We start from the raw sequence: 57671 nt of genomic DNA, 5'->3' as shown, positions 1-57671 counted from the left end.
CCATTCGCTATGAGCACATTCGTTTGCGTGAAGGTCAATTGCCAGCGTCTGTTTTTCATGACCTCGATAAGTTCTTCACACAGCTTTCTCAGGAATTCGGCTTCAAAGGCTACCAGATGATTCAGCTTGATTACGAAATATTTCGTTTATGCCTGGCTCCCGGTTATGGAGAGTTGCCCCTATTCATGATTCAGGCGCGAGTATCCTCGTTCCTCAAGTATTACATTCATGAACAGGTAGTGGTGGAGGTGGAGTCTGTAAAAAGGATAGCGCCTCATCCGTATACAGGGAAAGTGCATACCTTTGTTACACAAATTCAGCCATAGTATGTGGGGCGCAGCATTTCAATCAACCATTGTCGTGATAAAGGGAGCTGGGTGGCACTGAACCGGCATCCATCCCTGATCATGAACTGGGAGAACGGTCATCCGGGCCGACTTGTCAAGAAGGGAGAACAAAACTCATGAACATATCATTATGTACCATATCCTTTCGCCATGAACTGGTTTCACTATCTGATCTGATTCAGTTTGCTGCCCGCAGGGGATTTCAGGGGATAGAACTGTGGGGAGTACATGCGCGCTCAATCTGTCATCGCTTTGATGACCAGGTGCACTTGCTGAAAGCGCAACTGGCACAGAACGGATTAAAGGTTTCCATGATTAGTGACTATGTGGATTTTTCCGCGCAGCGCACCCAGGAAGATCGATTGGCTCAGATGGATGAGCTCATTGCAATGGCAGAGGCCTTTCAATGTGCAAAAATCCGAATTTTTGCAGGAGATCGGGGCAGCTGTGGCATCACAGAGGAGCAATGGTATCAATATGTGGAAATCTTCAAGCAACTGTCAGCGTATACGCATGAGCATGACAAACTGTTGCTAATTGAAACCCATCCGGGTACGCTCGCGGACTGTTTGCCTAGTACGCTGCGTCTATTGCATGATGTGAAACATCCTGCCTTTCGGGTTAATCTCGATTTTCTGCATATGTGGGAATCGGGTATACACCCGATTGAAGCGATCCGAACCCTAAAGCCATGGGTGAGTCATGTGCATTTGAAAAATGTCAGAGACCGTCAGTCTTTATCGGTGTTTGAGCCACTGAATGTTTATGCGCCAAGCGGTTCACGAGAAGGAATCGTTCCGCTTGAGAGCGGAGCGGTGCAATATGAAGAAATTTTGGACTGGCTGCAGCGGGAGATGCCAGGGATGGATGGTTCCATTGAATGGTTCGGTCCCAAACCCTTCGAACAGATCACAAACGAGCTACAATGGATACAGGATCAGTTGCACATTCAGCGAAATCAGCCATTGAGTGGAGTCAATTCGTGAAGGAACTTTCTACTTTCTGAAAGATAGGCATGGAGGCTGTGCAAGCAGCAAAAGAGCGGTGAGGGATGATCCCCCACCGCTTTATTGTGTAGAGAAGGAAGAGGTGCGCAGTCGGCTCAGTTCTTGCTCCAGCTGCTCTGGATACAGGAACAAGGAGAGACGGTCCGTGTTCTGCTGAATCTGTTGCAGTGCCACCTGTATGTCAATTTGTCCAAATCCGAAATAGGCGTCATGCCCCTCTTTACCCAAATCGGTCGCAGACCGTCTCATCACCTCCATCACTTCATCTGCCCGCAATGAGGGATTAGCGGCACGAAGAATGGCCGCCAGGGCAGCCACATGAGGAGAGGCCATCGACGTGCCTGACAGCGCAGCGTATCTGCCCGCCATGTACGTACTGGCGATGTTTTCTCCTGGTGCGGCTACATCCAGATAGGAGCCATAGTTGGAGAAGATGGCTTTTTCATGTGCCTGATTCGTAGCGCCTACTGCAAATACTTCCGGATAGGCAGCGGGATAGCCTGGCTGTTCCGTATTGTCATTGCCCGTGGCAGCAATAAGCACCACATCATGATCATATGCATACCGCACAGCATCATGAAGAAATTGCGCCTCCGCATAATTGCCCAGGCTCAGATTGATGACATTGGCGCCGTGATCCACCGCCCAAATAATGCCTGCCGCAACATTGTAGGTATTGCCTGCGCCTGTTTCATCCAGCACTTTAATTGGCATAATGCGATTGTACCAGCTCAGACCGGCGATCCCTTCTACGTTGTTTACGCCTGCTGCAATGACTCCAGCAACATGAGTACCGTGCCCGACGTCATCCTCAGGGGGAAGCTGTTCATTTACGATATTGATGCCTTCTACCAGGCGTCCTTGCAGATCCGGATGATCCAGGTCTACACCGGTATCAATGACAGCGACAATGATTTCTTTTGCACCTTTGGCGATTTCCCATCCCTGAACCGTATGAATGGCTGGCAAATTCCACTGGTACGGCTCGTACAGCTCGTCGTTGGGATTATCCAGAAAATCGGGCGAGTTCTCGTTCGTCATGTACAAATAATGGGGCTCGGTGTAAGCCGCTCCTTTGTTTTGAAAATATTTCTTCAGTTCTTCCATGTTCATTGACTTGGATTCAAAGACATACGTATATCCCAATTTCTTGGCGGAAATGGCACCCGTCTCCTGTTTCATCTGCTCCAGCGCCTGAGGACTAGGCTCCTGTTTGAATCTGACCACCACTTGTGACACATAATAATGGCTTGTTCCTTCATTCTCCTCTGGATGATCCACGCGCCGCTTCTCCAGATCGTCACTGTCCGCGGCCTGAATCTTGAAGCGCTTGTCGCTCGGATAGGGCACGACTCGCAGATTCTTTCGCTGATGAATGGCAATATCCCCCTGGAGTTGTCGCTGAACAAGAGCGGTCACAAATTTCTTCCCGCCATCGAGGGGAAGTCCAATGGCATAATACGTTTCCTTCCCGGCTGTAAAGTTAGGAGACAGATAATGTTTCCCCTTCAAGGCCGAAGCAGTAGCCTGGCTGAGATGGGGCAGTGCCTTTTTTTTGGCCTCGGGCGGAATCTTGCCGCTAAAGCTGGTCTTGCCTTCCATATGCCAGGCCATATACCGCATATAGGGATGGGCTACCCGAAAATGATGGGCCGCCTGTTCCAATTCGGTATGCTTGCGGTTGGCGTTGTTGCTAAGGAACTGCCTCAAATCCCGCGAGCACTGCTTGCGGCACAATTCGTCTGTCAAACTGACATCCCTTTCAATGACCGCCTGCTTCATGTTCATTTCTTGCTGAACGGATAAGGGCTGGATCTGATTCGTTTGCTCTTCATCCGGTAAGTCAGAAGGGCGATCGTAGGATGGTGACAACACCAGAAAAGCCGTGACTCCGACCAGGCCCGCTGTGAGTATCCATTTTCTCATGGGTGTATGTTCCTTTCTGTCCTCGTTATTGTCAGTCAGGCTGTCTTCTTAGATTGAAAAAAGGAGCGCTTCTTTATGCAAGCGTCGAAACAGGGATGAATAAATGTTACGTTTATTCGCATTTTATGGTAGGATGGGGATAGGAATTGCTTGCTACATTGAAGGAGGTCTACACAATGCCGGTACAAAATGTGAAATCATTATGTGAAACCACGAAAGCCAGTCTCAAAAACGCCAATGAAAAAATGGAAAAGTTCTTAAATCATTACAATCTTTCTTCCTTCGAAATGGAAAACGATGAGATGGAAGAATTCTATAAAGGTTATTTGGCAGATTTAAGACATCTACTGGTTTTTTCAGAAGTGGAGTATGAAAAGCTCGGAATTGCACTGAGACGCCCGGTTTTCAATGAAAGCGTCTCGGAGAAAGTGCTGTATGAGGTGTATCATAATGTGGTCAACAGTTTCTTCTATCCGAAGCACGAATGCTATTCAGAAGATGGTCGATACGCTTACACCGGACAAGATGCCATACGTTTTCGTTCAAAGCCGCAACGAGAAGTGCGGGATGTGACGCTGGAGCTGTCGAAAATTTTTGAGGAATTGCGTGAGCTGCTTTCCTACTATGAGACCGATTATGTGAACCACAAACGCATGCAGGGAGAACGGGTGTAACCAGACCCTAGCCCTTTGTTCTAATCTAAACGAAATAAAAGCCACGTGCTGTATGAATGCAGCACGTGGCTTTTTGCGTTGTCCGGTACTCGTACCGCCCGATATGCCTCCCTTGCAGATGGATGTCAAATGGTGGGTACATAGCGTTTGTCGCTTCAGGGAACATTGTTAATGGAGGTGATGACAATGCCAGAAGGAGTCAAATGTTCAGTATCGAACTGTGCGTTCTGGGATACGGGAAATCAATGTGGTGCTCCCATGATCAACATTGATATTGATCAGCATGCAGGAGCGGATTATACCGCTGAATTCGCCCAGGAGCCTATCGCAGTGTCCCACAAGGACACGGCTTCCAAAAGTTCCAGCACGTGCTGCCACACCTTTAAGCCCAAGCAAAAACAAGCGTAAGGACAGGAGGGCTGTTCGTGAGAACAAAGGATGTAGGTAAAGAGGAAGAAAAAACACAGGAGCCGGGCATATCCAATGTGACCTTGCAGACCGGTCTCGGTGCTTCACTTGGTGCCGGATACAAGGATCAGACGGATGAAGAAGTACAGGAAGAGCTGGGTCTGATGGACCAGCAGGAGTTGAAGGAAGCGGAAGATGCGGATGCGCACGCATATGCAGGTTCAGATTCAGATTCAGATTCGGGAACGAAAGCAGAGGTGGCGTCCAAGGCTTCCCTGATGCCCAATGTCCTCCGTGAAGACGCCATGAAGGCTGATGAGGAAGAGTTTGCAGCAGAGGTGGCACCGTCTGCAGCGTCGTCTCATCTGCAGGAAGCCGAGCAGGAAGAGCGAAAATCTGCCCAGGATTCCACCATTGGACTGTTTGCCCTGGTGTTGGCGATCGCCTCGCTGTTTGTCATCCCGTCCATTTTAGGTCCGGTTGCCGCTATCTTAGGTTTTGTTGCTTACACGAGAGGAAGCAGAGGATTAGGTGTCTGGTCGATTGGTATCGGCATTCTCTCGTTTGTAGCTTATTTCGTGTTATTGCCGTTATATACGTGACGGGAGAAGGCACAGTGTGGATATGAGTCGGATTAAAATGAACAGAAAAAAGGTGCTGTCGGTGATTTCCGGCAGCACCTTTTTCTTCTACTCCTCCACGCTTCCACGCTTCAAGCCTTCATTTTGTTGCGGATGAAAGCCTGGATGATCCCGATCGTTAGGGTTTCCACAGACGCGGCCAATATTGAGGTTGCGAGCCACGTATCTGTGCCCAGCGAGATGTACAGCAGGAAATGAAAGGCCAGCAAAATCAGAAACAAATAAATCAGGTTGATGCCAAGCAGCATTTTCGTCATATCCGTTCCACGCTCCTTCCCGATTTGTTATCATCATAACCGGATGCACGACGCGTTATACCATAAAAGAGAACTGGCGTGTTGAAGAAAAAAGGTGTACAATCATTTGTTGGAATATGACGAAAGCAACAAAGGAGATATCCATGATATATTTGGATCATGCTGCAACAACGCCCCCTTATCCCGAGGTGGTTCAAGTGATGGGTGAGGTCATGCAGAAATATACAGGCAATCCATCGTCGCTCCACCATTTGGGCATGGAAGCAGAGAGGCTGCTACATAAATCCAGAGCGGTCATCGCGGGACTGCTGAAGGTGAAGGATGAACAGGTGATCTTTACCTCCAGTGGATCGGAGAGCAACAATCTCGCGATCAAGGGAGCGGCACTGCGATATCAGAACCGTGGCAAGCATCTGATTACCACCCAAATCGAGCATGCTTGTGTGTACGAGTCGTTTAGACAGCTGGAGCATTGGGGATTTGATGTCACCTACATCGCACCTGATGCCACAGGGCGTGTACAGGTGAAAGATGTGCTGGATGCGATCCGTGACGATACCATTCTGGTAAGCGTCATGCATGTCAATAATGAAACGGGACGGATTCAGCCTGTCTCGGAGATAGGCAGAAAGCTTCGGTCCTTCAAGAAGATCCTTTTTCATGTGGATGCCGTGCAGTCCATCGGCAAGTTTCCATTTTCCTTGTCCGATCTGCACGCTGATTTCATCAGTTTGTCTGCACACAAATTCGGAGGACCTCGCGGAGCAGGCATGCTGATCAAACCGGGCAATCTCGAACTGGTCCCCCTTATTCATGGCGGCGGGCAGGAATTCGGCTTGCGCTCGGGGACAGAGAATCTGCCGGCCATCGTCGGGATGGCAAAAGCGCTCCGCATGACGCTGGATCATCTCGATCAGAAGGAAGCCAGGGTCAGGCAGTTGCAGGCACAACTGGTGGAAGGCCTTGCCGGACAAGCGGGACTCGTGCTGAATGGGTCGTATGGTCAGCAGGAAGCTGCGCCTCATATCGTGAATTTTTCATTCCCAGGCATGAAATCAGAAGTGTTCCTGCACGCACTCGAACGTCATCATCTCTATATTTCTACCCGTTCTGCCTGCGCATCTGGTGAGAGCAAGCCCAGCCGGATTCTGGAATCGATGGGTGTAGGCAGGGCAAGGGCAACCAGCGGTCTGCGCATCAGTCTGGCTCCGACCCATACAGAAGCAGATATACAAACCCTGCTAGGCAGAATAAGCGACACTGTCCGCGAATTACAGGCACACATCAGTAAGTAAGGAGGAACCGACATTGATGCAACCGGATCATATTTTATTGCGACTTGGCGAGATTACACTGAAAGGACGAAACCGGACACGTTTCGAACAGCAGGTGATGACCCATATTCGCAGAACGCTCAAGCCCTATCCGAAGATTGAAGTCACCCGCACCTTCGGGCGGATCATTATTCGCTTGAACAATGAGCCTTATGAGGAAATCAGAGAAGCGCTGAAGAAAGTATTCGGATTATCCTCGTTCAGCCCCGTCGTGAAGTGCGCGGCAGCGCTTGAAGACATCCAGCAAACATCGTATGCGATTATGAAGAGCTTTGCTGAAGAGCCCGCAACCTTTAAGGTGAGAGTGAAACGGGCGGACAAGAAATTTCCTCATCGTACACAAGAACTGCTGCCACTGATCGGAGGCTATGTCTTGTCACGCATGCCCGAACTTAAAGTGGATGTCCATCAACCCCAAGTAGAGCTGACGGTGGAGATTCGGGAGGAAGGTGCATACCTCTTCTCCGAGATTGTACAGGCGGCCAAAGGCCTTCCGGTAGGAAGCAGTGGCACATGTATGCTGATGCTGTCCGGTGGTATTGACAGTCCGGTTGCGGGCTGGCTGGCTATGCGCAGAGGCATTCAGATTGAAGCCGTGCACTTTCACAGTTATCCGTATACCAGCGAGAAAGCGACGCAAAAGGTGATCGACCTTACCCGCATCCTGAGTGCGTATACGGATCAGATCAAGCTTCATCTTGTGCCGTTTACAGAAATTCAGACGGGACTCAAGCAAATGAAGAAAGACAATCTGCTGATTACACTTATGAGAAGAGCCATGTTTCGAATAACGGAAAAATTGGCTGAGCAGCAAAATGCCGCAGCCATTGTAACGGGGGAAAACCTGGGGCAGGTAGCCAGCCAGACGCTGTCGAGCTTGCAGGTCATCAGCAAGGTCAATACGCTGCCTGTACTTCGTCCGCTTGTAACCATGGAAAAGGATGAAATCATTCGACTGGCCGAGAAAATTGAGACGTATGAAACGTCTATTCTGCCTTATGAGGATTGTTGTACCATTTTTCTTCCGAAGTCACCGAGTACAAATCCCAATCTCCGGGTAGTAGAGAAGATGGAACAGGAGATGCACTGGCTGGAGGATGAAATCGAGAAAGCGGTCAGTCAAACGGAGATCATGGTAATCAAATCAGGAGAACATGCACCTGTTCAGACCAGTGTTCAGACCAGTGTTCAGACCAGTATTCAAACCAGGGATGAGGAAATGGATGCATTGTTTTAGGCCAAAAAAAAACGGGGGCTCTAGTGAGCCTCCGTTTTTCTTTGTCTTCTTTTGCGTTCCTTTACCATCTTGCCTCCGGCTAGTACGCCAACCACGACAATAATGACTAATAACCAGGTCAGATAGGAATTGTCCTCAAAGAAATGAACGAGCTTCTTGTCATGTGTAATCATTTTGGCTGCCGTATAGGCGAGAATACCAGAACCGATATAAATAATGAAAGGGTATTTGTCTGTGAGCGTGATGAAAAGGGTGCTGCCCCAGACGACGATTGGAATACTGATCAACAAGCCGAGAACGACGAGCACGATGCTGCCGTGAGCGGCACCTGCAACGGCGATGACATTGTCGACACCCATCGCGGCATCTGCAATGATAATGGTTCGGATTGCAGCGAACAAGCTACTGCCTGCTTGAATATCATGCTCTTCCTCTTGCACAAGCAGCTTGTAGGCGATCCAGATCAGCAAAAGGCCTCCAGCCAGTTGCAGGAACGGAATTTTGAGCAAGTAGACCACGAAGATGGTGGCGAGTGCCCGAATGAAGATTGCTCCGAATGTACCGTAGAACACGGCTTTTTTCTGCTGGTGTTTGGGTAAGTTTTTTGCGGCCAGGCCAATGACAATGGCGTTGTCACCCGCCAGAATCAAATCGATAAATACGATTGTCGCCAACGCCGTCCAAAACTCTACTGAAAACAGATCCATCATACCACTCCCTCAATATTATATATTTCCACTTTTCTTTGTCACCATCCATGCTGGTTGACACATCCATCGATAAAGTATGTAGGCTTTTTCTAAAAAAAGGCAATAGAAAAAGACCCCCACCTCAAATAAGAAGGCAAAGGTCTTGCTAACAACGCTAACGCGGGATGTTCCGTTTCGTTGCCAACAAAGCCGGGGCATGGACCCGTAATGACGACTTTGCTGTACAGCTACTCCCCTTTGAACTTTATATCGTCATTATATATAAATCGCGATGAAAACGTCAAGCGAACAAATTCCTGTTCATATCCAGGGCAGCTTGTTCATACATGTGTACAGGGGGTGTTCGGATGGAAGCACTGTGGATATTTGTAGAGATTATGCTGATCAATATCGTATTAAGTGGAGACAACGCGGTGGTCATTGCGATGGCCAGCCAGAACCTGCATCCCAAAGATCGAAAGAAAGCGGTTTGGTGGGGGGCACTGGGTGCTGTTGTGCTGCGGATTGCGCTAACGGCTGTGGCTGTGTTTATTCTCAAAATTCCATTCATTGAAGCGCTGGGGGCCCTGCTCCTGCTCTATATTGCGATCAAGCTGACCGGGGAGGGGGGAGAGGAGCGGGAACTGAAGGCCTCCCGACATTTGCTGTCAGCGGTATGGACGATTATCGTAGCTGATTTCATTATGAGTCTGGATAATGTGCTGGCCGTAGCCGCCATCGCCGATGGACATCTCGGCATCTTGATTGCAGGCATTGCGCTCAGTATACCGATGATTATATGGGGGAGCACGATGATGATGAGCTGGATGGACCGCTATCCGGTGCTCCACCTGGCAGGCGCTGCCATTCTCGCCTATACTGCGGGTGAGATGCTGGTGAGGGACGCAGCGGTTCAGCATTGGCTGAAGCATGTCCATACGTCGTATGAATGGGTCATTCCTGTGATGGCGATTCTGCTTGTCCTGCTTAGCAGTCGAACCGCAGCTTTTCGAAGGAATAAGGGGTAGGAAAAGCAAATGGAAGCGGGATGAATGAAGCGTGTGACCTTGCTTTTTTCATGGTTCAATCGTATAATGACAACGGAGGAAGCGTCGGCTCAAACCGGCGCTATTTTCATGTCAGCATAGCGCACAGCATGAACATGTGGGTAAATGCGACGTCTGCCACATGATAAAATAAATAGAAATCACGATTCGGAAAGGAATTTTTCAGAATGAATAAAAGAGAAGCCATTCGCAATATTGCCATTATTGCTCACGTTGACCATGGCAAAACCACGCTGGTGGACAAGTTGCTGCAGCAATCCGGTACATTCCGCGAAAACGAGGCGGTACAGGAAAGAGTCATGGACTCGAATGATCTGGAGCGCGAGCGTGGCATTACCATCCTGGCGAAAAACACCGCCATTGCCTACAAGGAAACCCTCATCAACATCGTGGATACCCCGGGCCATGCTGATTTTGGTGGAGAAGTAGAGCGAATTATGAAAATGGTGGATGGCGTTCTGTTGCTGGTCGATGCTTTCGAAGGCTGTATGCCGCAGACGAAATTCGTCCTGCGCAAAGCTTTGGAGCAAAACCTCACCCCTGTCGTTGTATTGAACAAGATTGATCGTCCAAACGCTCGTCCTGCTGAAGTAGTGGATGAGGTACTGGAGCTGTTTATGGAACTGGATGCCTCCGATGAGCAGCTGGATTTCCCGGTTGTATACGCTTCTGCCTTGCAAGGTACCGCCAGTCTGGATGCCGAGCAGCAGGAAGAAAGCATGGAGAGCCTGTTTGAAACGATCATCTCACATATCCCGTCTCCGATTGACAACAGTGAGGAGCCGTTGCAGTTCCAGGTGACGTTGCTGGATTACAACGATTATTTGGGCCGAATTGCGGTTGGAAGAGTCAATCGAGGAAAGGTCAAGCGCGGACAGACGATCGCACTGATGACGCGCAGTGGACAAACCCGTTCAGCGAGAATCGAGAAGCTGTTCGGATTCCAGGGTCTCAAACGGATTGAGATTGAAGAAGCAACCGCTGGGGATATCGTGGCTATCGCCGGTATTAGAGACATTAATATCGGGGAAACGATCGCCGATCCGGATCAGCCAGAGGCGTTGCCTTTGCTGAAAATAGATGAACCGACTTTGCAAATGACCTTTGTGGTCAACAATAGTCCGTTTGCAGGAAAAGAAGGAAAGTTTGTTACCTCACGCAAGCTTCAAGAGCGTCTGTTCAAGGAAACCGAGACAGATGTGAGCTTGAAGGTGACGGAGACCGACAGCCCGGATGCTTATCTCGTCGCAGGTCGTGGAGAGCTTCATCTTGGTATTCTGATTGAGAATATGCGCCGTGAAGGCTATGAGCTACAGGTATCCAAGCCGGAAGTCATCATTCGCGAGATCGATGGCAAGAAAATGGAGCCGATGGAGCGCCTGCTGATCGATGTGCCGGAAGAGAGCACCGGTTCCGTTATGGAAAGTCTCGGTCCGCGCAAGGCAGAGATGGTCAATATGACCAATAACGGGAATGGTCAGGTTCGACTGGAATTCCTTATTCCTGCACGCGGCTTGATCGGCTATCGGACTGAGTTTTTGACGCTCACCCGCGGCTACGGCATTATGAACCATGCATTTGAAAAATATGCCCCGTATATTGGCGCAGACGTAGGAGGCAGACATCAGGGTGTCCTGGTTTCGACTGAAACGGGTAAAGCAACCCTGTATGGCATCTTGTCTGTAGAAGATCGCGGCATCCTGTTCCTGGAGCCGGGTACAGAAGTTTACGAAGGAATGATTGTCGGGGAACACAACCGTGATAACGACATTGTCGTCAATATATGCAAGGAGAAACACCTGACGAATGTTCGCTCCGCCACCAAGGATGATACGGTCAAGATGAAGACCCCTCGTTCTCTTTCCCTGGAGCAGGCACTGGAATATCTGAATGATGACGAATATTGCGAGATTACGCCGGTATCCATCCGTCTGCGCAAGAAGCTTTTGAACAAGAGCGAGCGCGAAAGAGCGGAAAAACATCGTAAAATGGCATTGAAGTCGGAGTAGGCAGATAGAGATTATGCCAGCAGGGAGGGAAGAAGTTGAATCACCCAACATATATAACCTTTGCGGGAACCACAAACAATGAAGAAATCGAGATTCCGCCATTTGATTTTGGTGCCTTTATGACGGAGACCGATCCGCTCTTTGGCATCGCGATGCCGAACTGGATCACGTTTATTGTTATCTTTATCTGCATGACGTATATCTACAATAAAGTGTTCAGAGCACGGAAGCTTCCGCTCCTGAAGGATCTCGTCGTGTATGTGCTGCTGGCCATCGGTGCCTTTGTACTGCTCATATTCGAAGTGGATTCCTCTCTTCCGATTGTATATAGCCTGTCGATTGCCATTGCCCTGATGCTTACACTGCGAATTCGGTATTTTGTTATGGACTGGCAGAATCGGAAACAAAACAAGTAAAGGCTGCGAATGATATCTTAATCACCTGAGGGGGTGTGCAAATGCGTTTTCAGGATGCGTTGTTCAACTGGATGCAGATCCAATGTGTCGTGGAGGCCAGGCCAGACGATGAGGCTGCGCGCAAAACCGAGCAGTTTTTCATGGAAATCCTCACAGAAGATCACCAGTTGTCCCAGGTGGAAATCACGAATGTAGACGATACTTTTGTTCATGTCCAGTATGTTAAAGAAGGAAAGAGCAAGCTTCAGATGTTTGAGCGTGAAGCCGTATACCAGCTTCTCTCCGAAATCGAAGCCAATCCGAAATATGCACAATGACGAATCGTATCGGTTTGCAGTAAAAGAAGAAGGTGCATAAACCATGAATGATGGAAACACACCGCTTCCTTCGCGCAAAGAGGGAAGCAGCATTGCGAGAAAATCAAGAAAATCTGCCTGGATCAAGCGCAGTCTGATTGCGCTTGTCCTCGTACTGGTTCTTTCAGGTACGGCCTACGGGATTTATCTGTACCAGGTTGGAATGAAAAATATCGACAAAATGTCGATTGCCAACAACGGAATTGAAGTGCCTGAGGAAGAAAAGGCAGATGTCAAGCCTCTGACCATCCTGCTCCTGGGGCTGGATAGCCGGGAAAATCTTGGCTTGATGAATACCGATGTGATCATGATGCTGACCTTGAACCCGGAAAAGAAAACCGGAACGCTGGTTTCGCTTCCGAGGGACACGTACGTGCATCCCGCCGGTTATCGGGAGGCACGGAAAGCCAACCAGTTCTACTCCATTGCGAAAGTCAACGGCTATGGGGAAGGAGAATTCGGTGAAGTCAAGACGATATTTGGCGATTTCTTCGATATCAAACCGGATTATGCGGTCATGATCAATTTCAAAGCATTTGAGGACATGATTGACGCACTCGGTGGCGTAAATGTCTATGTCGATCAGGATATGAAATATGTTGACAACGCAGATGGCACCAACATCGACCTAAAGCAGGGTCAGCAGGAGCTCAACGGGAAAGAGGCATTGGACTTTGTTCGATACCGCAAGTCCAATCGCGGTACGGCACCATCCAGTGACTTCGAACGCAATCAGCGTCAGCAGCAGGTGTTGTCAGAGATGCTGAACGAAGCGAAGTCGTTCTCTACGACGCTGGTGGTCGACAAGCTGATGAATGCGGTCGGAGACAATGTCACAACAGATATGCCATCCGAGCAAATTAAAAGCTTTATCAAGACATACGTCGGATTGACCAGCAATAACATAGAGTATATACCGCTGGAAGGATCATGGCGCAGTCCGTTTATTTATTTGGATGAAGCCGATGTGGAACAGGCGAAAGCAAAACTGAAACAACAGTTGAATGGTGAGACCACTCCAACGCCAACCGAAACGTCGCCAGCCGAATAGACGGTCCTGCATGGTTCTGGAAACGATCTACACCCTATGGTATACTGAGTACGAATCATACCCAGCAATCATTGAGGAGGACTTGTTGTATGTCTGATCCAGCAACTGTGCTGCATGATGCGTTGCTTACTGAGCTACAGCGTGAGAAAGTGGTGCTGCTGCATACGATCGATGCAGAGAGTGGATTGCCAACAAGCAATGCCATTTCCTGGGCCCATGCCATGGATGCCCGCACGATTCGTTTTGCCCTTGACCAGCGTTCCCGTCTCGTCGGGAATTTACAGCAAAATGCGGTCGCCACGATGACAGGTTTTGCGGAAGGCTCTGTGCATATCATCAGCGGAAAAGTGAATCAGGTAGCCGAATCTCTGGAAGACGTACCGTTCAAGCTGGCCTGCTTTGATCTGTCAGTAGAGACGGTAAGAGACGGCATGTTTTACGGCGCTCGTATCAGCGCTGAGCCTGAATATGAAAAAACATATGATCAACGTGCGGCTGAAAAACTGGATCATCAGGTTTTCACCGCCATGAAAAAAGCCTAGTTGTGTTCAACTAGGCTTTTTACGTACCTGCATAGCTTGTCTGATCCTTTTCTCCAATCCCTTTACATGTGGGATTGATCCAGTTTCTGCTGGTCTTCCTTTCGCTGATCCTCCTGATGAGGTGTCACCCGTACATCTTTGGGTAGCTGCGGCATCATGCGTCCTACAATGTCTGCCATCTCTTCAGCGAACCCGGAGAAAGGTCGACCGTTTGCAATTTCCTGTCGTATTTCACGCAAGCGGGCGTTCAGGTCAATATCTGCGGTCACCATCGCATGGGCGCCATGAGGGTCCTTGCGCAGCGCTTCTGCAACCGAATACTTAATGGTTCCAATGCGCGAGCGGTCAAGGCTGCTGTCTACATCAATGCCGACAATCGCGGTGTTGCCCATCACGACGCAGCGTGCTCCTTCTACATCAGGAACTTGCATAGCGAGCTTCTCCAGTCGCGTGGATACCTTCTCATCATCTGTAATCTCTTGCTTGGGTGGAATCGTCTGCTTCACCCGCACTTCATGATTATTCTGAGAAGGAGGCGAGGCTTGGTTGTTGTTGTTGGCACATCCCAGTAGCATCATAAACAATATCAGCAGGCAAATCACATAACGCATCAGACGATCATCCTTTCCAATTCTTGAAATCGATTAAGGGTATTGTGTCCAACCTAGTGAATATTATGTGAGGAACTGGGAGGCGTACAGGATGAAAAAAATCTATGTATTAGATACGAATGTACTGTTGCAGGACCCAAATGCCATTTTCTCATTCGATGACAATGAAGTGATCATCCCGGCCATCGTGCTGGAAGAGATTGATTCCAAGAAAAGAAACGCGGATGAAATCGGACGCAATGCCCGGTATGTATCGCGGTTGCTGGACAGTCTGCGCGATCAGGAGGGCAGACTCCATGACGGGGTGAATCTGGAGAATGGCGGAACGCTCAAGGTTGAGCTCAATCATAAAAGCTTCAGGCGTCTCCAGGAAACGTTTGGCGAATCGACCAACGACAATCGGATTCTTGCCGTCGCGCTCAACTATCATCTTGAGCAAAAGGAAATGGACACGCCAAGACCTGTCATCCTCGTCACGAAGGATACGCTGGTGCGGATTAAGGCAGACGTACTCGGCTTGCGAGCCCAGGATTACCTGTCCGATCATGTGGCACCTATGTCCGATTTTTATACCGGATACAACAAGCTGACAGTACATCCGGCGATTATTGATGAATTTTACTCCTTTCGCGAGCTTCAGCTCAAGAAATTAAATATTGAATATCGATTGAATCCGCATGAATTTGTGATTTTGAAGGATGAGCTGGGGACATCCAAATCCGCCTTGCTGAAAGTAAGCCGAGACGGACTCAGTCTGGAGCCGCTGCATTTGAGCAATGATCCGATATGGGGCATTGGAGCCCGCAACACCCAGCAGCGCATGGCGCTGGAGCTTCTTCTCAATGATGACATTCCGCTCGTGACGCTCACAGGTCGCGCTGGAACCGGGAAGACGCTGCTGGCCCTGGCAGCCGGGCTGATGAAGGTAGAAGATGAGCACCGCTATAAGAAGCTGCTGATTGGCAGACCTGTCGTGCCCGTAGGCAAGGACATCGGCTATTTGCCTGGGGAGAAGGAAGAGAAGTTAAGACCCTGGATGCAGCCTGTCTATGATAATCTGGAATTTCTGTTCGATACGAAAAAGGCCGGGGATATCGACAAAATTTTGGCCGGGCTTGGCAGTATACAGGTCGAGGCGCTTACCTATATTCGAGGGCGCTCGATTCCGAGTCAATTTATTATTATTGATGAAGCGCAGAACTTGTCCAAACATGAGGTGAAGACGATTATTTCCCGTGTGGGTGAAGGAAGCAAGATAGTGCTGATGGGGGACCCGGAGCAAATTGATCATCCGTATCTGGATGCGGAGAGCAACGGATTGACCTATGTGGTTGAGCGGTTCAAGGAACAGTCGATCAGTGGTCATGTCACGCTGCATCGAGGAGAGCGTTCGGCCCTTGCTCAGCTGGCAACCGATTTGCTGTAGTGGAGCAGCTTGATCGATTATCTTTTTCACGCAAACAGAGACCCGGTGCAAATGGCCGGGTCTCTGTTTACGTCTACCCACAGTTTCAACTCAAGCCTGTCTGCTCGCTCAATTGGCAGGTGGGGTGGACGTATGTACGGCTTCCTGTTCTGCCACGATCTTCACTCGCTGAATAAAATCGATGACCACTTTTTCACGGGCAAAAATCAGAAACAGCCTGACAAACCACTTTAACGGGCGGTTCGTGGCCGTATAGCGAAGCAAGGTTTGATGTTCTCCCTGTTTCCAGCACTCATATTCTGCTGTGATGTCAAAGAGATTGGCCAATGTAAAGCCAACCTTCATGTGCTTGTGATCGGGGTGATTGACATATATGAGCGTTTCCACTTCATACTGCTCTTTTCTTTTCCCTTCCTGATAGGTCTGAAGATAGATGGACCCGACCTTTTCCTCGGTCACCTTGATCGGTTCATTGTCTACAACCTGGGGCATAATTTTCTGCATGTTTTCTGTGGAACCGTCAAACAAGGCCCACACGACTTCGATAGGAGCGTCAATGACAATTTCTTTGGTCCATGATTTCATACACAGCATCCTTTCAATCAGGGGATAGGGTTACGTACATTCTATCACAAGAAGAATGTAAATATAGGATGTGCAGGCATATTAAATTTGTTATGATGAAGGAAACTAGGCATGGAGGAGCATTCATGTATCGGAAATTAAGAATGATGGCCTTAATTGCTGTACTGATTATAATGGCGCTGACTCCTTCCATCATGAAAGGTCCGTTCACTCCCTTGATTGAACAGACGGACAATCAGTCGCAGCCATTTGACTTGCAGGCAAATGTGGAAGGCAGGCACGAGCAGGTGCAATTACATATACAGTGCGCGGTGTCTGAAGAAGCTTTTACCCTCATTCAGTCTGTTTCCCGTGATTTTGAACAACGAAATCCTCATGTGACCGTGAATTTGCTGCGTGTGGATACGCCCATCGAGATGGACGGCATCTACGCAAGTCATGAATATGATGTATTTATGCTTCCGCATGAACAGGTAGTCCATGTAGCAGCCAGCGGAATGTTGACCAATACAGAGCTGGATTCCATTTTGAAGCGAAATGAGGAGTACTGGCCTGCCATCATCAATCCGTTTCGCTGGAATGGCTATACGTGGGGGGTCCCTTTCCTTGTAGATCCTTATGTGCTGGTCTATCACAAAGGCATCATGCAGGAAGCGGGAAGAAGCGAGCAGGACCTGGCTTCCTTAAAGGGTATTTTGCAACTTCATCACGAGCGTTATGCAATGGGTGACAACAACCTCGGTCTGTATGTCAATCCGCAAGATGCGAATGCGATTCTCTCGCTGGCTTCCGTGTTTGAAGTGTCGAAGGCTGAACAAAGTGAGGCAGGTTTGCTCACGATGTCTGCACTGCTCAGTCCGAACAACAGTGAGACGGAGAGTGACAGCACGGATCGCAAGGATTGGCAAGAGATCTTCCCCGTGCCTCGTACCGACTGGAACCCCTGGACAGAGCTGAAAAGTGGCAGGATTGCCATGATGCTGGTGCCAGCGACGGAGTACGTCAGGCATCAGGAAGAGCGTATTGGTGTCGTGGCTTTTCCCGCATATCAAGATTATGCCGGGCTCGTCCGTGGAAAAAGCATGGTCGTATCCGCCTATTCAGAGGCCAAGGATGAAGCACAAGCGTGGATAAGAGCCATGATGGAGCCAAGGCTCCAAATTGAGCTGATGTCGATCGGGGAAGGATTTCCTGCGGCCGCTTCCCCTTACGGATTTTTTGAACAGGCAGGAAATCAGGGCATGATGAAGGTGGTTCAGGACAGCATGCAACAGGCCAGACCTTACTATGGCAAGCCGAAATGGGACGTGCTCATGCGTGAATTCAATGCCCGCTGGATGAAGGTCTACGAGACGGGTCAGGACATGGAGGAGATGATCCCGCTCACCCGTCAGCTCCTGATTGCGAAATGATGCAAGGGTATATTAAAAGAGAAAGTCCTTTAGTGAAACGTTCAGTTGGATATCCAGTTTTCCATCCTCCATCTGTACCGCTTCCACTTCGACGGCATCGGTAATGAGATGCGGGTAGAAAGAGAGGTCAAAGCGATCTTCCAGATCAGCTGCGGTCGTGTCTGGCAGCAGGTAGTAATTGTATTTAAGTTCAACGATGTCAAAAGCGATATACGGCTGTTCTTCTTCCACGAGCGTGTAGGTTCCCTTCATAGAAATGGCAATCCCGTCACTCTCTCCCCGTGCCACCAGGTGCCCATCCTCGAACTGAAAGGTCATGTTCGTGAAGAGATCATCCTTGCTCCTTAGAAACTGATTGAGAGTTTGATCGGTAATGGTCAGGTGCAGGGTGGAACCCTTTCGCTTCACTTGCTGATCAGATGCGACGGCTTGCGGCAAATCTCTCATATGTTTGGCCAGTGACTGGAAATAAGCTTCGAACAGCGGAAGTCCTTTTTCTTCCCAACCCTCGCTCAATTGGTTCAGATGAGCCTGAATTTGCTCAGCCTGATCATGGGAGGCAAGCTCTCGGTCCAGTTCCGCTTGTAGTGCCGTATGTTCATTGCGCTGCTGTACAAAGGCAAGACGAAGCTCCCGCAGTTCTTCCCGGGTTTGAACAAGCGTGTTTTTCTGTTCCAGCATGCGGGTGTATGAGGAATTGTACTGCTTCAGCTTTCGATTATCCAGTTCCATGATCGTCTGGGTCATATCATAGACAGCAAGAAAGTCCGACAGGCTCTCTGCACTGAACATGAGCAGCATCAGGCTCTCGCGGTCGCCCATGTAATAAGAGCGTAAAATGTCACCGGCCTGTTCCCGAAGCAAATCGACTTGCCGGGCTTCTTTCTCCAGTTGCAAAGTCAGCAGTTCGATCTGGCTGGATACGTAATGCTCCTTGTCCTGCAACCGGCTCAGTTCACGCTCAATCTCATAGAGTGACAGCCCCTTTTGAAGCAGCTGTCTGAATTCTTCTGTCGACGGTTCTTCCAGGGCCAGTACCGGTTCGGGGTACGATGTGTGAAACGGACCATACAGACATGCCAGAAATAGACAAAGGTAAAGTTTGATGATGCGATAGAAGGATGACTTTCGTTTCATGATTTTCCCCCGCTCTCTCTTTCTCCTAGCTTAACACAGGCCTATTTCCTTGCGTTGTTTTTTTATCTCCCTCATTTTATGATAGAATCCAGGGATTATGTGGGCAAGTGATTCGGTATCCGGACAAAAAAACTGCCGCATCGTCAAATGCGACAGCTGAAGCAGTGTTTCCTTATTCCTGGGTAGACTCACTGGATTCGGATGACAACAGGCGAAGAATATCTTCGAATCGTAGCGCATCTTCCGGGACGGACTGGTCAAAAGAGGGAGCCTGATCCAGGTTGTCAACGCTGTAATCCAGTTCGAATTGCTGGACTTGATCACGATGATCGGTTACGTCAAGCTTCAGATGGAAGCCTGAAATGTTTTTTTGTTCATTCAGGGTGACAGCGAGATGACCGGGTTCATTGAAGGTGATGTCCCGCAAGTATTGAATGCTGGACTCTTGTGTGAGGTAGGACTGCCATTGTTCCGACTGCTGCTCCGTTATCCATTGCTTGTTCACAAGCACATCCAGCAGCCCCGGCAGGGCCTCATTCATATCGAGCATCAATGCCAGTTTGTCTTCTTCTTCCAGCACCAGTGCAATCGTACGGTCTGCAAGCTCCTGATCGTTTTCCTGCTCCTGTGTTAATACTTCGAAATGCTTGGCGTCTATTTCTGTGAACAGGGTCTGCAGGAGTTCGGCCAGAATATCATCCATTTGCAGGGCCTGCGCAGAGACGTCCGGATCGAGATCGAGCGAGTAATTCATATCCGATTGACCGAGCATCGGGAGCTGGAAATATACCTTTTGCTCTTTGACCTGAACTGGCATCTCCAAACCCAGGTCTCCTAGCTGCATGGATACGGTCGCTTCCAGTTGGAGGGGATCATCGGTCCGTTTGCCTTCCAGCTGCATGTTCGCATCCTTCAGAAATGGAAGGAGGGAGGAGAGGGCAGACGGTGTTTGCAGGTCGGCTTGGACCGAAGAGCGAAGTTCACCGTCAAACTGTTGATGAGAAGACGCTTCATAAGCTTCGAGGGCTTCCATGACTTCTTCCTTGATTTTGTCGTCTTGCTGGTTGCAGGCTGCGACCATCACCAGGAGGATGGCAGCGATCATAAACAGTGGGAATTTAAATTTCTTTTGCATCACATTGCAGAACTCCTTCTCATCAGATTATGAATTATATTATAGCGATTTTGGGTGACTGAAAAAAGTGGAAAGAGGAGGTTATCCTATATGACGATGTATTCTCATGGTGAGTTCATCCCGTTCCGGGATTATATGCAGACCTGTCTGTATCATCCCGAGTTCGGTTACTATATGAAACCGCAGCAGAAACTGGGCAAGACAGGAGATTTTTATACGAGTGTATCCCTTGGCAATCTGATGGCCGGCTGCATGCTCGCTCATATGCGGCGAATGATAGATCAATATGCGGATGGCGATGTCCAGATTGAACTGGTGGAATGGGGAGGCGGGGAAGGCAAGCTGGCAGCAGATATGCTGGACGATCTCCAGCTACAAGATCCGGCGCTGTACGCACGTACTCGCTTTGTTTCGATCGAGTACAGTCCTCATCATCGCAAGGTGCAGCAAAATGCCCTTCAGGCTCACCTGAACAAGACAAGTTGGATGACAGCATCAGCGTGGACAAAGGAAGCCGAGCAGGACCCGGGCAGGTTTCGTATTCTATATGCGAATGAATGTCTGGATGCGTTTCCGGTTCATCGTGTGGTGTATGAGCAGGATGGATGGAAAGAAATCCACGTCAGACAGCGGGAGGACGAAAGCTGGGAGGAGGCCAGAATGCCCCTGTCCAGGGAGGAACTGCATGGCTATCTTCAGCATGCGGTAATCGATCGGGGAATCATCCCCGCCCCTGGTCAGCAACTCGAAGTCCATCTCGACGGTCTGAAGGCACTCGATGAACTGGTGAAGCCGCTGGCAAACGGGATGGTCCTACTCATTGATTACGGGGATGTAGCAGAAGAACTGTACAGTGAACACAGAATGAATGGCACGTTCATGTGCTACAAGGATCACGTTGCCTTTGATGATCCGTATCGATATCCGGGGACCTGTGACATGACGGCGCACGTGAATTTCTCAAGCTGCCTGGATGTGCTCAACCATGCCGGATTTCAAACCGCTGAGCTCCAGACACAGAAAGCCTATCTGGTAGAGAACGGGTTGCTGGAGCAACTGAGCGAGCATCAGCATACCGACCCCTTCCACCCTGATGCGAAACGGAACAGAGCGATCAGACAGTTGCTATGGAGCGATCAGATGAGCGAATTGTTTAAGGTGTTGACCGCGATCAGGCAACCAGCCAGCTCCTGAATATGAAAAAAAGTTGACGGTGAGTTCCGTCAACTTTTTCAAGCCTACAGCTTTGCTGGCATTTCGATAAAGGTGTAATAAGAAAATCCGAAGAAACAAATGATTAAGTAACCCCAGAAAATGAGAATATACGCTCGCTCGGACAAATTCATGTATCCCAACAAGACAAAAGCGGCTGTCTGGAAGAAGAACAGCAGTGCCATTTCAGTCATGTGGCCTGCCAATGCCATGAGACCAATCACAAGCGTCCAAAATCCGAGCACACGGTACATACGTCCCATCCTGAGACCCCCCCTCGTCGATGTTCTACAAGTGTACTTTATGATCCATTATACCTTTTGGGTACAGGAGTGTAAACGGTGAAGCGTGACAGAAATCGAAACTTTTTTGCAGGTGGTCTGGCTCCCCATATTCAAGGGAGTTGTCACGGTGTCTGCTTGTCTTGATTTCTAGCTTCACGATGTATGAGCCTCCATGATTTTGGAAATACAAAATAGTACAAGAAATAGATTCTATGAAATCTGTGCCAGGCATAGAGTATTTACAGGAGCCTAATGAGGGAAACTGAAATCTCTTTCATAGAAATAGGAGGGTATTCTTAAGATGACAGCTGTAAGACAAGACGCATGGACACCAGATGATGATCTGATATTAGCAGAAGTAACACTTCGTCATATTCGAGAAGGGGGAACTCAGCTGGCTGCCTTTGAAGAGGTGGGTGAGAGAATCGGAAGGACAGCCGCAGCTTGTGGCTTTCGGTGGAATAGCTGTGTAAGGAAGAAATACGAGGCAGCGATTCAAATTGCCAAGGCACAGCGTCAAAAACGAAACAAGCAAAAAAAATCTTCCTCTTCATTGACAGGCTTGCAGACCGTACCTGCTGCCTACACAACGGCTCAGCCGTCCCCATATGCGCACGAGCATGCCCAGCAGGAAGACCACGAACGGACCATGCTGGGAGAATCGGCGTATTCGTCTTCTCAGTCAGAGATGATTCAGGAGGAGTCCCTGTCCATGGATGCGGTGATTCGCTTTTTGAAGCAGTTCAAGGGAACCTATCAGGCTTCTTCCAAACAGTATAAACAGCTCGAAAAAGAATTAAAGGAAAAAGATGAACGTCTGAGAGAATTAACGACAGAGAATGAACAGCTGAAAAAGCAGTTTAGCGAAGTTCGTTCAGACTATCAGGTGGTCAATGACGATTACAAAGCGCTGATCCAGATTATGGATCGTGCACGCAAGCTTGCCTTCCTGGCACAGGATGAAGAGGAGCACAAGCCAAGATTTAAAATGGATGCCAACGGGAATCTGGAACGAATAGACTGATGAACCAAAATGGAAACCTTCATTTCTATGAGAAGAATTGGAGGTTTTTTTCTTTGGATTTCATTTCCTTTGGAAGGACAGGTTCCTGTATAATAGGCATACATCAAAATCAGGGGGATGCGAGATGAACCCGAACACGAGTGATGACATATGGGTAATCGGTGCCGGGGCTATCGGGATGCTGCTGGCTGCCAAGCTTCAGCAAACAGGCTCGCGGACGACGGTATGGTGCCGTACGCGAGAACAGGCGGAGCACATTCAGACTGCGGGGATCTGTATCGAAGAGGATCACAAGGTAGACACCGTGTATCCGGGCGTATCCGTCTTACATACCGAATTACCGTTTAGCGGCCAGCCAGCCAGACCGGCTGCTGTACTGCTCTGTGTGAAACAAACGGCGATACGCCATGAACTGATTCAAGCGATTCGGGAGCGGATTGAACCAGAAGTACCCCTGATTTGCTTTCAAAATGGCATGGGGCATATTGAATCGTTGCAAGTGGTGTTTCAGCAGGTATGGCCGGCCATCACGACAGAGGCTGCGCTGAAGACCGGTTCCAATCAGGTGAGGCATACCGGCAGGGGCGTCACCCGTGTGGGATCACTATCGTTGAAAGAAGACGGCGATCCAGTTGATCCAGGTATGTTGAATACGGTGATTTCTTGTATGGAAAAAGCAGGATTCGTGGTACAAATGTCGAAAAACATGAAAACGGAAATGTGGCGCAAGCTTGCGATCAATGCCTTGATCAACCCTCTAACGGCCCTGTTCAGAATTCGGAACGGTCAACTGCTGGGAAACACACATCTGGAGGGAATCATGCAACAGCTTCTGGAGGAGATCCGAAGGGCAGCAGCTTGTGAAGACGTAACAGCAGGTATGCCGGAGTGGGAAGACATTGTGCAGGTGTGCCGCTCAACTGCGGACAACCAGTCCTCCATGCTTCAGGATGTGATGCATCATCGGCCAACGGAGCTGAGATGGATCACGGGATATGTGCTGGATACAGCCGGACGGCACCAGTTGCGACTGGAGAAAAATGAGCAGCTCTTTGAACTCGTTTTGGCGCTGGAAGCTGTCTATATGACGTCTTGATCCGTATTCAATTGGACATAAAGGCGGGTTGCGTATGGGTGTATTCTTCAATCTAATCGGGTTGCTGACAATTTTTCCGTTCATTCCATTTATATTGGCGTACTATTGGAATTACAGGGTCACACGCAACAAGAAGACGGCCATCAAAATGGGGATGGATGTGACGACCTTTTTTCTCTATATTATTGTAGCGGTCCTAATTGACCTCGTTCTGAAACCGCAGGCCATCGGGGGCATCTACTTGCTGCTATTTATGCTGATCGTAGCCATTGGCTTGCTGGGCGGCGCACAGGCCAGACTGAAGGGACAGGTCAATATGGCGCGGGTGATGAGAGCGGTGTGGCGACTGAGTTTCGTGATGCTGACCGTCCTGTATCTCATATTTGTTCCGATCGGATTTGTGATGCATTTGTAAGCGTTTTGATTGATCGATACATAAACGGGGTAAACACATCCTAAAGCAGGGTGTGTTTTTTTGTATAAAAACAAGCATAGAGGCCGAATTTATTAGTGTGATCTATGTCATAGGTGACGTTCAAAATCGTATGTATAATAATGAAAACTTCAACAAACAAGCCGTGCTTACAAGGGATACGGCGTGGGACCTGTTGCTCTTTACTCTGGATTCAACCCGTTTGGAATGAGACAACTTCGGAAGACAAGAGGGAAAGAAAGGGTGTCATAAAATGTTACTTGAAGTTTTTGTACATAGGTTATATATTTATTAACAAGTGGTCAAAAGTTAAGGAATTGTAAGGATCGCTTGGAGTACATGATAAGAGGAGGAAAATGAATGAAAAAGGGGATCAACAAAAGCGTCTTGATTGTGTTGGCTGTCGTATTGGCAATGGGAGCAGTACTCGCAGGCTGCGGGACGGACAATGCTTCCGGAGATGAGCAGATTTTCAGATTGAACTTGAGTTCTGAACCGCCTGCGCTGGACCCGGGTATTGCACAGGATAGCACTTCCTTTACCGTCATCAACGGCATTTATGAAGGATTGGTGCGGATGAACGAAGACGGAGAGCCTGTTCCAGCCGTAGCTGAAGATTGGGAAGTTTCCGAAGACGGTAAAACCTATACCTTCACCCTTCGTGATGGCGTCAAGTGGAGCAACGGAGACGAAGTCACCGCAGGAGATTTTGAGTTTGCGTGGAAGCGCGCCCTTGATCCAGCGGTTGCCTCTGTATACGCCTATCAATTGTATTACCTAAAAAATGCGCAACAATATAATGAAGGTGAAATTACGGACCCTTCAGAGGTAGGAGTTACAGCCAAGGACGACAAAACCCTTGTCGTGGAATTGAATGCACCAACTCCTTATTTTGAAAGCCTCGTCGGATTCTTTACTTATTTCCCACTCAATGAAAAGCATGTATCTGCCACTGAAAACTGGGCAGCAGATGCTGAAACAATGGTTACAAACGGACCGTTTCTGATGGATGAATGGAAAAAAGGCGACAAAATCATCTTGAAGAAAAACCCGGATTATCGCGAAGCAGATGACATTCAATTCGAAGAAGTTCACATGACGATGGTGGGCGAAGAAAGCACCGAATTGAATATGTACCAAACGGGACAATTGGATTGGGCAGGTCGTCCAAGTGCCATTCCGCAAGAGCAGATTCCGAGCCTGAAAAAGGATGAAGAAGCAAACTTGCAGATTAAAGGGATTGCGACAACCTATTACTATATTTTCAACTCCAAAGCAGAGCCGTTCCAAAACGAAAACATTCGTCGGGCGTTTATGATGTCCGTAGACCGTCAAAAGTTGGTTGACAAAGTAACGCTTGGAGACCAGCAGCCTGCATTTGGTTTTGTTCCTCCTGGTATCAAAGGGGAAAAGGAAGAGTTCCGTACCGAATACAGTGACGACTACTTCCAGGAAAATTATGACGAAGCGAAACAGCTTCTCGAGCAAGGGATGAAAGAAGAGGGTTATGCCACACTCCCTGCGATCACTCTGACGTACAACACAAGCGAAGGTCACAAGAAGCTTGCTGAGGCGATCGTGGATATGTGGAGACAAAATCTGGGCGTTGAAGTCCAACTGGAAAATCAGGAGTGGGGTGTTTTCCTCGAAAACCGTACAAACCTGAATTATCAGATTGCTCGTTCCGGTTGGGGAGCAGACTACAATGATCCGATGAGCTTCATTGACATGTGGACAACATCAAGCGGAAACAACGATATCGGATTTAGCAACCCAGAGTATGACCAGCTAGTGAAAGAAGCATACGCAACAGACGATAACGCAGCACGCATGGAAGCAATGGCGCGTGCAGAAGAAATCCTCATCGAGGAAACCTCCTCCATTATGCCGATCTACTATTACACCGGCATCTGGGCACAAAAGAAATATGTAAAAGGTGTCTTCATCGACTATGCAGGAAACATTGATTTCAACCGTGGCTATATTGAAAAAGAGTAATAGGGATAGCATGGAGTGATATGGAAGAGCGGGATATATGTGATTCCCATATATATCCCGCTTTTTCTGTTCCATAAATCGAAATTTACCAAGACGAATTGTGATCAACCACACATAAAATTTGAATATAGACATGCCTGAAGAAGGGATCATGTTTATAGATAGATGAATGAAGATTGATATTCGTGCAGGAGGTGTTGAGTATGCTAAGGTTTATAGGTCGCAAATTTGTGTTCATGCTGGTATCGCTGCTTGTGCTTGCTACAGCAACCTTCTTTTTGATGAAGGCGATACCAGGCGACCCGTTTCTGTCCGAAAAGGCAGTTCCGGAAAAGATTAAAGAAAATTTAATGGCCCAATACGGTTTGGATAAATCGCTGTTGGAGCAGTACGGCATTTACATGAAAAATGTGTTCATTGAATTTGATCTTGGCGTCTCCATGAAAAAGAAATACCAAACCGTGAGTGGTATTATTGAAGATTCATTCGGTTATTCGATGAGACTCGGGCTGGTAGCGGTAGTGGTTTCCGTCATCGTCGGCCTGTTCCTCGGTGTCATTGCAGCGTTGAACCATCGCAAATTCTTGGACAGCTTTACGATGGTGATCGCGGTGCTGGGTGTGTCGATCCCGAGCTTTGTACTGGCATATATGCTGCAATATTTCCTGGGTGTGAAAATCCAGCTATTCAATGTCTCGGGTCTAAGCAACCCGTTTGACTACGTGATGCCGGTATTGGCGCTGTCTGCTCTGCCTATCGCCTTTATTGCAAGGCTGACCCGTTCCAGCATGATCGAAGTATTGCAGTCCGATTATATCAAGACGGCACGATCCAAGGGACTGGCCCAAAAAGTGATCATGGTGCGTCATGCACTGAAAAATGCGGTGCTGCCTGTCGTCACGTATCTGGGTCCAATGACAGTCAACGTCATTACGGGTTCGGTGATTATCGAGAAGATTTTCGGGATTCCCGGCTTGGGCAAACACTTCGTGGAAAGTGTAAGCAATCGGGACTATACCCTAATCATGGGACTGACAATCTTCTACGGTATCATTCTGATGATCGCCAGATTCCTGACAGATGTGGCGTATGGCATCGTTGATCCTCGTATTAAGCTTTCAAAAGGGAAGGAGGGTTAAACCATGACAGTGGATAAACAAAATCTGCAGCCAAGTGATTTTCAAAAGCTGGAAAATAACGTGCCGGAAGAAGCGATTAAGCGTGAAAGTGTATCGGCGCTTCGTGATGCGTATGAACGTGTTAAATCGAACAAAGCTGCCATGTTCAGTTTCTGGATTCTCGTATTCCTGATTGTCATGGCTGTCATTGGACCGATCATTTCTCCGCATGATTACCGGACGAACAACCTGGACATGACCAACCAGCCTCCTTCCTGGGAACACTGGTTTGGCACAGATGAACTGGGACGAGACATGTTTGCCCGTACGTGGATGGGCGCATCGATCTCACTCAGAGTCGGTATCTTTGCGGCCCTGATTGATTTGATTATCGGGGTGATCTACGGCGGGATCATGGGCTATTATGGCGGAAGACTGGATGAATTTATGAACCGGTTTGCAGAAGTTCTGTACGCCATACCGTATTTGCTCGTCGTCATCTTGCTGCTCGTCGTCATGGAACCCAGTCTGTATACGGTCGTACTGGCCTTGTCGATTACGGGATGGATTAACATGTCCTGGATCGTCAGGGGTCAGATTATGCAGCTGAAAAATCAGGAGTATGTGCTTGCTTCCCGTTCACTCGGTGCCAGCACAAGCCGTGTATTGTTCAGACATTTGATTCCGAACGCGATGGGACCAATCATTGTTACGCTGACGCTTACGGTGCCTTCAGCAATCTTCGCTGAAGCTTTCCTGAGCTTCCTTGGTCTTGGGGTACAATCACCTGCTGCATCGTGGGGTACCATGATTAACGATGCGATCAAGGGATGGACGTTGTTCCCTTGGAGATTGTTCTTCCCGGCCTTCTTTATCAGCTTGACCATGTTGGCCTTTAATATATTAGGAGATGGGCTGAGAGATGCCTTTGATCCGAAACTGAAAAAATAGGAGGTGGACGAATTGGAACGTCTGTTAGAAGTTAATGATCTGCAGGTATCCTTCCAGGTGCGGGACGGTGAAGTGCAAGCGGTACGTGACGTGAGCTTTCATGTGAAGAAGGGGGAAGCGGTCGGTATCGTAGGTGAATCCGGCTGCGGAAAAAGCGTGACGGCCCAAAGCATCATGAAATTGATCCCGTCTCCTCCAGCGGTATTCAAGGGTGGAGAGATTTTGTTCAATGGACAGAATCTGCTGCGCTATTCAGAAAAAGAGATGCAAAAAGTAAGAGGAAAAGAGATTGGGATGATTTTTCAGGACCCGATGACTTCTTTGAATCCAACGTTAACCATAGGCAAGCAAATTACAGAGAGCCTGATCAAGCACCAGGGCATGTCTCAGAAGGAAGCGGATCTGCGAGCCATCGAAATGCTGAAGCTCGTAGGGATTCCGAATCCTGACAAGCGGCTGGGGCAATACCCGCATGAATTCTCGGGCGGGATGAGACAACGGGCGATGATTGCCATTGCGCTAGCCTGCAATCCATCCCTGCTGATTGCCGATGAGCCGACGACGGCGCTTGATGTGACGATTCAGGCACAGATTTTGCGCTTGATGAAGGATTTGCAGCAGACGCTGGATACGTCGATTATTATGATTACGCATGATCTCGGTGTCGTGGCGGAGCTGTGTGACCGTGTTGTCGTCATGTATGCTGGTAAAGTGGTGGAAGAGGGAACGATCGAAGAAATCTTTACCCGTCCAAAGCATCCATATACACGGGGTCTGCTTCGTTCCGTACCGCGTCTTGATCAGCCCAAGGATGAAGACTTGATTCCGATCTTCGGTACGCCGCCGGATCTGATCAAGCCCCCGGTGGGCTGTGCATTTGCAGATCGCTGTCCGGAGGCCATGAAGGTCTGCAAGGCCATTGATCCAACATTCTATGAAACGAGTGACACGCAGAAAGCAAGGTGCTGGCTGCTTGATCCAATGGCGCAGGAGGTGAAATCCTCATGACAGAGCGATTAGTTGAAGTCAATCATTTGAAGAAGCACTTTCACGTGGGCAATCATCAGACGCTAAAGGCGGTCGATGATGTCAGCTTCCACATTGACAAAGGTGAAACGCTCGGCATGGTGGGAGAGTCGGGATGTGGAAAGTCCACTGTAGGGCGTACGATGCTTAAGCTGTATGAGCCGACAAGTGGAGAAATGAAATTCGAAGGTGCCGACTTGTTCAAGCTGTCTCCGAAGAAGCTGAAGGAGAAGCGCCGGGATGTTCAGATGATCTTCCAGGACCCTTATGCTTCCCTCAATCCGAGAATGACCGTCAGTGACATCATCGGTGAGGCGCTGGACATTCATGAACTGGTGAAGAGTAAACAGGAACGGAAAGCGCGCATCAAGGAGCTGCTGGAGCTGGTAGGTCTGAATGAGGACCACGCAAACCGGTATCCGCATGAATTCTCCGGGGGGCAGCGCCAGCGGATCGGGATTGCCCGTGCGCTTGCCGTTAATCCCAAGTTCATCATTTGCGATGAGCCGATTTCTGCGCTGGATGTTTCCATTCAGGCGCAGGTTGTCAATCTGCTGCGCGATTTGCAGAAGAAGCTGGGCCTGACCTATTTGTTCATTGCCCATGACCTGGCGATGGTCAAGCATATTAGTGATCGGGTAGCGGTCATGTATTTGGGGAAAATGGTGGAACTGGCAGAGAGTGAAGCGCTGTATGCGCAGCCTTTGCATCCGTATACCCAGGCTTTGATGTCAGCCATTCCGGTGCCTGATGTAGCGAACAAGCAGGAGAAAGTAGTTCTCACTGGAGACCTGCCGTCTCCGATCAACCCGCCAAGCGGCTGTCACTTCCGTACACGCTGTCCATTTGCGACAGAGAAATGTGCTGAGGAAACGCCTGCTCTGCGAGAAATCAACCCGGGCCATTATGCTGCCTGTCATTATGCAGGAGAAGTCAGCTCTACCTGATCTGTCCGCCAAGCAGGCAACAGATACAAACGCACAATCGAACACGCATATCCATACCAGGCATGAAGGGAGCGTTCCTTTCATGCCTGTTTGCGTGCATGGAGGTAGGCCCGTCCTTTGACTAGCTGCCTGGAGACGTGTACAATCGGATCTAGGAAGAGATACTAACTAAAAATAAGTGATTGGCGACTGAGGAGGCTTCTCATGGAGTGCACGGCATATCCGCGTCCGCTGCAGACGTGGCTGCAACAATATATGGATGAAGCAACACCTATGCGGCAATGGTATGATTATATGCCGCAGCAGGAAGAAGACTGGAAAGCACGGGCAGACTGGCTCGATCAGGCTGTACACCTGCGCGCAGACCGGCGTCAGCTGGTAGAGGTATTGCGAGCCTATAATACCCGTATTGCGCAATCTGATCTGGCTATGAAGCAGATTGAGGCCTTGCAAGACCCGCAGACCCTGGTTGTGATCGGCGGTCAGCAAGCCGGACTATTGACTGGCCCCATGATGGTCATTTATAAAGCACTGACGATTATCCATACCGCGAGGGAAGCAGAGAAACGGCTGGATCGCAAGGTTGTTCCTGTGTTTTGGGTGGCAGGCGAAGACCACGATTTTGAAGAGGTGCATGTGACGGAAATCTTGTCACCATCCGGTGAAACGGTCCGTATTGCGCTGGACAGAGAATTGTCTTCCGGACAGAGCGTGAGCGACATACCGATTCCACAGGCGCACTGGGATCAAGTACTGGAACAGCTAGATGGGGCTCTGCTTGATACAGAATTCAAGCCGGACATCATGGCGCGCCTTCGACATATTCATGCCTCGTCCAGCGATCTCAGCGAGGCGTTCTCCCGTATTCTCGCCTGGTTATTCCAGGATTACGGACTTGTACTAATGGATGCAGCAGATCCACAGCTGCGCGAGCTGGAAAGCGACATGTTCGTTTCGCTAGTCCAGCAGCAGCAACCGCTGAGCGAAGCGCTGATGCAGCAAGCTGCGCGGCTGCAATCCGAAGGATTTGCCTTGCAAGCTGAACCGGAGGCCCATGCGGCTCATTTGTTCTACCAGCACGAGAACGGTCGCAAGCTGTTGTTTGCAGAAGGAGAGGTCTTCACGGATCGCAAGCACACCTTTCAGCTTTCCCGCACCGAACTGGAAGACATCGCCAGACAGTCGCCGCAGAAGCTGAGCAACAATGTGTTTACCAGACCGCTGATGCAGGAGTTTTTGCTGCCTGTTCTCGGGGCGGTGCTCGGTCCTGCGGAGATCGCGTACTGGGGGATGTTAAAGCCGGCCTTTCATCTTCAGGATATGCGCATGCCCCTGCTGATCCCGCGTCAGGAATTCACCCTGGTGGAAGGGACGGTTCAGAAACACTTGCGCAAATACGGGTTGGAAGCGGCGGATATTGTGGAGCGATTTGCTGACAAGCGGGAAGCATGGTTGAGAGAGCAGGATTCCTTGCAGGTGGAGGAACGCTTCACAGACGCCAAGAAACAGTTCCAGGAGATGTATGCGCCGCTTGTAGAGATGCTGCAAGAGATTCATCCGGGCATATACAAGCTGGGCCAGACCAATTTGCAAAAAATACAAGAACAGATCGAATTCCTCAGTCAAAAGGCGCAGGATGCCGATCAATCCAGGCATACGGCGGCACTTCGGCAGTGGGACAAGATGAAGATGTCCCTGCATCCGCATGATAAATACCAGGAAAGAGTGTACAATGTGTTTGCCTATTTGAACAAATACGGTTTAAAATGGTTGGAGGAACTAATGTCAACACCGTACAGCAAGTCTCTACATCATTGGATTTATCTCTAGCTTCCTGCCATTCAATAAGGAAAATCGTACGAGGAGGAGAAGTAATGTCTCAGAAAGTGAACGAAAGCATCATCACCGATCCATCATTAGCACCGGAGGGGAAATTGAAGATTGATTGGGTGCAGGCCCACATGCCTGTTCTCAACAGCATCCGTGATCAGTTTGAAGCGGAGCAGCCTTTCAAGGGTCTGAAAGTGGCCATTTCCCTTCATCTGGAGGCCAAAACCGCTTATTTGGCTAAAGTGGTACAAGCAGGTGGGGCAGAAGTGACCATCACAGGCTCCAATCCGCTATCCACTCAGGATGATGTGTGTGCAGCGCTGGTGGAAGACGGGATTACCGTATTTGCCAAATACAATCCTTCCGAGGAAGAGTATCGGGAGCATCTGATGAAGACGCTGGAAACCAAACCTGACCTGATTATTGACGATGGTGGTGACCTGGTTACCATTCTTCATTCCGAGCGTCAAGATTTGTTGCCACAGGTTCGTGGTGGAGCAGAGGAAACGACAACCGGTATCCTGCGCCTGAAAGCGCTGGAGAAAGAAGGCAAGCTGCAATTCCCGATGATTGCGGTGAATGATGCTTACTGCAAATATTTGTTCGATAATCGTTACGGCACCGGCCAGTCTGTATGGGACGGCATCAACCGCACCACCAACCTTGTCGTTGCGGGCAAGACGGTTGTCGTAATCGGATATGGATGGTGCGGAAAAGGCGTGGCCATGCGTGCGAAAGGTCTGGGTGCCCAGGTCGTGGTTACGGAAGTAGATGCCATCAAGGCTGTAGAAGCACATATGGACGGCTTCACAGTTATGCCAATGGTCGAAGCTGCGAAAGTAGGAGACTACTTCGTCACCGTTACGGGCAACAAGGATGTCATTCGCGGTGAGCACTATGATGTGATGAAAGACGGCGCGATTCTCTCCAATGCCGGTCACTTTGATATTGAAATTAACAAAGTCGAGCTGGATCAGAGAACGCAATCCAAGCGTACCGTTCGCCGCAATATTGAAGAATATGTACTTAACAATGGCAAGAAAGTGTACTTACTGGCGGAAGGTCGTCTGGTGAACCTCGCCGCAGGAGACGGTCACCCGGCAGAGATTATGGACATGACCTTTGCTCTGCAAGCTATGTCGCTTAAATATGTCAACGACCAGTATGAAGCAGTCGGTCCGCATGTCGTAAATGTTCCTTATGAAATTGATGAGCAGGTTGCCCGCATCAAGTTGTCTTCCCTCGGCTACAGCATTGACAAGCTGACGGATGAACAGGCGAAATACCTGGACAGCTGGTCCGAATAAGAAACGCGTTAGTATACGAACGACTCAAATCCCTTCCAGTCATCCTCTCCGGATGCTGGGAGGGATTTTTTTGTGTCATAAAATATGGTCTCCGGCAGCAGGCATGATCCGTCCCGTCGATTCATACAATGGGACTGTACCATATACGAAAGCGTAAGCGCTTACGTATGCGTCAGATTATTTTACAAGGGGGAAATACGCGATGATCGGAAGAAAAAGCTTGGGATTGTTGTTGATGTGCGTGCTGCTCATCTGGAGTATGGCGGCTTGCAGCAACAATGAGAATGGGGAATCTGCTTCCAACGAACAAAATGAAAACGTATCCACAAGCAACGGAGCGGAGAATGCAGAGGCTTCACCGGATGAAGAGGCGGTACTGGAAGCTCCACCAATTGAAGAGGATGCCAGCCTGATCGTTTGGGACAATGGAGGATCGGACCTGGAGTGGGCCCAATTTGTAGCGGAGAAGTTCACCGATGAATATGGCATTCCGGTCGAAGTGCAGGAAGTGTCGCAATCGGATGCGCCGACCAAATTGCAAACAGATGGTCCAGCTGGACTTGGCGCAGATGTCTTCCTCGCACCACATGACCAGATCGGTTCTCTGGTGGCCTCAGGGCTCATTCTGGAGAACTTCTATGCAGAGGAGTACCGCGAGAACTTCCTGGAAGCTTCCGTGATCGGGACGACGATGGAAGGGGTGCTCTATGGCTATCCCACTGCGATCGACACCTACGCGCTGATCTATAACAAGGATCTGGTCGAAACCCCGCCAGCCACCATGGATGAGCTGATTGAGCAGGCCAAGGCGTTCAATGATCTGGCCAACGATCGGTACGGTTTCATGATGGAAGTCGGCAATCTCTACTTCCTGCATGGCTTCATTGCAGGATATGGCGGCTATGTGTTTGGTGACAACAACACCAATAAGGATGACATCGGCCTGAATAATGAAGGCACGGTTCAGGCTGCCAAACTTATGCAGCGCATTCATGAAGAGATTCTCCCACTGAAGAATGAAGATATTAACTACGGGCTGAAGGAAACCCTCTTTACGGAAGGCAAGCTGATGTTTGATATTAATGGGCCATGGGCAATCGCGGCCTTGAAGGAATCGGGCGTTTCATTTGGCGTGGCTCCACTTCCGAAACTGGATAATGGCAAACAGCCAATCAGCTTCTCTGGTGTCCGTGCCTATTATGTCAACGCCTATTCCGAATATCCGGAAGCGGCTTCTCTGTATGCCAAATTTGCCACCAGTGAAGACATGCTGCTCAAAAAGTACGAACTGTCCGGTCAGTTGCCGCCTCGCAAGAGCTTGCTTGAAAATGAGCAGATCAAAAGTGATGAAATCGCTAGCGGTTTCCTCGCCCAGGCCAGCTCTGCCGTACCGATGCCAAATATTCCTCAAATGTCCGTGGTGTGGGACCCGGTAGGCAATGCCTTTGCGACCTTGTGGAACGAACAGTCTGATCCGAAGCCGCTTCTTGATGCTGCCTTGCAGCAGATTGAGGATGCTATCTCTTTGTCTGAGTAAGGGCTGCGTTGCGTCAGTGATCAATCAAACCAATCAATCGAACCATCCAAATCAATCGAACCATCCAAATCAATCGAAAGGAGGGAGCAGGCATTGACGTCTAATCGAAATGCCACTCCCCGTTCATTTCGGTCCCACAGAGTGACAGGAACCGTGCTGTCTGCCTTGTTTATGGGTCTGGGTCAGCTCTACCATCGGCAATACATCAAGGGACTGCTGTTCACCCTGTTTGAGCTGTACCTGCTCATTTTCTGGAGCCAGCGATTGTGGCAGGGGATGATGGACTTTATCACGCTTGGTACGCAGGAGCAGATTCGTCAGCGTGGACGGATCGTCGAACAGGGAGACCATTCGATCTTCCTCATGATCGAAGGGATTATCTATCTACTGGTGCTGCTCATCGTGATCGGCATCTATCTGCTGAACATCCGGGATGCTGACCAGGCCGGAAAGAGAAGGGTGCAGGGCTTGTCCGTGCGGACCTTCAAGCAATCCCTGCTTCACATCTGGGATAAAGGCTATGCGTACCTGCTGCTTATGCCGGCCTTGTTTTTCACGCTGTTCCTGACGATTCTGCCCTTGTTGTTCGGGATTCTGATCGCCTTCACCAATTACTCCGGTCCACATCATCTGCCGCCAAAGCATCTGGTGGACTGGGTCGGATTCGAGAGCTTTCAGAAGCTGTTTCAACTGAAAACCTGGAGTCATACGTTCAAGGGTGTCGTGATGTGGACGGTCATCTGGGCGCTGATCTCGACGGTTACAACCTATTTTACCGGCCTGTTTTATGCCGTTGTCATCAACCACAAGCCGGTGCGGCTGAAGCGAATGTGGCGCACGATCTTTATTTTGCCTTGGGCGATTCCCGCCTTTGTTTCCATCCTGATCTTTCGAAATTTTTTCAATGGCCAGTTCGGTCCGCTTAATGAATATTTGACCGCAATCGGCCTGGACCCGATCCCCTGGTTGTCCGACCCGTTCTGGGCGAAATTCGCCCTCATCGCCGTCAATACGTGGATCGGCTTTCCCTTCTGGTTGGCCCTCATGTCTGGCGTGCTGACCAATATTGACAAGGACCTGTATGAAGCAGCCGAGGTGGATGGGGCAAGTGCCTGGCAGAAGTTCACCGGCATTACCCTGCCGCTGGTCATGTTTGCCACGGCCCCGCTGCTGATCATGAGCTTTGCAGGGAACTTCAACAACTTCAATATTATTTACCTGTTTACAGAGGGGGGACCTGTCAACATGGCCTATAGCTATGCGGGTTCCACGGATATTCTGATCTCCTGGATCTACAAGCTCACCCTGGAGCAGAATCAGTTCAATATGGCTTCGGTGGTATCGATTATCATCTTTGTCTTCATCGCCTCTTTTTCCATCTACAATTTCCGCCGAACCCGAGCCTTTAAAGAAGAGGATATGATTCAATGACGAATACAAATAACGGATATCGCCAACGCCCCAAAACGACCCTGGCCTACTCAGTGAAACAGCATGTATTATTAACAGTCATTTATATCGTGCTGGGCATCACGGCCGTTGTTGTCCTGTATCCCATCTTGTGGATTGTCCTGGGGTCCATGAATCCCGGGGATTCGATCAGTGCCACTAGCTATTTGCCAGAGCGGCTTACCCTGTCACATTACACCTATTTATTTACGGAGAAAGACTACCTGCTCTGGTATAAAAACACGCTGTTCATCGCGGTCATGAACATGATCCTGTCCACCGTCCTCGTCGTGACGTCTGCCTATGCCTTCTCCCGCTTTCGATTTCCCGGGCGGAGGCAGGGCCTGATGGCTATGCTCGTCCTGCAGATGTTTCCGTCCTTCATGGGCATGATTGCGATCTATATCTTGCTGCTGCAAATGAATCTGCTGGATAACCACTGGGGACTGATTCTGGTGTATGCAGGCGGTTCCATTCCGTTCGGTGCCTGGATCGTGAAAGGGTACTTCGACGGCTTGCCTCGCAGCCTGGAGGAAGCAGCCAAAATTGATGGCGCTTCAAGCACGACCATCTTCATCAAGGTCATGCTCCCGCTCTCCGTTCCCATGTTGACCTTTATTGCCGTCTCTAACTTCATAGGACCTTGGATGGATTTTATTTTCGCCCGTCTAGTTCTTCGTTCCGATGAGAATAAGACGCTGGCCATCGGATTGTTCGAAATGGTAAGCGGTCGGGAGAATAATGAATTCACGACTTTTGCAGCCGGGGCGGTGCTTGTCGCCATTCCGATCACCCTGTTATTCATGATGTTGCAGAAGTATATCATAGAGGGACTAAAGGCCGGAGCGAACAAAGGCTGAATAAAAAACAAGAGAAAGAGACTTGAACAAAAATCCTGCTGCTGAGCAGGATTTTTGTTGTTTGTGGCGAATCTTTACGATTTGAGTGGGGCAAAGTGGGGTAAAGTGGTGTGTTGGGGATGGAAAGGGGGGGAACCGAATGTTCATGGGTGAATATCATCACAGCGTGGATGAGAAAGGGCGCATGATTGTGCCTGCCAAATTTCGTGATACATTGGGTTCTACTTTTGTCATCACCCGCGGCCTGGACCACTGTCTGTTTGTCTATCCCCAGGAAGAATGGAAGGTACTCGAGCAGAAGCTCAAGGCACTTCCACTGATGAAGGCAGATGCAAGGGCCTTTACCCGGTTTTTCTTTTCCGGCGCTACGGAATGTGAGCTGGATAAACAGGGAAGAGTAAATATACCTGCCAATTTGAGAGAACATGGAAAATTGAGCAATCAGGCGGTCGTCATTGGGGTCTCCAATCGGGTTGAGATCTGGAGCAAGGAAGAATGGGAGAACTATGCCCACGCTTCCGAAGAGTCCTTTAATGAGATTGCCGAAAAGCTTGTAGATTTGGATTTTAATTTTTAGGAGGAAGACACTTGTTTCATCACATCACGGTATTGAAGGAAGAAGCAGTGACTGGACTGAACATACGACCAGAAGGCATCTATGTCGATTGCACCCTTGGCGGGGCAGGACACAGCGAGTCCATTGCATCCCAATTGAATAAGAATGGACTGTTGATCGGTTTGGATCAGGACGACACGGCTTTGACTCATGCATCTCAGCGTCTGGCTCCTTATCAGGATCGGATTCGGCTCGTGAAGTCGAATTTTCGGTATTTACGTCAAGTTTTGGAGGAAATGGAGCAGGTGCCGAAGCAAGACGGCGTGCCTGCTGTCCAGGGCATCTTGTTTGATCTCGGGGTGTCATCTCCGCAGCTGGATGAAGCAGATCGCGGATTCAGCTACAATCATGATGCGCCGCTGGATATGCGGATGGATCAGCATGCTCCCTTGACCGCCTATCGCGTTGTCAATGAATACGATGAACGCAAACTGGCCGATCTCATATACAAATACGGGGAAGAGAAATTTTCCAGGAAAATCGCTAAAAACATCGTAAAAGCGAGGGAAGACAAGCCCATTGAAACGACGGGTGAACTGGTCGAATTGATCAAGAACAGCATTCCCGCCGCTGCCAGAAGGACGGGGCCTCATCCAGCCAAACGGACGTTTCAGGCCATTCGCATCGAGGTCAATGATGAACTGGGCGCCTTTGCCGAAGCGCTGGAGGCTGCCATAGACTGCCTGGCCCCTGGCGGACGCATCAGTGTCATCACCTTTCATTCTCTGGAAGATCGCATGTGCAAGCAAATTTTCGCCAAATACAATCAGGGGTGTACCTGTCCGCCTGATTTTCCGATGTGTGTGTGCAAAAAAGTAGAAATCTTGAAACCGATTAAACGAAAGCCGATATTGCCGAGCGACGATGAACTGGCCGACAATCCCAGAGCCAGATCCGCCAAGCTCCGAGTGGCAGAGAAGAACATCTGATTCAGAGAGAGGAGAATGATGGATGTCCCCTTATTATGATGGCAATCTGGCCCTGGAACCTCAGAGGAAGAAGCAGCAGACAACGCGGATAAGAGAGACCAAGAAAGTCGTAAAGCGTATCTACACGATTCCGATGGCGGAAAAATTGCTCTATTTGTTTACGGTGATGATCTGCGTGGCCGTAGCAGGCTCAATTATCTTTAAGTATGCGCAAATCTATGATGTCAATACGAGAATACAAGAGATGGAAAAGCAAATTCGGGTGATTGAATCCAATAACGACACCCTTCAGCTTCAGGCCAGAGCCCTGAAAGAACCGAAACGTCTGGTCTCCCTTGGTGAACAAATGGGATTTATCTATGTGAATGAGGAAACGGTCAAGCAGGTGAAGCCGGAATAATCGTGGTCTGAAATCGGGATAGGTGAGATAAGCCGAATGTTCATGTCCACGAAGCAAGAGGGGAAGAGAGTTGAATCGCATGAATCGAAAAATCAAAATTCGCTCCCTGCTGGCAGGTTTGCTGATCTCGGTATTGTTCGCTACGGTGATCGGACGCGTTTACTGGATACAGGTGGTATCTGCTTCTGCCCTGATGTCGGAGGCGAAGGAAGTGTGGGAGTCGAGCCGAATGCTGCTCCCCAAGCGAGGTACGGTCTATGATCGCAATGGACAGGTACTGGCCCAGGATGCAGCGGCCTATACGGTGGCCGTCAATCCGAAGCTGATTCACGCGAACGGCACGGCCGATGAGGTCATTGAACTGCTCGCGCCAATTTTGGAGATGAATGATGCTGACAGCCGAAACAAGCTGGAGCAAATCGTGACGGCCAAGAATAAAAAAGGGGATTTCTATGTCCACCGCGAGATTCGCAAGGAAGGGTGGAAGATCGATCCGGACAAGGCAAGGGCCATCCAGTCGCAAGCCGAGGACAAAAAACTGACCGGCATCTATTTGCTGGAAGAGAAAAAACGCTATTATCCTGTCAATCAACTGGCTTCTCACTTGCTCGGCTATACGAATCTGGAAGGGGAGGCGCAGGCGGGAGTCGAGCTCTACTATGACGAAATATTGAAGGGCATTCCAGGTCAGATCAACTATGAGCGGGATCGACTCGGCTATGAATTGCCGAATGGCGAGGTGGAATTGATTCCCCCGCAGAACGGTCAGTCTATCAAGTTGACGATTGATGAGAAGATTCAGCTCTTCATGGAACAGGCGCTGGAAAACGTCTACGAGACCTATCAGCCTGAAAGTGTCATGGCGATCGCAGCAGATCCGGACACGATGGAAATTTTGGCCATGGCCAATTTCCCGACTTTTGATCCGAATCGGTACTGGGCGATTGACGGGTATGAAGACTTGCTCAACCGCTCCATTTACTCGCTGTATGAGCCCGGTTCAACCTTCAAAATTGTGACGTTGGCCGCAGCCGTAGAGGAAAATCTGTTCAACCCGCATGATACGTATCAGTCTGGTACGATAAACGTAGCGGGGTCGCTGATCAAGGACCACAACTACGGAAGAGGCTGGGGCGAAATTTCGTATCTGTCCGGCTTGAAGAAATCGAGTAACGTTGCCTTCGTCAAGCTCGGTTATGAACAGCTCGGCGCAGAGAAATTGCGTCACTATATCGATGCTTTTGGCTTCGGTACAGGGACGGGCATCGATCTGCATGGCGAATCCAAGGGAAATATCGGATTCCGCAACTGGATTGCAACCGAGGTGGCCACCGCTACCTTTGGTCAGGGTCTCGTTCAGGTGACGCCGATTCAGCAAATTGCCGCGATCTCGGCTATTGCCAACGGCGGTGAACTGAAGAAGCCTTATCTGGTTAAGGAAGTCATCGATCCGGCAACTGGCAAGACCGTGGAGAAGATAGAACCGCAAACGGTACGGAGAGTCGTCTCCGAGCAAGCAGCGAAGGAAACCAGCCTCTACCTGGAACAGGTTATTGCCGATCAAGAGGAAGGAACTGGAAGACTTGCGTATCTGGATGGATACCGCATGGCCGGAAAAACCGGTACGGCACAAAAGGTCATTAACGGCAAATATGCCGATGGTGAATACGTGGTCTCGTTCATCGGATTCGCTCCGGTGGAAGATCCGGAAATTGCGCTCATCGTGATTGCGGATGAACCGGATCTGGGCGGGGACTACCGTAACGGCAGCCAGGTCGTTTCTACCGCTTTTAAGGACATCATGGCCAAATCACTGCGTTATCTCGGAGTAGCGGAACAGGGAGGCGAGGACGCAGATGACAGTCAGAACCAAAGCGTAAGTCCCGCACCGAACCTCATCGGCATGCAAACCGCTGTCGCTGATAATGAGCTGTCACAGGCGCAGATCGAAGTGGAATGGATAGGGGATGGCCGCACCGTTCTGGCTCAATTTCCTCTGGAAGGGACAGAAATGGTGCCAGGACAACGAATGTATGGGTTAACGGAAGATCCGGCGCAGATCGAAATTCCGGATCTGACCGGAAAATCACTGCGTGATGCCGTCACCATATCCAATATGCTGAACGTGGAACTCACCTTTGAAGGACAGGGGTATGTCGCGAAGCAGCAAACTTCTGGTGCCGGCCCGGATCGCAAGCTGCATGTGCAGCTGCGTACGATGAGAGACAGGGATGCATCTGCTGAGGCCGCTGCGGATTCCAGCGGGGATGATGCGGAAACGGACAATGCTGCGGAGCAGACTTTGGCACCTGAATAGGGACATGCAGTTGAAGGATTCAGAACCGGAATGAGCGGTTTTGGACCTTCAACTTTTTCGTTCTCATTGCCGTTATGGCTTGTTCTATCCATCCTCTTCTACGAATACGCTGTTCTATGAACAGTATCGATAGAGGAGGAATACGGGTATGCGAGTTTCCAGTTCAACGACACGGAGACGCTTGCTCCTGATGGTGATGGGCGTAACCTTGTTGTTCAGCTCTCTCATCTTGCGGCTAGGCTATGTCCAGATATGGCAGGGAACGGAACTTTCGGAGAAAGCCGAAGAATCCTGGCGTAGAAATATTCCGTTTACAGCCAAGCGGGGAGAAATCCTGGACCGGAACGGGGTTCGGCTCGCCTATAATACGACCTCGCCGTCCGTCTTGGCGATCCCGGCGCAAGTCAAGGAGCCGGAACAAACAGCGAAGCAGCTGGCACAGGTTTTGGACCTGCAGCCCGCAAAAGTCCAGGAGCAGATTACGAAAAGACAACTGATCGTTCGAATCCAGCCGGGGGGAAGGAAGATATCCAATGAAAAGGCGCAGGAAATCAGAGCCCTTAATCTTCCGGGAATTGTGGTGGCTGAAGACAATCAGCGCTACTATCCTTACGATAACCTTGCGGCCCATGTCCTTGGATTCACCGGCATAGACAATCAGGGCTTGACCGGCATTGAGCTGAGCTATGACAGTCATTTGCAAGGAGCAGCAGGCTCGGTTTCTTTTTTGGCGGACGCCAAAGGCAGGGAGATTCCCGGTACTTCATCTGAATACATTCCGCCTAGAGACGGCTTGAATCTGCAACTTACCCTCGACAAGCATATTCAGACGATTATGGAGCGAGAACTGGATCAGGCAATGGTACGCTATCAGGCCAAGCAGATCATCTCGATTGCCATGGACCCGAAAACGGGCGAGATCTTGGCCATGGCCTCTCGACCTGATTATGAGCCGGCCCGCTTTAGTGAATATCCGTCTGAAGTGTACAATCGCAACCTGCCCATCTGGATGACATATGAGCCCGGTTCGACCTTCAAAATTATCACCCTGGCGGCTGCGCTGGAAGAAGGCAAAGTCAATCTGCAGGACGAGCATTTTCATGATCCGGGCTTTATTGAAGTGGCCGGAGCCAAGTTGAGATGCTGGAAAAAGGGCGGACATGGCAGCGAGACCTTTCAGGAGGTCGTGCAAAACTCCTGCAACCCTGGATTTGTTGTGTTGGGACAGCGGCTTGGCAAGGAAACATTGTTTGACTATATCCAGAAATTCGGGTTCGGTGAGAAGACAGGCATTGATCTGGGCGGAGAGGAAAATGGCATCCTGTTCAAGCTGGATCGAGTAGGTCCGGTCGAATTGGCCACGACGTCATTCGGGCAGGGGGTCAGTGTCACACCGATTCAGCAGATTGCCGCTGTTTCAGCGTCCATAAATGGGGGTAAACTTTATAAGCCTCATCTTGCCAAAGCGTGGATTCATCCCGAAAGCGGCGAGACGGTCGAAGAGATTGAACCGGAGCTAGTCCGCCAGGTCGTGTCCGAGAAAACCTCCAAACAGGTGAGGGAAACGCTGGAGAGTGTCGTGGCCCAGGGAACCGGGAAAAATGCCTTTATTGATGGCTACCGTGTGGGTGGTAAGACCGGTACGGCGCAGAAAGTCATCAATGGACGGTATTCCAAGGATGAGCACATTGTCTCATTCGTCGGATTTGCTCCGGCTGATGATCCGCAAATTATCATCTATACAGCGGTGGACGATCCGAAAGGTTTGCAATTCGGAGGGTTGATTGCAGCTCCAATCGTCAAAAATATGCTTGAGGACTCGCTCCGATATATGGGCATTGAACCGAGAAACGAACAAATTCCCCGCAAATACGGATACGGCGAAACGCCTGTTGTTGAGGTTCCTGATCTGATCGGGATGACAGCGAGTGAAATTTATGAAATGATGAATATGGACTTTACACTTGTTAAATCCGGTTCAGGCAAATATGTCACGAGTCAAGCGCCGAAACCGGGTACGCGAAACGAGAAAGGCTCAACGATTCGTATTTTTATGTCCGACCAGTCGCCGCTGGATGGAAAAGGACAGAAGCAGGAAAAGGAGAAGGAGCCGACTCCATCGCAAAACGATCGGTTCCCGACTTTCTAAATTCATCAAGAAGTAAGAATCCTGACATATTTATTTCGTCAAGAAGTACGAATCCTGATATTTTAGTTTCGTCAAGAAGTATGATTCCTGACATTTTAGATTTGTTATGCTCTTTGCGACAGACAAGAAATGAAACGATTCAAGGAGGAATAGGCATGAAACTTCAGGAACTGGCAGACCTTTTATTAACGAGCCGCGTCACGCATCAGGCTGAAATCGAGATTTCCGGCATACAGACCGATTCGCGCAAGGTACAGGCTGGAGACCTCTTTATTTGTCTGGTTGGTTATCAGACAGATGGTCACTTGTATGCCGAACAGGCGATCCAGGCCGGTGCTGTGGCTTTGCTGACCGAGAGAGAGCTCGAAGTTGAGGTTCCGCAGCTGATCGTATCGGACTCCCGTTTTGCCATGGCCAGGGTGGCGAATCATTTCTATCAATATCCGAGTCAGAAACTGAAGCTGATCGGGGTAACCGGAACAAATGGAAAAACGACGATTACATATTTACTGGATCAAATCTTGTCTGATCAACAGAAACAGACTGGAATCATGGGTACCATTCAGATGAAAATTGGCAATGAAACCGTCGAAGCCAAAAATACAACCCAGGAAGCGCTGGAGCTGCAGCAAAATTTAAAGCGAATGCTCGATGCCGGGTGTGAATATGGTGTAATGGAAGTATCCAGTCATGCACTGGAGCTTGGCCGCGTGAAGGGCTGCCATTTCAAGACGGCGATTTTCACCAATCTAACGCAGGACCATCTCGATTTCCATGAGACGATGGAGCAGTATCGGGCAGCCAAGAGTCTTCTGTTTTCCCGGCTGGGCAATGCCTATGCAACCACGGCATCGGAGCAGCAATTTGCGGTTCTCAACGCCGATGATCCGGCTAGTCGTGACTTTGCAAAGGTCACGGCAGCGCAAGTGCTGACCTACGGTATCGATCAACCTGCTGATGTTCGGGCTACCCAGATTCGCATGACCCAGGAAGGAACCACTTTTTCCCTGGAGAGCTTTGCAGGAAATAGGACGTTTACCTTGAAGTTAATGGGTAAGTTTAGTGTCTATAATGCACTCGCTGCGATCACAGCGGCGCTGGCAGAAGGGATTGATCTGGATGCCATCCATCGTTCCCTGCAATCGATCGCAGGCGTGAACGGCCGGTTTGAGGCCGTGCAGGAAGGTCAGGACTTTCTGGTCATTGTAGACTATGCGCATACCCCGGACAGTCTCGAGAATGTGCTGAAGACGATCCAGGAGCTTGCAGAGGGTCGTATCATCACGGTGTTCGGTTGCGGGGGAGATCGGGATCGCGGCAAGCGACCGATCATGGGCGAGATGGCCGGAACGTACAGTGACTATGTCTGGATCACATCGGATAATCCAAGAACCGAAGACCCGGGCCGCATCCTGACCGATATCGAGCCAGGTGTGCAAAAGGCCGGATTGTCCCGGCAGCAGTATGAGATCGAACCGGATCGCAAACAGGCGATTGAAAAGGCGATTCACATGGCAACGGCAGGGGATGTCATTCTGATCGCTGGAAAAGGACACGAAACGTATCAGGAGATCCATGGCGTGCGCCATGATTTTGATGATCGACTGGTGGCAAAAGAAGCGATAAGGAGATTGGTGCATTGATCAAACGAACACTCATTGAGATTCAGCAGATGATCGAAGACGCGGAACTCTTCGGTCCCGGGGAGCAGCGGATCACTGGCGTTCAAACAGATTCCAGAAACATTCAGGAAGGCTGCCTTTTCATCCCGCTCGTCGGAGAGCATTTTAATGGCCATGATTTCGTGGCACAAGCGATCGAGAAGGGAGCCAGTGCCGCGCTCTGGCAGGAGGATCAAGGTCAGCCGCCGGAAGGAATCCCGCTCGTCAGAGTCCAGGATACGCTGCTGGCCTTGCAGCAGTTGGCGGCATCGTACCGCAGACAGCATCAGGCGCGTGTCATCGGCGTAACAGGGAGCAACGGGAAGACCACAACCAAAGACCTGGTCGCTGCGATTCTCGAAACGACGTATCACGTACATAAGACAGATGGCAATTACAATAATCATATCGGCCTGCCATTGACCATTCTTAGTATGGATGAGAAGGTGGAAATGGCGGTACTTGAGATGGGAATGAGCGGAAGGGGAGAGATTGAGCTGCTCTCTGAACTTGCTCAGCCTGAAGCGGCGATCATCACCAATATTGGAGAAGCTCATCTGCTCCAGCTCGGAAGTCGCGAGGAGATTGCCCGGGCCAAGCTGGAAATTCTGAGCAGGATGAAGCCGGATGGTCTGTTCGTGTTTCCCGGCGATGAACCGCTGATCCGCTCCCTCTTCGATCAGGAGGAGCATGCCGCATTAAAATACATTTCCTTCGGGGAAAGTACGGAAAATGATCTGTATCCGATCAGCATGATGCAAGAGGAAGCGTCTACGCTGTTTATGCTGAATACGCACGGGCTGTCTGCCTACCGCATTCCCTTGCTCGGCAAGCACAACGTCATTAACGCGATCGCGGCCATTGCTGTTTGCAAGTACATGGGCGTTTCCGAAAAAGATGTGGTGCGCGGGCTGAAGCAGGCCAAAATTACCGGGATGCGTATTGAAAAGCTGCAAAAAGAGAGCGGACTGACCATCCTGAACGATTGCTATAATGCCAGTCCCGCTTCCATGAAAGCGGCGATCGAGTTAGTGAGTGAAATGCCGGGGTATCGACATAAGGGCGTCGTGCTTGGCGATATGCTGGAGCTGGGAGAGAAGGAAAACGAATATCATCGTGAGATTGGGCAAATTCTCGATCCGAAAAAGATTGATTGGGTGTATACATTTGGTCCCCTGGCTGAATATATTGCGGAGGAAGCATCGAACAGGTATCCTTTAGAAGCGGTGCAATGCTTTGCGAGCAAACAGCATCTGATCGAGGCGCTTCAGGCAAAAGCGGACAAAGACACGATTGTGCTAGTCAAGGGTTCCCGCGGGATGAAGCTGGAAGAAGTGATAGACGGTATCAAATAGCGAGAGAAGACAGAGTGAATGAGAGGTAAGGACGATGGAATTTTCGGCAATTATGTTAACCATGGGTATATCTTTTTTACTGGCGGTCATTGTAGGCCCGCTGTTCATTCCTTTGCTGCGCAGAATGAAATTCGGGCAGCAGATTCGAGAAGAAGGCCCTCAGGCTCACCAAAAGAAAAAAGGCACTCCCACTATGGGTGGCATCATTATTATGCTGGCCTTGACGCTGGCATTTTTTCGATTTGCCGAACCGCGTTCCATGGATTTTTATATATTGCTTATCGCATCCCTGGGTTATGGACTGATCGGGTTTCTCGATGATTATATCAAGATCGTATTCAAGCGATCCCTGGGACTGACCGCCATGCAAAAGCTGTTCGGACAGTTGTTCTTCTCGGTGGTCGTGTGCGTCATGCTCTACCGGATGGATCACAGCACGGATATTATCGTTCCTGGCGTAGACTGGCATATTCCGCTCGGCTGGCTGTATTATCTGTTTGTCATCCTGTTGATGCTGGGACTGTCCAATGCGGTCAATTTTACCGATGGACTGGATGGTCTCCTGTCCGGCACGAGTGCGATTGCCTTTGGTGCGATGACGGTCATCGCCATGATGATGACGGAGAATGAAACGGCTATTTTCTCAGCCGCCATGATAGGGGCCGTGCTGGGCTTTCTCGTGTTCAACGCCCATCCGGCAAAAGTGTTTATGGGCGATACCGGCTCGCTCGGAATCGGAGGGGGACTGGCAGCGGCAGCGATTTTAACCAAGACCGAAGTGCTGGTACTGCTGATCGGCGGGGTATTTGTGATCGAGATTGCTTCCGTTATCCTGCAAGTGCTGTCCTTCAAGACGAGAGGCAAGCGAATCTTCAAAATGAGTCCGATCCATCACCATTACGAACTGGTCGGATGGTCGGAGTGGCGCGTGGTCATCACATTCTGGATAGCCGGACTGCTATTTGCAGGTTTTGGGCTGTTCTTACATGAGGGGTTGTAGGCAATGAATCATCCCGATCAATATCGGAATCAAGAGGTTGTGATCCTGGGCATGGCACGCAGCGGACAGGCTGTAGCCAGGGTATTTCAACAATACGGGGCGCAAGTGGTCATCAATGATCGGAAACCGCGCTCGGAATGTCCCGAAGCTGACGATTTGGAGGCACAGGGCATCAAGGTGTTGTGCGGCGGGCATCCCGACGATCTGATCTCCGCTCAGACCGCCCTGGTGGTGAAAAATCCCGGCATTCCCTATGAGGTAGAGCCGGTGCAGCGGGCGCTGCAGCTGGGCATTGAGGTTGTGACCGAGGTAGAGGTGGCCGGTTTTCTGACCGAGGCACCGATGATCGGCATTACCGGTTCCAACGGAAAGACGACCACTACGACCTGGATTGGCCAAATGCTGCGTCAGGCAGGCAAACAGCCGATCGTTGCCGGAAATATCGGCACCCCACTGTGCGAGGCTGCCCAGCAAGCTACTGATGATCAATGGATCGTAGCCGAATTAAGCAGTTTTCAGTTGAAAGGAACGCACGATTTTCATCCGAAAGTCGCGATTTTGCTCAATTTGTATGAAACGCATCTCGATTATCATCATACGTGGGATGACTACAAACAGTCCAAGGAAAAGCTGTTTGCGAATCAAACGGATGAGGATATTGCGATCCTCAATCAGGATGCCGGATTTTCTGGTGAATGGATCGAGGGACTGCGTGGGCAGGTGGTGTGGTTTTCTTCCACATCGGAAGTTCCGCATGGTATGTGGATCGATCACAGCGGTCAGGAGCCGATGGTCGTTTATCGCGATCAAGAGGGAACGGATCACACAGTGGTGGAGGTTTCCCGAATCGGACTGAAGGGTGCGCATAATCTGGAGAATGCACTCGCTGCCTCCTGTGCAGCCCTTTCGATTGGGGTTTCGATTCCCGTAATACGGGAGGAACTGGTAAGCTTCTCAGGTGTCGAGCACCGGCAGGAACGTGTAACGACCAAGCAGGGAGTGACCTTCTACAACGATTCCAAGGCGACCAATCCCACCTCTACGATCAAGGCGATTGAAGCCTTTGACGAACCCGTCATTTTGATTGCGGGCGGGCTGGATCGAGGCTCGGACTATATGGAGCTGCTGCCGTATTTCAGAGATAAGCTGAAGGGAATAGTCGCATTGGGACAAACCCGGCACAAATTAGAAGCAGTGGCCGCTCAGGCGGGGTTGCCTCTTGTGAAACTCGTCGATAATGATAGGAAGGAAAATGTGAAGGAAGCCTTGGAACAAGCGGTTGGACTGGCCTTTGAGATGGCATCTGACGGCGATGTAATCCTGCTTTCACCCGCCTGCGCGAGCTGGGACATGTTTGCCACCTATGAGCAACGGGGACGCATTTTTAAAGACGCGGTGCATAACTTGTAAAAGGGGGGTATCCAAGCCTTGGTTTGTCCCCCTCAAGTTATGAGACAAGAGGGTGTTTAAACCATGGCCAAGAACCGTACTGCTCCCGATGCAATGTTATTGATTTCCACCTACCTTTTGCTGGCGATTGGCGTTATGATGGTATATAGTGCAAGTGCCGTCAACGCTTTTCATGATTACGGCGATTCTTATTTTTATCTGAAACGGCAGTTGATCTTTGCCGTGCTTGGCATTGCAGCGATGCATGTCACGATGAATACCGATTACTGGGTCTGGAAGCGATTCTCTAAGATCGCCCTGATTGCCTGCTTCGTACTACTGCTGCTCGTCTTGATTCCCGGTATCGGGGTCGTGCGTGGCGGAGCCAGAAGCTGGCTGGGCATCGGAGCGTTTGGCATCCAGCCTTCCGAGTTTATGAAGCTGGGTATGATTTTGTTTCTGGCTTGTCTGTTTGCCGATCGCAAACAGGAGATCACCGATTTTCGGAAAGGCTTGCTGCCCCCGCTATTGCTCGTAGGTGCAGCCTTCGGCCTGATCATGCTGCAGCCCGATTTGGGCACCGGCGCTGTACTCGTTGGTGCGTCCTTCTTCGTTATCTTTGCGGCTGGGGCAAGAATCTCTCATTTGGCAGGCTTGGCGCTTGTCGGTGCAGCAGGACTCATCGGATTGATCATTGCTGCGCCGTATCGATTGAAACGCATTACCGCCTTTATGGACCCCTGGCAGGACCCGTTGGGGGCCGGGTATCAGGCGATTCAATCCCTCTATGCCATCGGACCTGGCAAGATTTTTGGTCTGGGTCTTGGCATGAGCCGCCAAAAGTACAGTTATTTGCCCGAACCGCAAACCGACTTCATCTTCTCGATTATCGCAGAGGAGTTAGGATTTATCGGCGGCTCGTTCGTACTGGTTCTGTTTATGATTCTCGTATGGAAGGGAATGCGAACGGCCATTATGGCACCGGACGCCTTTGGCAGTTTTCTGGCCGTCGGGATTACGGGCATTATCGCCGTACAGGTTGTCATTAACATCGGAGTGGTCATCGGGATGATGCCTGTTACCGGGATTACGTTACCGCTGATCAGTGCGGGCGGATCGTCTCTGACGCTTCTGCTCACAGGGCTTGGCATCCTGCTTAATATATCGAGATATGCCAGGTAGCACTACCCGTATATGAGACACATACCTACCGTTTATAACCATGCAGGTTGGGCTGGGCGATTGTCACACCTGACCGATGGATTTCATAGTATACCATATACTCGTGATCATCTAATCAGTATGTGGTTCCATAGTTTCATTTAGGAGGTTTACCCATGCAGGAAGTCATTCAAGAGCTGCAGGCTCATATTCAGGATGTGCGAGTTCAGGAGTCACTGGCGGAACATACCACGTGGAAAATCGGAGGACCGGCTGACATCTTCATGCTGGTTCATCATGCTGAGGAATTGCAGGCGGCAGTGCGCATTTTGCGTCAACATGGCATACCCTGGACGCTCATTGGCCGCGGATCGAACACGCTGGTATCTGACCGGGGCATCCGTGGAGCGGTCATCAAGCTCGGTACCGAGTTTGAAAACCTCGTTTTCGAAGACGAGATCGTTCGGGTCGGAGGAGCCTACTCGTTCATCAAGCTTTCAGTGATGGCTGGAAAGCAGGGGTTAACAGGCCTCGAATACGCGGGAGGCATTCCGGGTACGGTTGGGGGAGCCGTATACATGAATGCGGGAGCCCACGGATCGGATGTATCACGAATCTTACAAAGTGCTGAGGTGTTGCTGGAAACCGGAGAACGGGTGACCTATTCTGCGGAAGATCTGGCGTTCTCCTATCGTCATTCACTGCTTCAACGTGTACCCGGCATTGTCATCGAGGCGGTTTTCAAACTTGAATATGGAGATCGCAAGGAGATTGCGGCTTCCATGGCCAGCTACAAGGATCGTCGCCTCCGCACACAGCCGCTTCAAATGGCTTGCGCCGGAAGCGTCTTTCGAAACCCGGAAGGTCATTATGCTGCCAAGCTGATTGAAGATGCCGGCCTGAAGGGGACCCGTTGCGGAGGGGCTGAAGTGTCGAGGCAGCATGCCAATTTTATCGTAAACACCGGAAATGCAACAGCGATCGATGTTCTCACCCTTATTGAACGAATCAAGGCAACCATTGCAGCCCAATACGGAGTCGAGCTTGAAACAGAAGTCCTAATGGTCGGTGAGCGTTAATTCGGAGGTGAAACATTGGATAAATTAGTCATTGAAGGTGGAGAGCCTCTTACCGGCACCATAGAAGTACATGGCTCGAAAAATGCTGCGTTGCCGATATTGGCCGCATCCATCATGGTGGAAGGTATTCACATCATTGACAATGTTCCAAATTTGCTGGATATCCAGGTTATGCTCGATATTCTGGAGGAGCTTGGCTGCAAGGCATCCTACAAAAAAGGTCAAATCAAACTGGACACGACTCACGTAGACTCCAGTCACATTCCTGAAAAGCTCATGCGGCAGATGCGTTCTTCCATTTTTCTAATGGGTCCACTGCTTGCTAGATTTGGGCAAGTCCAAATCTATCAGCCTGGCGGCTGTGCCATCGGTGAGCGAAAAATTGATTTGCATTTGAAGGGTCTGGAGGCACTGGGTGCCAACATTACAGAAACAGGCGAGACCATCATCTGTACATGCACCCGGCTGAAGGGAGCCAACATTGTACTGGACTTCCCGAGCGTTGGCGCAACCGAAAATATTATGATGGCCGCAGCTGCAGCAGAAGGCACCACGACCATTCATCATGCAGCAAGAGAGCCGGAAATTATAGATTTGCAGCATTTTCTGAACAAGATGGGGGCCCGGGTAGAGGGAGCCGGCACGGACACCCTGACCATTCACGGCGTCCGTTCTTTCAAGGCCTGCCGGTATGAAGTGATACCGGATCGCATCGTAGCCGGGACCCTCATGATTGCCGCTGCCACCACCAGAGGCAGTGTGCGGCTTCAGAAAGTAGAGCCTGGTCATCTGCTTACCCTGATTCATGTCCTGCGCAAGGCGGGTGTACGAGTGGAAGCGGAAGCCGATGAGATATGGGTGGAATTTGCCGGACGTCCACAGGCCGTAGATCGTATCGTGACCTCACCATACCCGGCCTTTCCTACCGATTTGCAAGCTCAGATGATGACCTTGCTGTCCATGGCGGACGGGATGAGCACGATCAAGGAAACGATCTTCGAGGGCAGATTCAAGCACGTGGATGCACTCAACCGAATGGGCGCAGATATCCGGGTGGATCTCAACACCGCCTTTATTCGCGGAGTCAGACAACTGTTTGGCACGACCGTCGAGGCCACTGACCTCAGAGCCGGTGCAGCGCTGGTCATCGCGGGCCTGGCTGCCAAAGGAACCACCCTGGTGGAACAGGTACATCATATTGATCGAGGCTATGACCACATTGAGGAGATGTTCGGCAAACTGGGCGCACGCATGTACCGTCAGGCATCAGCACCAACCATGGTCAAACATTCATGAGTACAGGAATTCCCCCTTCTGCTCATGGGAGGGGGAGCCAGGTGCTGTCTGCGGGACATGTACATGCGGGACAAGCTTCGCTGAGCGAAGGAGATGAGAGGGAGGTGAGAGACGAGAGATGAATGGATACAGAGGACAAGCCTCGATACCGGCCATGAAAAAACAGAAAAGACCGAGAAAAAAAAGCCGCAGGCTGCTGGCTCTCATCTTTTGTTTTTTTGTCATTTTGCTGGCCGTTCTGTTTTTTCGCTCTTCCTTCAGCCAGATTACATCCATTGAAGTGACAGGAAATCGCTGGCTTTCACATGAACAGATTCTGGCGCAGTCCGGGATTACTGTCGGAGAATCCTATTTTATGCTGAATGAACAGAAGCTGCGCGACAATCTAACGCAGCGCAAGGAAATCGAGAACGTCAAAACCGAGAAATCGTTTCCCGGCAAGCTGGTCATTCACGTAGAGGAACATGATGCCGTTGCGTATGAGGGATCGCCGGACGGAGAGCTGACGATCCTGCTTGCCAACGGGGCGTGGATCTCTGCCGCTGACCGTGTGCAACTGGACAAGCCTCTCCTGACAGGCTGGGAGGATCAGACTGAGGGCAAGAAGAAACTGGCTCGCGTATTGGCCGAAATCCCACCCAGACAGCTCATGGATATTTCCGAAATTCGTCCTTTGCCTGCTACGTCCTCTTATGAAGATAAAATCCTACTTTATACCCGCTCCCAATTCGAGGTCGTCACGACGATCGACTATTTGAAGGACAAAATAGACGTATTGGAGGGGATTATTGAGGAGCTGAGGAAGCAGGGAACGCGAACAGGAGAAATTACCCTGCTGGAAGCCATCATTCATCGTCCTTTTCCCGGTGATGAGCAGCAGGACGATAGTCCTACAACACTTCAAGCGGAAGAGCTAGAGTGAGATTTCGCACGAAAAAGTTTTCTGAAAGGCTCTATAAAAAGAAAATGAAAAATGATAAACTTGTGTTACTAAACAGGGATGCAGAGTTGTCCGTCTGTTGGCAGCAGAGCGTTCCTTCAAAAAAATGGCTTTCCAATAAAAATATTGTTGCAAAAAGAGGGAATACCTCTCTTGTGTGGAATATGTAATAGGATATACGAATAAATGCAAGCAATACGCTGAAAACAGGAGGTGCCACGGATTGAGCAGCAATGACATCATCGTGAGTTTAGACATCGGTACATCCAAAGTAAGAGCCATCATTGGAGAGTTGAATAATGGCTCGATCAATATAGTGGGTGTAGGTTCAGCAGATTCCCAAGGCATCCGTAAGGGAGCTATCGTTGATATAGATCAGACGGTTCAATCCATCCGGAGTGCGGTGGACCATGCGGAGCGCATGGTTGGGATCGAAATCACAAATGTATATGTCGGTATTTCAGGCAATCATATTGGCCTTCAATCCAGTCACGGAGTAGTGGCCGTATCCAATGAAGACCGTGAGATCGGATATGAAGATATTGACCGGGTGCTGCAGGCAGCCAAAGTCATCGCCTTACCTCCTGAGCGGGAGATCATCGGCATCGTACCCAAGCAGTTTCTGGTAGATGGACTGGAAGGCATCCATGATCCACATGGCATGATCGGCGTTCGTCTGGAGGTCGAGGCGACCATTATTACGGGAGCAAAGACAGCCGTACATAATCTGCTTCGATGTGTGGAAAAAGCAGATCTGGAAGTGTCGGGCCTTGTTCTCTCTTCCCTCGCATCCTGCCAGATTGCACTATCAAGGGATGAGAAAGCAATGGGAACTGCGCTGGTCGATGTCGGGGCAGGAGCGACGACCATTGCGATATTCAAAAATGGCAATTTGACCGCCACCTCAACCCTGCCGATTGGGGGCGAATACATCACCAATGACATCTCGATTGGACTGCGCACCCAAACGGAAATGGCGGAAATGATCAAAATGAAGTACGGTTGTGCCCTGATTGAAGAATCCGAGGCGGATCAAAAGTTCAAGGTTCCTCGGTTAGGCAGCAACTCGGAAAAAGAGTTTAGCCAGGTCGACTTGGCGAATATTGTGGAACCGCGCGTGTGCGAGATCTTCGAGCTGATTCAGGCGGAAGTTCATCGACTGGGTGGCAAAGAGCTCGCAGGCGGCTATGTGCTAACGGGTGGTACCGTCATGATGCCTGCGATGCTGACGGCAGCCCAGCAGGTGCTGCAAACGTCTGTGCGTATTGCGGTTCCGGATTATATCGGCGTTCGTGATCCGTCCTATACCAATGGGGTGGGCATGATCCAATATGCCTTGAAGTCTGCGGCAAAAGGCAAGAGCAGCAATTCGGCTCCAGCGAGTGCTCCGGCTGCCAAAAAGGCCAAGCCGGCTGCCAGCAAGCAAAAGCAAGGCGTGATGGAAAAATTCAAGAACTGGTTTAGTGAATTTATCTAAAACCTTGCACCATTAAACAATGACGAAATCGATTCGAATAGGACAAGCGTGATGCAACATAGGGATGACAAAAACTATTCGTTCAGGTAGGAGGATTATGACCGATATGCTAGAGTTTGATATGGAACAAAATCAGCTGGCCTCAATTAAAGTCATCGGCGTCGGTGGTGGCGGCAGCAATGCTGTCAATCGCATGATCGAATTTGGCGTAAAGGGCGTTGAATTTATTACAGTAAACACCGATGCGCAAGCACTGAACTTCTCTCATTCTTCCATCAAGATGCAAATTGGCGAGAAGCTTACAAGAGGATTGGGTGCAGGTGCCAATCCGGATATCGGAAAAAAAGCAGCGGAAGAATCCAGAGAACAGATTATGGAAGCCCTTAGTGGAGCGGACATGGTATTCGTTACAGCCGGAATGGGCGGCGGAACTGGAACCGGTGCGGCAGCGGTGATTGCCGAGATTGCAAGAGAATGCGGCGCATTAACCGTTGGGGTCGTGACCAGACCGTTTACCTTCGAGGGAAGAAAACGCAGCAATCAGGCGGAACAGGGAATTGCCGCTCTGAGAGAAAAAGTGGACACGCTCATCATTATTCCGAATGACCGACTGCTCGAGATTGTGGACAAGAAAACGCCGATGGTCGAAGCTTTCCGTGAGGCAGACAATGTACTTCGCCAGGCTGTACAGGGGATCTCCGATCTCATCGCTGTACCAGGCCTGATTAACCTCGACTTCGCGGATGTCAAAACCATCATGTCTGAGCGTGGTTCTGCCCTGATGGGTATTGGGGAAGCAACGGGAGAGAACAGAGCTTCCGAGGCTGCCAAGAAAGCGATCATGAGCCCGCTGCTGGAAACCTCCATCGAAGGAGCGCGCGGCGTGATTATGAACATTACAGGCGGTTCCAACCTGAGCCTGTTTGAAGTCAATGAAGCGGTGGAGATGGTTACAGGAGCCTCGGATATCGAAGTGAACATGATCTTCGGTGCGATCATTGATGACGAGATGAAGGATGCCATCAAGGTGACGGTCATCGCTACCGGATTCGAGCATAAGGCGCCAGCTACACCAGCGGAGCCGGCACGACGTCCATCGAGCGCCCCGTCTGAGCAGGAGAAATCAGGAGGCCTTCGTCCGTTTGGCAATTCAGCGTCTCCATCTTCTGATCAACTGGACATTCCGACATTCCTGCGCAATAAGAAAAACCTGTAGTCGAGCAGGCGTCCAGGCATGTATAAGTGAATGCATGTATATGTCAATGTGTATGTGTGTATGGGAACATCAGGCGAATCAAAATCAAACTGTTCTTCAAGTCGCAACCCGGCTTGCGGAACAGTTTTTTTACTTTCATGGACCCCTTACCTCAATGAGGGTGAACATACTTCTATATTCATACCCCTGTTTTAAATTATGTGGGATACTCATTTTGGTGGGGTGGTTGGTTAGGTATTGTAGTATGGTTGGTAGCATCCGTTCTCAATCTGGAGGTTACAGAATGGTTAGTCATCCTTGTAGTGATCGTATGTTACAGTATTGGGAAAGGGATGAAAATGGTATTAAGAAGATGCGATACAAGCCATTCAAGTCATGATGGGACGTTGAAAGGAAAATGGGATGAACAAGTTAGAAGTTCGCAGTCTGAAGAGTAAATTTGTGAATCAAGAGCATGACGTCATTGTCATAGATGGGAAGCCATTGGATGCATGGCTGGACGAGTTTTATCCGGATCGTGTATTGCGAGGTTTGGTTCCGATGATCTTGGATTGGATGGTTGACGAAAAGGAAGCAAAATTTGTGCAAGACTGCTTCTTGTCTGAAAAACAAATGAAGCTGTTGCCTGTACTCATGTGTCCGGATGACTGCGATTTTTCATGCACCGTTATCGTAGCAGAGGTGCTTATGGATGGGCCTTACGTGATTTGGAAGAGGATGGGTCAGCTGGTGCACCAAAAAGAGGATTGGCACAATGGAATTGAATCTAGCGGGGGAGAAGTGGATTGGTTTGATAAAGTACCAGTATTGAAATTTGATAAAGAAATGTATATGGAGAACTTAGCCTCGGTTTATACGTTGCCATCGCATGATGAGTCAATCTGAAACCGGACCGTTTTCTTGTTTGAATTCTTGAGTATGATGCTCAATCAGACAATCCATTCAGGCTCTACTAGAGAAGCCAAATGATCATTTCTAGGAAGGAGAAGCCTCTCATGATCACATGTAATCTCAGAAGGTTAATGGCTGACCAAAGAATCGATGACATATCTGAACTAATGAGATTGTCTGGTTTAAGTCGGAATGCGATCAATAAATTATATCGAGAAGAGAATCTGGAAACTACAAAACTTGAGACATGTATGAAGCTATGTGACACCCTTAACTGTAAGCTATCTGATCTTATTGCATATACACCAGCAAAGTGACAGAAGTCATGAGTACTTCTTCATCTTCAGAACCGTAAAAAGCATCCTGTGAAGGATGCTTTTTTTATGCTTGTAGAAGCTGGTAACGGCTGTCGAATCGGGAGGTTGCGTTCGACAAAATTAGTGTTTTCTCTCTATC

General features: G+C 49.8%; 54 protein-coding genes (1 of these 54 only partly in view). 46 read left to right on the top strand and 8 right to left on the bottom strand.

What is annotated here, in order from left to right:
• Positions 1–326 carry the 3' portion of an AMP-binding protein gene (locus ACFSUC_RS12365; RefSeq protein WP_379929923.1) on the top strand. It extends 838 nt beyond the left edge of the window, so the window shows 326 of its 1164 coding nt (coding positions 839–1164); its start codon lies off the left edge, out of view; it ends in the stop codon at positions 324–326.
• Positions 327–463: 137 nt separating this feature from the next.
• Positions 464–1333 (top strand): sugar phosphate isomerase/epimerase family protein, encoded by an 870-nt coding sequence (locus tag ACFSUC_RS12360; RefSeq protein WP_379929922.1) that lies wholly within the window; start codon positions 464–466, stop codon positions 1331–1333.
• An 81-nt stretch (positions 1334–1414) separates the two neighbouring features.
• On the opposite strand, the gene ACFSUC_RS12355 is transcribed toward ACFSUC_RS12360, so the two are convergent.
• Positions 1415–3280, bottom strand: a complete 1866-nt coding sequence (locus ACFSUC_RS12355) for a S8 family peptidase (protein ID WP_379929921.1) — start codon at positions 3278–3280, stop codon at positions 1415–1417.
• 176 nt (positions 3281–3456) lie between these two features.
• On the opposite strand from ACFSUC_RS12355, the gene ACFSUC_RS12350 reads away from it, so the two are divergent.
• From ACFSUC_RS12350 to ACFSUC_RS12340, 3 genes are all read left to right on the top strand, one after another.
• Positions 3457–3954, top strand: coding sequence for a DUF3907 family protein (locus ACFSUC_RS12350; protein WP_379929920.1), 498 nt, complete (start codon positions 3457–3459; stop codon positions 3952–3954).
• A gap of 186 nt (positions 3955–4140) precedes the next feature.
• Positions 4141–4362 (top strand): DUF1540 domain-containing protein, encoded by a 222-nt coding sequence (locus ACFSUC_RS12345; protein WP_379929919.1) that lies wholly within the window; start codon positions 4141–4143, stop codon positions 4360–4362.
• A gap of 17 nt (positions 4363–4379) precedes the next feature.
• The gene (locus tag ACFSUC_RS12340; RefSeq protein ID WP_379929918.1) at positions 4380–4964 is read left to right on the top strand and encodes a hypothetical protein; all 585 of its coding nucleotides are present in this window, start codon (positions 4380–4382) and stop codon (positions 4962–4964) included.
• Positions 4965–5074: 110 nt separating this feature from the next.
• Here ACFSUC_RS12340 and ACFSUC_RS12335 read toward each other — a convergent pair whose 3' ends face one another.
• A complete protein-coding gene (locus ACFSUC_RS12335; protein WP_379929917.1) occupies positions 5075–5260 on the bottom strand; it encodes a hypothetical protein in 186 nt (61 codons plus the stop codon).
• Between the two features lie 143 nt (positions 5261–5403).
• Here ACFSUC_RS12335 and ACFSUC_RS12330 point away from each other — a divergent pair, with 143 nt between their 5' ends.
• The gene (locus tag ACFSUC_RS12330) at positions 5404–6555 is read left to right on the top strand and encodes a cysteine desulfurase family protein (protein ID WP_379929915.1); all 1152 of its coding nucleotides are present in this window, start codon (positions 5404–5406) and stop codon (positions 6553–6555) included.
• 16 nt (positions 6556–6571) lie between these two features.
• On the top strand, positions 6572–7831 hold the full coding sequence (thiI, locus tag ACFSUC_RS12325) for a tRNA uracil 4-sulfurtransferase ThiI (RefSeq protein ID WP_379929914.1): 1260 nt from the start codon (positions 6572–6574) through the stop codon (positions 7829–7831).
• 20 nt (positions 7832–7851) lie between these two features.
• On the opposite strand, the gene ACFSUC_RS12320 is transcribed toward thiI, so the two are convergent.
• Complete coding sequence (locus ACFSUC_RS12320; RefSeq protein WP_379929912.1) at positions 7852–8538, bottom strand: TerC family protein; 687 nt, start codon at positions 8536–8538, stop codon at positions 7852–7854.
• A gap of 350 nt (positions 8539–8888) precedes the next feature.
• On the opposite strand from ACFSUC_RS12320, the gene ACFSUC_RS12315 reads away from it, so the two are divergent.
• The 6 genes from ACFSUC_RS12315 to ACFSUC_RS12290 all read left to right on the top strand — a co-directional run bounded on the left by ACFSUC_RS12315 (position 8889) and on the right by ACFSUC_RS12290 (position 13961).
• Positions 8889–9548: a TerC family protein gene (locus tag ACFSUC_RS12315; protein WP_379929911.1), complete on the top strand. Its 660-nt coding sequence runs from the start codon at positions 8889–8891 to the stop codon at positions 9546–9548.
• Positions 9549–9754: 206 nt separating this feature from the next.
• A complete protein-coding gene (gene typA / locus ACFSUC_RS12310; RefSeq protein ID WP_379929910.1) occupies positions 9755–11596 on the top strand; it encodes a translational GTPase TypA in 1842 nt (613 codons plus the stop codon).
• Between the two features lie 35 nt (positions 11597–11631).
• A complete protein-coding gene (locus tag ACFSUC_RS12305; protein WP_379929908.1) occupies positions 11632–12012 on the top strand; it encodes a YlaH-like family protein in 381 nt (126 codons plus the stop codon).
• 41 nt (positions 12013–12053) lie between these two features.
• A complete protein-coding gene (locus ACFSUC_RS12300; RefSeq protein ID WP_379929907.1) occupies positions 12054–12329 on the top strand; it encodes a hypothetical protein in 276 nt (91 codons plus the stop codon).
• A gap of 43 nt (positions 12330–12372) precedes the next feature.
• Positions 12373–13419, top strand: a complete 1047-nt coding sequence (locus ACFSUC_RS12295; RefSeq protein ID WP_379929906.1) for an LCP family protein — start codon at positions 12373–12375, stop codon at positions 13417–13419.
• A gap of 89 nt (positions 13420–13508) precedes the next feature.
• Positions 13509–13961: a pyridoxamine 5'-phosphate oxidase family protein gene (locus ACFSUC_RS12290; RefSeq protein ID WP_379929904.1), complete on the top strand. Its 453-nt coding sequence runs from the start codon at positions 13509–13511 to the stop codon at positions 13959–13961.
• Between the two features lie 62 nt (positions 13962–14023).
• Here the strand turns inward: ACFSUC_RS12290 and ACFSUC_RS12285 are convergent, their stop codons facing one another.
• Entirely contained in the window at positions 14024–14572 is a 549-nt protein-coding gene (locus ACFSUC_RS12285; protein ID WP_379929903.1) for a YhcN/YlaJ family sporulation lipoprotein, read from the bottom strand.
• A gap of 91 nt (positions 14573–14663) precedes the next feature.
• On the opposite strand from ACFSUC_RS12285, the gene ACFSUC_RS12280 reads away from it, so the two are divergent.
• Entirely contained in the window at positions 14664–15998 is a 1335-nt protein-coding gene (locus ACFSUC_RS12280; RefSeq protein ID WP_379929902.1) for a PhoH family protein, read from the top strand.
• Positions 15999–16106: 108 nt separating this feature from the next.
• On the opposite strand, the gene ACFSUC_RS12275 is transcribed toward ACFSUC_RS12280, so the two are convergent.
• Entirely contained in the window at positions 16107–16583 is a 477-nt protein-coding gene (locus ACFSUC_RS12275) for an SRPBCC family protein (RefSeq protein ID WP_379929901.1), read from the bottom strand.
• 125 nt (positions 16584–16708) lie between these two features.
• Between ACFSUC_RS12275 and ACFSUC_RS12270 the strand changes: the two genes are divergently transcribed.
• The gene (locus ACFSUC_RS12270; RefSeq protein ID WP_379929899.1) at positions 16709–17995 is read left to right on the top strand and encodes an extracellular solute-binding protein; all 1287 of its coding nucleotides are present in this window, start codon (positions 16709–16711) and stop codon (positions 17993–17995) included.
• A gap of 12 nt (positions 17996–18007) precedes the next feature.
• On the opposite strand, the gene ACFSUC_RS12265 is transcribed toward ACFSUC_RS12270, so the two are convergent.
• Positions 18008–19132, bottom strand: coding sequence for a coiled-coil domain-containing protein (locus ACFSUC_RS12265; RefSeq protein ID WP_379929898.1), 1125 nt, complete (start codon positions 19130–19132; stop codon positions 18008–18010).
• Positions 19133–19304: 172 nt separating this feature from the next.
• A complete protein-coding gene (locus tag ACFSUC_RS12260) occupies positions 19305–20267 on the bottom strand; it encodes a hypothetical protein (protein ID WP_379929897.1) in 963 nt (320 codons plus the stop codon).
• Between the two features lie 90 nt (positions 20268–20357).
• On the opposite strand from ACFSUC_RS12260, the gene ACFSUC_RS12255 reads away from it, so the two are divergent.
• A complete protein-coding gene (locus ACFSUC_RS12255; protein WP_379929896.1) occupies positions 20358–21461 on the top strand; it encodes a class I SAM-dependent methyltransferase in 1104 nt (367 codons plus the stop codon).
• Between the two features lie 44 nt (positions 21462–21505).
• Here ACFSUC_RS12255 and ACFSUC_RS12250 read toward each other — a convergent pair whose 3' ends face one another.
• Positions 21506–21742, bottom strand: a complete 237-nt coding sequence (locus tag ACFSUC_RS12250) for a DUF2626 domain-containing protein (RefSeq protein ID WP_379929895.1) — start codon at positions 21740–21742, stop codon at positions 21506–21508.
• A 322-nt stretch (positions 21743–22064) separates the two neighbouring features.
• On the opposite strand from ACFSUC_RS12250, the gene ACFSUC_RS12245 reads away from it, so the two are divergent.
• The 30 genes from ACFSUC_RS12245 (at position 22065) to ACFSUC_RS12100 (ending at position 57532) form a co-directional block, all read left to right on the top strand.
• Positions 22065–22787: an RsfA family transcriptional regulator gene (locus ACFSUC_RS12245; protein ID WP_379929894.1), complete on the top strand. Its 723-nt coding sequence runs from the start codon at positions 22065–22067 to the stop codon at positions 22785–22787.
• A 124-nt stretch (positions 22788–22911) separates the two neighbouring features.
• On the top strand, positions 22912–23883 hold the full coding sequence (locus ACFSUC_RS12240; protein ID WP_379929893.1) for a ketopantoate reductase family protein: 972 nt from the start codon (positions 22912–22914) through the stop codon (positions 23881–23883).
• A 34-nt stretch (positions 23884–23917) separates the two neighbouring features.
• The gene (locus tag ACFSUC_RS12235) at positions 23918–24298 is read left to right on the top strand and encodes a DUF3397 family protein (protein ID WP_379929892.1); all 381 of its coding nucleotides are present in this window, start codon (positions 23918–23920) and stop codon (positions 24296–24298) included.
• 378 nt (positions 24299–24676) lie between these two features.
• Positions 24677–26314 carry a peptide ABC transporter substrate-binding protein gene (locus tag ACFSUC_RS12230; protein ID WP_379929891.1) on the top strand — a complete coding sequence of 546 codons (1638 nt, stop codon included), beginning with the start codon at positions 24677–24679 and terminating at the stop codon, positions 26312–26314.
• 203 nt (positions 26315–26517) lie between these two features.
• Positions 26518–27453, top strand: a complete 936-nt coding sequence (locus ACFSUC_RS12225; protein ID WP_379929890.1) for an ABC transporter permease — start codon at positions 26518–26520, stop codon at positions 27451–27453.
• Between the two features lie 3 nt (positions 27454–27456).
• Positions 27457–28383 carry an ABC transporter permease gene (locus ACFSUC_RS12220; RefSeq protein ID WP_379929889.1) on the top strand — a complete coding sequence of 309 codons (927 nt, stop codon included), beginning with the start codon at positions 27457–27459 and terminating at the stop codon, positions 28381–28383.
• Between the two features lie 12 nt (positions 28384–28395).
• Complete coding sequence (locus ACFSUC_RS12215; protein ID WP_379929888.1) at positions 28396–29391, top strand: ABC transporter ATP-binding protein; 996 nt, start codon at positions 28396–28398, stop codon at positions 29389–29391.
• Positions 29388–30356 carry an ABC transporter ATP-binding protein gene (locus ACFSUC_RS12210; protein ID WP_379929886.1) on the top strand — a complete coding sequence of 323 codons (969 nt, stop codon included), beginning with the start codon at positions 29388–29390 and terminating at the stop codon, positions 30354–30356. The genes ACFSUC_RS12215 and ACFSUC_RS12210 overlap by 4 nt, the downstream gene beginning before the upstream one ends.
• Positions 30357–30560: 204 nt before the next feature.
• The gene (gene bshC / locus ACFSUC_RS12205) at positions 30561–32186 is read left to right on the top strand and encodes a bacillithiol biosynthesis cysteine-adding enzyme BshC (protein ID WP_379929885.1); all 1626 of its coding nucleotides are present in this window, start codon (positions 30561–30563) and stop codon (positions 32184–32186) included.
• Between the two features lie 44 nt (positions 32187–32230).
• Positions 32231–33493 carry an adenosylhomocysteinase gene (locus tag ACFSUC_RS12200; protein ID WP_379929884.1) on the top strand — a complete coding sequence of 421 codons (1263 nt, stop codon included), beginning with the start codon at positions 32231–32233 and terminating at the stop codon, positions 33491–33493.
• Between the two features lie 202 nt (positions 33494–33695).
• Entirely contained in the window at positions 33696–35030 is a 1335-nt protein-coding gene (locus ACFSUC_RS12195; protein ID WP_379929883.1) for a sugar ABC transporter substrate-binding protein, read from the top strand.
• A gap of 93 nt (positions 35031–35123) precedes the next feature.
• Positions 35124–36461 carry a carbohydrate ABC transporter permease gene (locus ACFSUC_RS12190; protein WP_379929882.1) on the top strand — a complete coding sequence of 446 codons (1338 nt, stop codon included), beginning with the start codon at positions 35124–35126 and terminating at the stop codon, positions 36459–36461.
• On the top strand, positions 36458–37339 hold the full coding sequence (locus ACFSUC_RS12185) for a sugar ABC transporter permease (RefSeq protein WP_379929881.1): 882 nt from the start codon (positions 36458–36460) through the stop codon (positions 37337–37339). The genes ACFSUC_RS12190 and ACFSUC_RS12185 overlap by 4 nt, the downstream gene beginning before the upstream one ends.
• A gap of 139 nt (positions 37340–37478) precedes the next feature.
• A complete protein-coding gene (gene mraZ, locus ACFSUC_RS12180) occupies positions 37479–37916 on the top strand; it encodes a division/cell wall cluster transcriptional repressor MraZ (protein ID WP_379929880.1) in 438 nt (145 codons plus the stop codon).
• An 11-nt stretch (positions 37917–37927) separates the two neighbouring features.
• Entirely contained in the window at positions 37928–38884 is a 957-nt protein-coding gene (gene rsmH / locus ACFSUC_RS12175) for a 16S rRNA (cytosine(1402)-N(4))-methyltransferase RsmH (RefSeq protein WP_379929878.1), read from the top strand.
• Between the two features lie 22 nt (positions 38885–38906).
• Positions 38907–39284 carry a cell division protein FtsL gene (locus ACFSUC_RS12170; protein WP_379929877.1) on the top strand — a complete coding sequence of 126 codons (378 nt, stop codon included), beginning with the start codon at positions 38907–38909 and terminating at the stop codon, positions 39282–39284.
• Between the two features lie 79 nt (positions 39285–39363).
• Positions 39364–41601: a penicillin-binding transpeptidase domain-containing protein gene (locus tag ACFSUC_RS12165; RefSeq protein ID WP_379929876.1), complete on the top strand. Its 2238-nt coding sequence runs from the start codon at positions 39364–39366 to the stop codon at positions 41599–41601.
• A gap of 148 nt (positions 41602–41749) precedes the next feature.
• Positions 41750–43750 carry a stage V sporulation protein D gene (locus tag ACFSUC_RS12160; protein WP_379929874.1) on the top strand — a complete coding sequence of 667 codons (2001 nt, stop codon included), beginning with the start codon at positions 41750–41752 and terminating at the stop codon, positions 43748–43750.
• A 155-nt stretch (positions 43751–43905) separates the two neighbouring features.
• A complete protein-coding gene (locus ACFSUC_RS12155; protein ID WP_379929873.1) occupies positions 43906–45393 on the top strand; it encodes a UDP-N-acetylmuramoyl-L-alanyl-D-glutamate--2,6-diaminopimelate ligase in 1488 nt (495 codons plus the stop codon).
• The gene (locus ACFSUC_RS12150) at positions 45390–46766 is read left to right on the top strand and encodes a UDP-N-acetylmuramoyl-tripeptide--D-alanyl-D-alanine ligase (protein WP_379929872.1); all 1377 of its coding nucleotides are present in this window, start codon (positions 45390–45392) and stop codon (positions 46764–46766) included. Before ACFSUC_RS12155 ends, ACFSUC_RS12150 begins: the two co-directional genes overlap by 4 nt.
• A gap of 34 nt (positions 46767–46800) precedes the next feature.
• Positions 46801–47766, top strand: a complete 966-nt coding sequence (gene mraY / locus ACFSUC_RS12145) for a phospho-N-acetylmuramoyl-pentapeptide-transferase (RefSeq protein WP_379929870.1) — start codon at positions 46801–46803, stop codon at positions 47764–47766.
• Positions 47767–47769: 3 nt separating this feature from the next.
• Entirely contained in the window at positions 47770–49176 is a 1407-nt protein-coding gene (gene murD, locus ACFSUC_RS12140; protein WP_379929869.1) for a UDP-N-acetylmuramoyl-L-alanine--D-glutamate ligase, read from the top strand.
• A gap of 63 nt (positions 49177–49239) precedes the next feature.
• Positions 49240–50337 carry a stage V sporulation protein E gene (gene spoVE / locus ACFSUC_RS12135; RefSeq protein ID WP_379929868.1) on the top strand — a complete coding sequence of 366 codons (1098 nt, stop codon included), beginning with the start codon at positions 49240–49242 and terminating at the stop codon, positions 50335–50337.
• Between the two features lie 155 nt (positions 50338–50492).
• Positions 50493–51395, top strand: coding sequence for a UDP-N-acetylmuramate dehydrogenase (gene murB, locus ACFSUC_RS12130; protein ID WP_379929867.1), 903 nt, complete (start codon positions 50493–50495; stop codon positions 51393–51395).
• Positions 51396–51410: 15 nt separating this feature from the next.
• Positions 51411–52691 carry a UDP-N-acetylglucosamine 1-carboxyvinyltransferase gene (murA, locus tag ACFSUC_RS12125; RefSeq protein WP_379929866.1) on the top strand — a complete coding sequence of 427 codons (1281 nt, stop codon included), beginning with the start codon at positions 51411–51413 and terminating at the stop codon, positions 52689–52691.
• A 118-nt stretch (positions 52692–52809) separates the two neighbouring features.
• A complete protein-coding gene (locus tag ACFSUC_RS12120) occupies positions 52810–53613 on the top strand; it encodes a cell division protein FtsQ/DivIB (RefSeq protein WP_379929865.1) in 804 nt (267 codons plus the stop codon).
• Positions 53614–53854: 241 nt separating this feature from the next.
• Positions 53855–55108 carry a cell division protein FtsA gene (gene ftsA / locus ACFSUC_RS12115; RefSeq protein ID WP_379929863.1) on the top strand — a complete coding sequence of 418 codons (1254 nt, stop codon included), beginning with the start codon at positions 53855–53857 and terminating at the stop codon, positions 55106–55108.
• A gap of 106 nt (positions 55109–55214) precedes the next feature.
• On the top strand, positions 55215–56324 hold the full coding sequence (ftsZ, locus tag ACFSUC_RS12110; protein ID WP_379929862.1) for a cell division protein FtsZ: 1110 nt from the start codon (positions 55215–55217) through the stop codon (positions 56322–56324).
• 441 nt (positions 56325–56765) lie between these two features.
• Positions 56766–57209 carry a hypothetical protein gene (locus ACFSUC_RS12105; protein WP_379929861.1) on the top strand — a complete coding sequence of 148 codons (444 nt, stop codon included), beginning with the start codon at positions 56766–56768 and terminating at the stop codon, positions 57207–57209.
• A 110-nt stretch (positions 57210–57319) separates the two neighbouring features.
• Positions 57320–57532, top strand: a complete 213-nt coding sequence (locus tag ACFSUC_RS12100; protein ID WP_379929860.1) for a helix-turn-helix domain-containing protein — start codon at positions 57320–57322, stop codon at positions 57530–57532.
• Positions 57533–57671: the final 139 nt, after the last annotated feature.

The sequence above is a fragment of the Marinicrinis sediminis genome, assembly GCF_042685085.1.
Lineage (GTDB): Bacteria > Bacillota > Bacilli > Paenibacillales > KCTC-33676 > Marinicrinis > Marinicrinis sediminis.
Note: the sequence above shows the minus strand (reverse complement) of the source record. Positions and strands in the feature narration are given on the sequence as shown.

Bases quoted from the DNA above. Each gene is read 5' to 3' on its own strand.
- thiI (WP_379929914.1), top strand. From the start codon at position 6,572: ATGCAACCGGATCATATTTTATTGCGACTTGGCGAGATTACACTGAAA.
- ACFSUC_RS12335 (WP_379929917.1), bottom strand. From the start codon at position 5,260: ATGACGAAAATGCTGCTTGGCATCAACCTGATTTATTTGTTTCTGATT.
- ACFSUC_RS12330 (WP_379929915.1), top strand. From the start codon at position 5,404: ATGATATATTTGGATCATGCTGCAACAACGCCCCCTTATCCCGAGGTG.
- ACFSUC_RS12280 (WP_379929902.1), top strand. From the start codon at position 14,664: ATGAAAAAAATCTATGTATTAGATACGAATGTACTGTTGCAGGACCCA.
- bshC (WP_379929885.1), top strand. From the start codon at position 30,561: ATGGAGTGCACGGCATATCCGCGTCCGCTGCAGACGTGGCTGCAACAA.
- ACFSUC_RS12360 (WP_379929922.1), top strand. From the start codon at position 464: ATGAACATATCATTATGTACCATATCCTTTCGCCATGAACTGGTTTCA.
- ACFSUC_RS12170 (WP_379929877.1), top strand. From the start codon at position 38,907: ATGTCCCCTTATTATGATGGCAATCTGGCCCTGGAACCTCAGAGGAAG.
- ACFSUC_RS12250 (WP_379929895.1), bottom strand. From the start codon at position 21,742: ATGGGACGTATGTACCGTGTGCTCGGATTTTGGACGCTTGTGATTGGT.
- ACFSUC_RS12155 (WP_379929873.1), top strand. From the start codon at position 43,906: ATGAAACTTCAGGAACTGGCAGACCTTTTATTAACGAGCCGCGTCACG.
- ACFSUC_RS12300 (WP_379929907.1), top strand. From the start codon at position 12,054: ATGCGTTTTCAGGATGCGTTGTTCAACTGGATGCAGATCCAATGTGTC.
- ACFSUC_RS12345 (WP_379929919.1), top strand. From the start codon at position 4,141: ATGCCAGAAGGAGTCAAATGTTCAGTATCGAACTGTGCGTTCTGGGAT.
- ACFSUC_RS12185 (WP_379929881.1), top strand. From the start codon at position 36,458: ATGACGAATACAAATAACGGATATCGCCAACGCCCCAAAACGACCCTG.
- ACFSUC_RS12270 (WP_379929899.1), top strand. From the start codon at position 16,709: ATGTATCGGAAATTAAGAATGATGGCCTTAATTGCTGTACTGATTATA.
- ACFSUC_RS12285 (WP_379929903.1), bottom strand. From the start codon at position 14,572: ATGCGTTATGTGATTTGCCTGCTGATATTGTTTATGATGCTACTGGGA.
- ACFSUC_RS12210 (WP_379929886.1), top strand. From the start codon at position 29,388: ATGACAGAGCGATTAGTTGAAGTCAATCATTTGAAGAAGCACTTTCAC.
- ACFSUC_RS12200 (WP_379929884.1), top strand. From the start codon at position 32,231: ATGTCTCAGAAAGTGAACGAAAGCATCATCACCGATCCATCATTAGCA.
- ACFSUC_RS12320 (WP_379929912.1), bottom strand. From the start codon at position 8,538: ATGGATCTGTTTTCAGTAGAGTTTTGGACGGCGTTGGCGACAATCGTA.
- ACFSUC_RS12195 (WP_379929883.1), top strand. From the start codon at position 33,696: ATGATCGGAAGAAAAAGCTTGGGATTGTTGTTGATGTGCGTGCTGCTC.
- ACFSUC_RS12230 (WP_379929891.1), top strand. From the start codon at position 24,677: ATGAAAAAGGGGATCAACAAAAGCGTCTTGATTGTGTTGGCTGTCGTA.
- ACFSUC_RS12290 (WP_379929904.1), top strand. From the start codon at position 13,509: ATGTCTGATCCAGCAACTGTGCTGCATGATGCGTTGCTTACTGAGCTA.
- murD (WP_379929869.1), top strand. From the start codon at position 47,770: ATGAATCATCCCGATCAATATCGGAATCAAGAGGTTGTGATCCTGGGC.
- ACFSUC_RS12245 (WP_379929894.1), top strand. From the start codon at position 22,065: ATGACAGCTGTAAGACAAGACGCATGGACACCAGATGATGATCTGATA.
- ACFSUC_RS12100 (WP_379929860.1), top strand. From the start codon at position 57,320: ATGATCACATGTAATCTCAGAAGGTTAATGGCTGACCAAAGAATCGAT.
- ACFSUC_RS12240 (WP_379929893.1), top strand. From the start codon at position 22,912: ATGAACCCGAACACGAGTGATGACATATGGGTAATCGGTGCCGGGGCT.
- murB (WP_379929867.1), top strand. From the start codon at position 50,493: ATGCAGGAAGTCATTCAAGAGCTGCAGGCTCATATTCAGGATGTGCGA.
- ACFSUC_RS12120 (WP_379929865.1), top strand. From the start codon at position 52,810: ATGAATGGATACAGAGGACAAGCCTCGATACCGGCCATGAAAAAACAG.
- ACFSUC_RS12165 (WP_379929876.1), top strand. From the start codon at position 39,364: ATGAATCGAAAAATCAAAATTCGCTCCCTGCTGGCAGGTTTGCTGATC.
- ACFSUC_RS12220 (WP_379929889.1), top strand. From the start codon at position 27,457: ATGACAGTGGATAAACAAAATCTGCAGCCAAGTGATTTTCAAAAGCTG.
- ACFSUC_RS12295 (WP_379929906.1), top strand. From the start codon at position 12,373: ATGAATGATGGAAACACACCGCTTCCTTCGCGCAAAGAGGGAAGCAGC.
- ACFSUC_RS12225 (WP_379929890.1), top strand. From the start codon at position 26,518: ATGCTAAGGTTTATAGGTCGCAAATTTGTGTTCATGCTGGTATCGCTG.
- ACFSUC_RS12315 (WP_379929911.1), top strand. From the start codon at position 8,889: ATGGAAGCACTGTGGATATTTGTAGAGATTATGCTGATCAATATCGTA.
- spoVE (WP_379929868.1), top strand. From the start codon at position 49,240: ATGGCCAAGAACCGTACTGCTCCCGATGCAATGTTATTGATTTCCACC.
- ACFSUC_RS12275 (WP_379929901.1), bottom strand. From the start codon at position 16,583: ATGAAATCATGGACCAAAGAAATTGTCATTGACGCTCCTATCGAAGTC.
- ACFSUC_RS12265 (WP_379929898.1), bottom strand. From the start codon at position 19,132: ATGAAACGAAAGTCATCCTTCTATCGCATCATCAAACTTTACCTTTGT.
- ACFSUC_RS12260 (WP_379929897.1), bottom strand. From the start codon at position 20,267: ATGCAAAAGAAATTTAAATTCCCACTGTTTATGATCGCTGCCATCCTC.
- typA (WP_379929910.1), top strand. From the start codon at position 9,755: ATGAATAAAAGAGAAGCCATTCGCAATATTGCCATTATTGCTCACGTT.
- ftsZ (WP_379929862.1), top strand. From the start codon at position 55,215: ATGCTAGAGTTTGATATGGAACAAAATCAGCTGGCCTCAATTAAAGTC.
- mraZ (WP_379929880.1), top strand. From the start codon at position 37,479: ATGTTCATGGGTGAATATCATCACAGCGTGGATGAGAAAGGGCGCATG.
- ACFSUC_RS12355 (WP_379929921.1), bottom strand. From the start codon at position 3,280: ATGAGAAAATGGATACTCACAGCGGGCCTGGTCGGAGTCACGGCTTTT.
- ACFSUC_RS12255 (WP_379929896.1), top strand. From the start codon at position 20,358: ATGACGATGTATTCTCATGGTGAGTTCATCCCGTTCCGGGATTATATG.
- ACFSUC_RS12350 (WP_379929920.1), top strand. From the start codon at position 3,457: ATGCCGGTACAAAATGTGAAATCATTATGTGAAACCACGAAAGCCAGT.
- mraY (WP_379929870.1), top strand. From the start codon at position 46,801: ATGGAATTTTCGGCAATTATGTTAACCATGGGTATATCTTTTTTACTG.
- ACFSUC_RS12235 (WP_379929892.1), top strand. From the start codon at position 23,918: ATGGGTGTATTCTTCAATCTAATCGGGTTGCTGACAATTTTTCCGTTC.
- ACFSUC_RS12160 (WP_379929874.1), top strand. From the start codon at position 41,750: ATGCGAGTTTCCAGTTCAACGACACGGAGACGCTTGCTCCTGATGGTG.